Below are 55,327 nucleotides of genomic sequence, written 5' to 3' on the forward strand. Positions count from 1 at the left end.
ACCCCCTCGCCGACGTGCGCGGTGAACGTCTCGCGCGAACGCTCGAACATCCGCCACGTCACCTCGAACCGGGGCAGCCGGTAGAACGGGCAGAACAACGCCACCGACGAACCGACGCGCGGGTCGAGCCCGCACATCAGGTCCAGCGCGGCGTTGGCACCGAACGAATGCGCGACGAGGACGTCCGGAGTGGCGCCGACCATGTCCAGGCCGTCGCCGAGCCATTTGCCGAAGGAGCGGTTGCGCCAGCGGAAGTCGTTGCCCGCCTTCCACGGCAGCTCCAGCGAAACGACCCGGTAGCCCTGGTCGAGATGCGCGGCCAGCGGCGTCCAGCTCTTCCAGTGGCCTTCCATCCCGTGTGCGAACAGCACCAGCGGCGCACCGGGCCTGCCGGGCGAGATCGTGTGCGCCTTCACCGCCGAACCGTTCACCGGTACCCCATCTCATCGCTGTGGTGTGTGACGGCGACCGAAACCGACGGCCCGCCGTCCGGCCGGTGCGGGCCGATGCCCACGCGGCCTTCGCCTTCCGCCACGGCGAGGTGGGCGGCGAGCGCGAGCTCCACGACCCCGTGCGCGCCGTAGAAGTCGCCCCACCGTTCCTTGATGTCGAAACCGCCGGATCCGACCGTGCGCCGGGGCGGCGGCGCGACCGGGTCGACGTCGACGACCAGGGGCCCGGCGTTCTCGCGCCAGGGTTCGAGGATCACGCAAGCGCTCCCGGAGCGCAGCGGTCCGTCGTGCAGGATCGAGGCGATTTCGTCCTCCGGTTCGGCGCCGACGAGCACCACCCGCGTGGCCCGGCCGGAGCGCAGCAGCAGACTCGCCATCCGCAGGCCGGCGTGCCCGGCCGTACTGCCGGAACACAGCATCAGGTTGGGGCCGCCGAAGCCGAACCACAGCGCGACCGTGCTGGCCACGACGTTCGGCGACACGTTGGGCGCGTCGAGCACGCTCACCCCGCGGCCGCCTTCCGCCTCGACCGCGCGCGTGACCTTCGCGACCGTCTCGACATTGCCGAGGTTGCTGCACGCGACCACGGCGGTGCCGGTCTCGATCGGCCCGGTGACCCGGTGCCCTGGTTCGAAACCGAGCGCACGATGCACCGCGCACAACGCCAGCCGGGTCGAGGGTTCCTTGTACAGCAGGCCTTTCCGCCCGAGTACGGTGGCGGCCTTCTCCGGCGGCGCGCCGTCGAACTCCGCGATTCCCGGCAGGTGCAGGCTCCAGCCGGTGAGCAGCAACCGGGCTTTCATACGCGCTCCAGCAGGGTGACGGCGTTGACCCCGCCGAAGCCGAACGAGTTGACCTGCACCAGATCCGGCCGCGCGGTGACCGTGTCCCCGATGACCAGCCGTAATCCGATGCCCTCGTCGAGCGGGTCGGTCAGGCCGGCGACCGCGGGCACCTCGCCGGAGGCGAAGATCCGCAGCGCGACGTCCACATTGACCAGTGCGGCGCTGCCCGAGGTGTGGCCGGTCGACCCCTTCACCGCGGTGACCAGCGGGTTCCCGCCGCCGCCGAGCACGACCTTGCGCATCGCCTCGCATTCGACCGGGTCATTGAGCGCGGTGCCGGTCGCGTGTGCGACCACGAGGTCCACATCGGACGGTGCGCGGTCCGCACGCGTGTAGGCGTCGGACATCGCGCGGGCGATGCCCTCGATGTCCGGCGCCGTGGCGTGGTGGGCGTCGCAGGAAAGCCCGGTCGCGGCGACCCGGCCGAGCGCCGGGCCGTCCCAGCTCTCGGGCACGACGACGAGCGCCGCCGCGCCCTCGCCGAGGAGTACGCCGGTACGCTCGCGGTCGAACGGGCGGACACGCTCGGTCGGTGTCTCGGCGACGCGCCCGACCATGGCGAGCATCGACCGCGTCATCGCGTCGGCGGCGGCGACCACGACGGCGTCGCATTCGCCCAGTTCCAGCATGTCCTGTGCGAGCGCGAGCACATGGCCGCCGGCGCTGCACGCGTTGACGACCGTGGTCACGTACGTGGCGCCGGGCAGCGTTTCCGCCACGACGTCGGCGAAGTCCAGCCGTCCGGCGGACACCGGCTCACCGGTGAGCGCCAGCCGTTCCACCGCGGACAACTCGCGCAGTCCCGTGCCGACGAGGACGGCGACCCGTTGCGTCGCAGTGTCCAATCCGGACTGCGCGACCGCTTCCTTCAGACATTCGGCCAGTAGCCGTCCCGCGCGGAACGGCTCACCGGCCAGCTCGGCGTGGTAGCCATAGGCCACGTTCAGCTGTCCGGAATCGCCGTACCGCAGCGGTGAGACGCCGCAAACGCCGCGGAGGAGACCGTCGAACGTCTCCGCTCCCGAACCGAGGCAGGTGCGCACCGCGCTACCCGCGATCAAGACCGCCATCGGCGTACCTCCTCACGATGGCGGCGCCGACGGCACCGTCCGCGCCCCGCGCGGTGAGCAGGCTCAGCCCGCCGGGGCGGACATCGCGGTCTTCGGCCAGCAGGACACCCAGCGCCACCGCGCCGGAGGCCGCGTCGCATTCGCCGAACAGCCGCTTGACCATGACCCGCTCCGGGCGGTGGCCCAGCGCTCGGACGATCGGGCCGTACTCGCGCTCGTCGCCGTCTTCGACCTCACCGGTGTACACAGTGGACACTTCGGACGCGTCGACGCCCGCCTTCGCGAGGACGCGATGCACACATCCGGCGAGCGCGGTCTCGGCCGCTTCACCACCGCCCGGCCCGTATGCCGTCGCGACCGCGAGGACGCCGGCGCGCTGCCGCGTGCCCGCCCACTCCGGGGTGTTCTCCTTGGCCAGCACGAACATCCCGGCCGCCTCACCGGCGGCGACGACGTCGGTCGCCCCGGTCAGATGGGTCGCCCACGCGCGGTGCGGGGTGAACTCCTCCACCGCGCCCGCGACGACGACGTCGACGTGACCGCGCTCGATGGCGTTGCCGGCGTACCGCAGCACGTTGAGGAAACCGAGGGTGCCGCCCGCGATGGTGGTGTTCGCCCCTCGCAGACCGAACCGGATGGCGACCTGCCCGGCGGCGCAGTTCATCACCGTGTTCGGGAACAGCATCGGGTTGACCAGGTACGGTTTGTCCTGCACCAGGGTCTCGCGGGTGTAGTCGCTGGTGGACTTGAAGCTGCCCAGCGAGGTCCCGAGCACCACGCCGATCCGCGGCCGGACCTCGTCGTCGAGGGACACCCCGGCCTCGCGCAACGCCTCCTGACAGCACACCACGGCCAGCCCGGTGGCCCGGTCGTAGGTGCTGGTCCCCTTGCGCCCCAGGTGTTCGCGTGGGCTGAAGCTGTTGAGGAAGTGCCCGCTCGTCGCGGGCAGCGGCTCTTCGTAGAGGTCGCCGATCTCGTGGCCCTTTTCGACTTGGCCCGCCTCGGCCAGAGCGAGCCGCTTCGCCAGCGCGTCCACGCCGACGCCCGCGGAGGTCAGCGCGCTCCAGCCGGTCACCACCACACCGCTCATTCTGGCGCTCCCAACATCACGATGGCGTTGTTGCCACCGAAGGCGAAACCGTCGTTCTGGACCACCCGCACGGTCGCCGGGCGGGCCGCGTTCGGCACCGGGTCGACGCCCAGTTCCGGATCCGCGGTGGTCCAGTTGACCGTGGGCGGCAGGAAACCGCGGTCGATCGCGATGGTCGAGGCGATCGCCCCGAACCCGCAGGCCGCGCCCATGGTGTGGCCGAGCATCGACTTGATCGAGCTGATCGGCGGCGGGCGCTCGCCGAAGACCTCGATCACGGCCTTGCTCTCGACCAGGTCGTTCACCTGCGTGCCGGTGCCGTGCGCGCAGATGTAGTCCACATCGGACGGTGAGATGCCGGAGTTGCGGTGTGCGATGCGCATGCATTCCGCGACCGTCGGCGCGTCCGGCGTGACCGGGTGGATGGCATCGCAGTTGACGCCGTACCCGAGCAGTTCCGCGTAGACCGTGGCGCCCCTTTTCCGGGCGTGTTCGTAGGTTTCCAGGGCGAGCACGGCGCCACCCTCGCCGGTGAGGATCCCCGCGCGGTCCTTGTCGAACGGGGTGCAGGCGTCCTTCGCCAGCGCGCCGAGCCGGTAGAACCCGGCGTGCGCCCAGCGGCACACCGAATCGGCGCCGCCGGCGAAGACGACGTCGGCCTCGCCTCCGGCCAGCAGGTCGTAGGCGTAGCCGATCGCGTAGTTGCTCGCCGAGCAGGCGGTCGCGATGGTCAGCGACTCGCCGGACAAGCCCAGCTCCTCGCTGACCGCGTTCGCCAGCCGGTTGGCAGGCAGCTGGGTCAGCAGGGCCGGGTCCTGCGCGGCGAAACCGCCCTCGATGATCTGCGCGGTGAGCGCCTCCGCGACCGCGGACTCACCGCTGGTGGTACCCATGATCGCGTGGGCACGCCCCGGCGCCACCGACGTCAGGTCGAGCCGGGCGTCGGCGAGCGCCAGCCGCGCGGCACTGGCCGCGAACTGGCTGGACCGGCCCCACTCCGCCGGGTCGACCCGGCGGAGCTGGGCACCCGGATCGAAGGTCTGGACCTCGCCCGCGTTCCGGTGCGGGAACCCGGCCGGGTCGAAGCTGGTGATGGGCGAGATCCCGGATCGGCCGGTGCGCAGCGCCTCGGCGAACGCGGCTATCCCGATCCCGATGCTCGACACCGGGCCGACCCCGGTCACGACAACGCGGGCCACGGTTCATCCCTTCTTGACGGAGTGCCGGATCAGGGCGTCGTTGACCGCCTTGAGCGTGCGCAGCTCCGGCAGTTCGGCCTGCGGGATCTCGATCTTGTACTGCTTGTCGATCCTGGCGAGGATCTCGATGGCACGCAGGGAATCGGCCTCGTAGTCGTCGATGAAGTCCCCGTTGTCCTCAAGTTCCTCGGGCTCGAGCTCGAGCACCTCGGCGACCAGCTCGCGGAGCTCCTCGAGCTGGGTGTCGGTCTGCGTCATGACGATCCTCCGGTTTCGTTGTCCGCGTGCGGTTCTCACGCCGCGGGCCGCACAGGGCGCCGCGTCGCGGTCAAGGTGGTGACGGTGGCGATCAGGCGATCACCGACCCAGGTCCGGCCGGTGGCGAAGGCCGTGTCGGCCAGTACCGATTCCAGGCGGACCTCGTGGCGCAGCACGTCACCAGGGCGGGCGGCGGCCGTGAAGTGGTAGTCACGGGCACCGATGAACATCAACGTCGAGTCGTCGTCCTCGACCGGCGCGCGGCCGTCGAGCCAGAGGAGCGCGGCGCTCTGCCCGAACGACTCGATCATCAGCGACTTCGGGTAGTCGTACCGGCTCGCCGATGCTCCGTCGGGAATCCCCGCGTAGCACGGCTCGGTGCCGGTGACCGCCTTGATCGTGACGATCGACTCGCCGGGGACCAGGTCCAGCACCCGGTCCACCAGCAGCAGCGGATACCGCTGCGGCAGCAGGATCCGGATGTCGTGATGCTCGGTCATTCCGCGTCCTCCTCGAAGGTGGCGCGGACCTTGGCCGTCGTCGTCTCGCCGAGCACGGCCCTACCGATGACTTCCCAGCCGTCCGGGGTGCGCTTCGCGGTGGCCGTGAGCACCATGAGGTCGCCGTCGAGCAGCGGCGCCAGGAACCGGACCGAGCGGACGGTGCGCAACCGCGCGTTGGTGGCCTCCCGCATCGCCTGCTCCAGCGTCTCGATGACGAAGACGCCGGGGTACACGGCCTGACCGGGGAAATGCCCGCGCAGATTGGGTTCCTTGCCGTCCACGGTGATCCGGGCGACGAGCTCCAGATCGTCCCCGTGCCGCCGGACGTCCAGCGTGTCGACCGCCCGCAACGGTGCGGCGTAGGCGGGGATCGGAGTCACAGCGTGATCCCCCCGTCGATCTGCAGCACCTGTCCGGTGATGTAGGAGGCGCGGTCGGACACCAGGAACGCGACCAGTTCGGCGACGTCCTCGCCGGTGCCGAACCGCTTGGCCGGGATCTGCGTGAGCGCCTTGGCGCGCTGCTTTTCGCCGAGGGAACCGGTCATGTCGGTCTCGATGAAACCGGGGGCGACGACGTTGACCCGGACACCGTGCCCGGCGACCTCCTTGGCCAGCGACTTGCTGAAGCCGATGATCCCGGCCTTGCTCGCGGAGTAGGCGGTCTGGCCCGCGTGGCCGTGGACGCCGGCGACCGAGGACATGTTGACCACGACGCCACCGCGGTTCTTCATGAACCGGAAGGCCATGGTGCGGCAGAAGTTCCAGGTGCCGGTGAGGTTCGTGGCCAGTACCGCGTGCCAGTCCTCGGCGCTGGCGAGTACCAGCGGGCTGTCCTTGGTGATCCCGGCGTTGTTGATCAGCAGATCGATCGGGCCGAGCTTCTCCTCGGCGTCCTTGACGAACCGCTCGACCGCTTCGGAATCGGCGACGTCGCATTCCGCGAAATACGAGGGCACACCGACGGCGGCGATGTCCTCTTCGGTTTCTTCCGACGCGGCGCTCGCTTTCGAAAAACAACCCGCGACGGCGTAGCCCTCCTGGGCCAGCCGCAGCGCCACGGCCCGGCCGATCCCTCGTGAAGCCCCGGTGACCAGGGCCCGGTGGTGCTCCGCCACGACGCCTCCTCGTTTTCCAGCACAATTTGTTTCCATTTTAAGAAGCGCGGCGCAAACTATTCTTCTCATCGTTTGCCGCGAGCTCCGCGAGTACTTCGGCGGTGTCCGCGCCCGGCCGCGGCGCACCGTGGCGGACCTTCGTCGGAGTACGGGAGAATTTCACCGCCGGCCCGACGATCGGCGCGGTGGTGCCATTGCTCAGCACCGTTTCCTGAAGCATCGCCCGCGCTTGGACGTGCTCGTCGGCGACGGCTTCGGTGAGCGTGCGCACCGGCGCGGCGACGAGCCCGCGGCCGTTCAGCACGTCGAGCGCTTCGGCGAGCGGACGTCCCGCGCACCAGCCGGAGATCATCGTGTTGATCGCGTCGCGGTTGGTCATCCGTTCGGCGGCCGTGCGGAAACCGTCCGCGAGACCGAGTTCCGGCCTGCCGATGATCTCGGCGAGCGCGCGCCAATGCCGGTTGATCGCGACGGCGAGATACAAATGGCCGTCCGCGCATTCGTAGACATTGGCGGGCACGACGAAATCGGTCTCGTTGCCGACCCTCGGCGGCGGGGCACCGGTCGCGGCGAGGGTCGGCAGGCCGCTGCTGCTGGCGAGCAGGCAGTCCACCATGGACACGTCGACGTGCTGACCTTCGCCGGTCCGGTTCCGGTGCGCCAGCGCGGCGAGCGCGCCGATCGCCGCGTGCAGGCCGGCCAGCTCGTCGGCGAGGAACGTCGGAGCACGCACCGGCGGCCCCTCGGGCAGGCCGTTGAGCGACATCCACCCGGCCGCGGCCTGGATCGCGGGGTCGTAGGCGGGCAGATGCGATTTCGGGCCGTACTGCCCGAATCCGGACACAGACACGAACACGACGTCCTCGCGTGCCGACCGGCAGGCCTCGTACCCGGCGCCCCAGCCGTCCAGCGTGCCGGGTTTGTAGTTCTCGACCACGATGTCCGCGTGCGCCACCAGTTCCAGGAAGCGCATGCGGTCGGTGTCGACGCGCAGGTCCAGCCCGGCACTGCGTTTGTTGCGGTGCACGGTTTCCCGGAACCACGACAGCCCGGTGCCGGGGATGTTCGGCGGCACCTCGCCGTCGTGGCCGTCGGCGAGTTCGATCCGGACCACGTCGGCCCCCATGTCCGCCATCACGCAGGTGGCGAGCGGACCGGACCAGACCTTGGTCACGTCCAGGACGCGCACACCCTCCAGCGGGCCGGCCGAACCTGCCCGTGCCCGGCGGAAGAACTCCTCTTCGCGCATGGTCAAAGCCTTTCCAGCAGTGAGGCCGTGCCGAGCGAACCGCCACAGCACATGGTGATCAGCGCGGTCGAGGTGCCGGTGCGTTCGAGTTCGTGCAGTGCCGTCACGAGCAGGCGGGTCCCGGTCGCGCCCAGCGGGTGACCGAGCGCGATGGCGCCGCCGTTGACGTTGACGCGGTCGATGTCCGCGCCGTGCGCCTTGGCCCAGTTCAGCACCACGCCGGCGAAGGCCTCGTTCACCTCACAGATGTCCACATCGGACAGTCGCCGTCCGGTCCGGCGCAGCACTCGTTCGGTGGCGACCACGGGACCGTCGAGCAGGTAGTAGGGATCGGCGCCGGTGACGACCTGGCCGACCAGCCTCGCGCGCGGCGTCAGGCCGAGCGCGCGGGCTTTCCCATACGACATCCAGAGAATGGCGGCGGCCCCGTCGGAGATCTGTGACGTCGAACCGGCGGTGTGCACCGCGCCCTCGATGTTCGGCCGCAACGCGGCGAGCCCCTCGCGGGTGGTTTCGCGGATGCCCTCGTCGCGGATGACCGTGCCGACAGGGGAGACTTCACGGTCGAATCGGCCCTCCTGCCACGCACGGGCCGCGCGCTGCTGGGAGAGGAGACCGTAGTCGTCGGCGTCCGCGCGCCCGATGCCCTCGCGCGCGGCGATCCGCTCGGCGCCACCGAACTGGGCCTTCGGCGGGTCGTCCCACGGATAGTCCCGCGTCTTGTAGTGCCCGGGGCCCTGGTAGAGGTTCGTGCCGATCGGCACCCTGCTCATCGACTCGACGCCGCAGGCGATCCCGGTGTCGATCGCGTCCGCGGCGATCAACGCGGAGATCAGATGGTTCGCCTGCTGTGCCGATCCACAAGAGACGTCCACTGTGGAGCATCCGACGGCAGGGTCGAAACCGGAGTTGAGCCAGGCGTTGCGGGTGACATTGAGGCTCTGCTCGCCGGACTGGGTCACGCAGCCGCCGATGATCTGGTCGACGTCGCCGGGCTCGATACCGGCGCGGGCGATGACCTCCAGCTGGACGTGCCGCATCAGCTCGACGGCCTTCAGCTCGGCGAGCACCCCACCGCGTTTGCCGAGCGGGGTGCGGACGGCGGAGACGATGACCGGGGTCCGGTCGTTCAGCGCGGCCACGGGCGGGTACCTGCCTCTCCACCGGACGGGGTGCCCGGCTTCCCCATCGTGGTGCGGCCCTCGGCGGGCGAACGTCTCACGGATTGCGGAGCCGACCAGCGGTTCTCCATAGTTGCGGGAATCGCTCGCGCGGCCCCTCACGATCATCGACGCTGGTTATGGTGCGTACATGCGGCTGGACGACAGCGAAGATCAGGCGGCATTCCGGGCGGGCCTCAAAGCCTGGCTCGCCGGACAGTTACCCGAAAGCACGCCGAGCGCGCCTCGTGCTTGGGCCGCCGACGAATTGCGTGCCTGGAGCAAGGCGCTGCACGCGGCCGGATACGCGGGGCTGACCTGGCCGGCCGAACACGGCGGACGAGGGCTTTCCCCTGCTTATCAAGCGATCTACGCCGAAGAGAGCGCGTTGGCCGAGGCGCCGGACCACGCCGGGGTGATCGGGCTCGGCATGGTCGGCCCCGCGATCGTCCACTATGGAACGGACGCGCAGAAGGCCACCCATCTCCCCCGCATCCTTTCCGGGGAAACGATCTTCTGCCAGGGCTTCTCCGAACCGGACGCCGGCTCGGACCTCGCATCGGTGCGCACCCGCGCCCGCCGCGTCGACGGCGGCTACGTCGTCGACGGTGAAAAGGTGTGGTCCTCCTACGCCCATTTGGCCGACCATTGTCTGCTGCTCGCCCGCACGGAACCGGACGCGGCCAAACACCGCGGGCTGACCTGTTTCCTGCTCGACATGCGCGCACCCGGTGTCGAGGTGCGGCCGCTGCGTCAATTGTCCGGCGACACCGATTTCAACCAGATCCTGGTGAGCGGTGTCGAAATCCCCGACGACTGTGTGCTCGGCGAACCGGGACAGGGCTGGCGCGTCGCGCTGACCACCCTCGCGCATGAACGCGGCACGTTCGGCATCACGCTCACCGCGCGGCTGGCCGTCCAGCTCGACAGGCTGGTCAAGACCGCCAAGGCGTGCGGAGGCGACACCGACCCGCGGGTCCGCGCCGAGATCGCCGAGCTCTACGTCGATCTGCAGGGTCTGCGCTTCACCGGATACCGCGCGCTGGCCGCGATGGAACGGACCGGCGAACCGGGACCGGAGAGCTCGATCCTGAAACTGCGCTGGTCGCAGGCGAACCAGCGGGTGAGCGCGCTCGCGCTGCGGCTGCTCGGCGCGGGCGCGGCGGCGGACGGGACCGACGCCTTCTGGGGCGGCTACTGGCAGCACCAGCGGTTGCGCAGCCGGGCCAACAGCATCGAGGGCGGAACGTCGGAAATCCTGCGCGGCATCGTCGCGGAGCGGGTCCTCGGCCTGCCGAAATCACGTTAGGGAGCACCGGTTGGCGGAGCTGAAGATGGACGAGAGAAGTGACCGAACGCGTGAACCCGCCCGGCCGAAGGCCCCGCTATCGCGGTGGCAGGGCGCCCTGTTGACCGTCGTGAGGTGGAAGACCAAGCCGCGGCCTGCCGACGTCGATCGCGGACGCGGGTTCACCAAGGCAGTGAGGGAGCATCGATGGACTTCGCGCTGACCGAGGACCAGACCGGGCTCAAGGCCGCCGCCCGCACCTATCTCGAGGACACGTACGGCCTCGATCGGATCGCGGCGCTGGCCGACGACGGCGAGCAGGATCTCGCCGCGTGGCCCGAACTGGTCCGGCAGGGCTGGCTGGACGCGGACCTCGGCCTGGCGGAGTTCGTCCTACTGGCCGAAGAGGGCGGCCGCGCGCTGCACCCGGTGCCCTGGTTCGCCACGGCCGGGCTCGCGCTGCCGGTGTACCGGGCCGCGGGGGTCGAACCGCCTGGCCCCGCGACGTTGGCCGACGGCGGCGACACCTGTCGAGCGGCACGTCGCGACGACGGCTGGCGGCTGGACGGCGCGGTGCAGGCCGTCCTGCACGCCGACGTCGCCACGGAGATCCTGGTCGCCGCCCGCACCCCGGCCGGGGTGGCGCTGTTCGGCATCGACCCGGCTGCCGCCTCGCTGTCCGCGCGCGACGGCGTCGACCCGCTTCGGGCGACGTCGGACATCGCGCTGGCCGGAGCCGAGGGACGGCTGCTGATCGGGCCGACTGCCGCCGCGCCGCTGCTCACCGCGATCCGCAGCCGGGCGACGACCCTGCTCGCGGGCGAGGCCATCGGCGTCGCGGACCGGGCGTTGGCGATCGCCGTCGAGCACGCGAAGGCACGGACCCAGTTCGACCGGCCCATCGGTTCCTTCCAGGCGGTGAGCCAGCAGCTCGCCGATGGCTACGCCGAGGTCGAGCTCGCGCGTTCGCTGGCCTATCGCGCCGCGGCGGGCGAAGCCCTCTCCGCGGAGGCCGTCGCGTGCGCCGCGCACGCCGCGAGCCGCGCGGCGATCACCGTCTGCGAGACCGCGATCCAGGTCTGCGGCGGGATGGGCGTCACCTGGGAATTCCCGCTGCACCGCTGGTTCCGGCGCGCGTTGTGGCTGGAGGCGGAACTCGCCTCGGGACCGTTGGAAGCGATCGCGCACTCACTGTTCGGGGAGCACTCATGAGCCTGCAACTGCACTGGTTCCTGCCGTCACACGGCGACGGGCGGGAAGTGGCGAAGACCGCCGACGGTGTCACGGCACCCGGCGCCCGGCGCGAACCGGACATCGAGTACCTGACCCAGGTCGCGCTCGCCGCCGACCGCTTCGGGTTCACCGGGATGCTCACGCCGTTCGGGTTGTTCTGTGAGGACCCGTGGGTCGTGGCGTCGGCGCTGGTGGGCGTGACGCGGTCGGTGAAGTTCATGATCGCGATGCGGCCGGGCTTCGTCTCACCGCTGCTGGCCGCCCAGACCGCGGCGACGTTCCAGCGCGTCTCCGATTCGCGGCTGCTGCTGAACATCGTGACCGGCGGCGACCCCGACGAGCAGCGCCGCTACGGCGACTGGCTCGACCACGACCAGCGGTACGCGCGCACCGGCGAGTTCATGGACGTCTTCCGCCAGGCCTGGCCGGGTTCGCGGTTCGACTTCACCGGCACGCATTACACCTTGAAGGCCGGCATGGTCGCCCGCCCGCACGCGGTGCGGCCGACGTTGTTCCTCGGCGGTTCTTCGTCGGCCGCGCTGGAAGTCGCGGCCGCGCAGGCGGACGTACTGTTGATGTGGGGCGAAACGCCCGCGGCGATGGCCTCGCACCTCGAACGGTCGCGTGCGCGAGCTGAGACCTTGGGTCGCTCGTTGCGCTTCGGCACGCGATTCCACGTGATCAGCCGGGACACCTCGGCCGAAGCGTGGAAAGTGGCCGACCAGCTGCTCGCCGGGATGGACCCGGCCCGGATCCGGCAGGCGCAGGAACGGTTCGCCGCCACCGAATCCGAGGGCCAGCGGCGGATGGCGGCGCTACACTCCGGCAGCACCGACTCGCTGGAGATCCACCCCAACGTGTGGGCGGGCTACGGCCTGGTGCGTCCCGGCGTCGGCACGGCCTTGGTGGGCAGCCACGAAGAAGTGGCCGAACGGATCGAGGAATACCACGCCCTCGGACTCGACCACCTGATCCTTTCCGCTCAACCGCACCTCGAAGAGGCCTATACGTTCGGTGAAGGCGTCATGCCGCTGCTGCGGAAACGCGGGCTGCTCGCGGAGACGCTCTGAGCTCGCGTCTTCGGTGACCTTTGACGCGACTCGCGTGTCCAGACACGGAACTCACGTGATTGGAGCCGTAACTCGCGTGATCAAGGCCGTAACTCACGTGAGTTACGGCTCCAATCACGTGAGATACGGCCCCAATCACGTGAGTTACGGCGGGAAACACGCGAGATCCGGCTGGAGTCACCAACGCTGGACAGTAGGCGAAGCCACGTGGGTGTCTGACGGCGGTCGTGAGCGGCAAGGACAGTTCTCTTGAGAGGTAAGGAAAGGTGCCGTGCCGTCGAGCGAGGCGTTCTCGCCCCCAGCCCTTGTAGTCCGTGAAGGCCTCCTTGAGGGACTCTGGGTCCCTCAAGGAGGCCTTCACGGACCGACCACCTGACGCGACTCAAGACGTGCATTGAGGCCTTCGGGCGCTTATCCTCTTACTCGACGGTGGAGGAATTGGGACACGCGACGTCCCAATTCCTCCATCGCCGTTTTGGTCCGGCCGCGAGCGTCAGCTGAAGCTGATGACCACGCCGCCACCGTTGCCGGCGGCGTCACCGAGGCCGACGACGCAGGTGATGGCGTCGCAGTCCACCGCACCGTAGCTGCTGCCGTCGGGCAGCACGCCGGTGAAGTTCTTCTGCACGGTGACCGAGGCCGAGATCTTCCCGGTCGCGTCAGCGACCAGCGACTGCTGCGAAGGGCTGCAAGGGAACTGCCCCACCGCGTCCTGGGCGCACTCGCCGACGCGATAGGTACCGCCCGGCGTCAGGCCGGTTCCGACCACCTGGACCACGGCACCGTCCGAGAGCCCCGACGACGGCGTGACCGTGACGGCCGCCGCGGCGGAGGCGCCAGGGGCGACGACGGCCAGGAGGCCGAGAGCGGCGATGGCGGAACCGGCGAACTTGGCGACAAGCTTTGCGGACACAGTAATCACTCCGATTCATTGACAGGGATTTTCCGACTTCACCAGGCGCGGGTTCCGTTACCCCCCGGCGTCCTGGTAACAACGTTACGATCATCGAACCTAGATCGTCAACGATTTCTTCGAGCAGTTTTCGAGTAGGCCGCAAGAAAAAACGTGCAATAAACTCGCGCGCTTCATGCGTAATTCATATGCTGCGGGCAAGCCAGGAGAAGAAGGCTCGAGTGCGCGCGCGGGAACCTGATTCAGTGACCTCTTCCAGCTCCGATTTCCTGTTCGGTGGCGCGCCAGAAAGGCACGCCGCCTATACCGCGTCGCGCGAAACCGGCCCGGTCCGGAGGATCACGCTCTCCTCCGGCACCAGCGGCTGGCTGGTCAGCGGCTACGCCGAAGTCCGCCAAGCCCTCGCGCATCCGGGGCTGAGCGGGCGCACCGGCGTCGTCGGCGACCGGCGCGGGCTGTCCGAGGACGTCCGGCTCGGCATGAACACGCATATGCTGAACCTCGACCCGCCGGATCACACCCGCCTCCGAAAGCTGGTGTCCGCCGCGTTCACCGTGCGCCGGATCGCCCAGCTGCGCCCCAGAATCGAAGCCATCACAGCGGAACTCCTCGACGCCGTGGCCGACTTCGACGAGGTCGACCTGATCAAGGCGCTCGCGCTGCCGCTGCCGATCCGCGTCCTCACCGAAATGCTCGGTGTGCCAGAGGACGAGGCAGGCGCCTTCCACGGCTGGACCGAGATTCTCACCGCCAGCGCGCTCACCGTCGACGAACTCGACGCGGCGGCCGCCGAAATGCTGCGCTATGTCAGGAAACTCCTCGCCGAGAAGCGCGAGAACCCCGGCACGGACCTGCTTTCGGCGCTCGTCTCGGTGCACGACGGCGAAGATCGGCTGACGGAGCACGAGCTGACGTCGATGGTCTTCCTCCTGCTCATCGCCGGGCACGAGACCACCGTGCACCTCATCGGCAACGCCACTCTCGCCCTGCTCGAGAACCCGGCACAGCTCGCCGCGTTGCGAGAGAATCCGGACGGGATGCCCGCCGCGGTCGAGGAGTTCCTGCGCTACGAAAGCCCGGTGCACGCGGCGATGCGCTACTCCACTGAGGAAGTCGAACTCGGCGGCGTGACGATCCCGGCACGGTCGCTGGTCATCGTGTCGCTGCTGGCCGCGAACCGCGACCCCGCCCGGTTCCCCGGCGCGGACACACTGGAGCTCGACCGCGCGGACAATCCGCAGCTCGCCTTCGGCCACGGCATCCACCACTGTCTCGGCGCGCCGATGGCCAGGCTCGAAGGCGGAATCGCGCTCGCCGCCCTGCTCACGCGGTTCCCGAAGCTGCGCGAGGCCGTTCCCGCGGAAAGTCTCCGCTGGCGCGTCAGCATGGTGATGCACGGCCTCGAATCGCTTCCCGTCCGGCTTCGCTGACAATTGTCCTCAAAGGACACTTCGCCGGTGAACGCGGACGGCAAACGCGCAGGCTGGGATAAGACGCGGCCGAAACCGCGGTGCGACACTTTCGGAGACGATCACGAATTCGCGGTGCGTATCTCACGTCCGTGAGCCGCGTCATCTCCTATTCCTGGGAAGGGAGTAGAACGTGTCCCAAGACCTAGGCACCCCGGTCACGAGCACCCCGCCGAGGGGCGCTGCCCCGCCCGCGCGGACGCCGAAGAAGAAGACCAAGACGGGGTTGTCCGCACTGGCGGCCAAACGCATCGCCGTCCTGAGCGCGCTCGTCGCCGGCATCGCCTACGGGTGGGGTATCGGCGGGAACGCCGCACACTACGCCTACGCCGCCGCGGTACGGAGCATGTCCCAGAACTGGCACAACTTCCTTTACGGCGCTTACGATCCCGCCGGGTTCATGAGTGTCGACAAGGCACCCGGCGCGCTCTGGTTGCAGGCGCTCTCCGTCCGCGTCTTCGGCTACGAGACGTGGGCGCTGCTGTTGCCCGGCGTCATCGCGGGCGGTGTCTCGGTGTACGTCCTGTTCGTGCTCGTGCGCCGCTGGGCCGGGCACGCGCCGGCGGCGCTGGCCGCCGTCCTGCTCGCCGCGACGCCGATCACGGTCGCGGCCACCCGGGTCAACCTGCCCGACTCGACGCTGATCCTGACGCTGCTCGTCGCGACCTACGCCTTCTGGCGGGCGCTGGAGAAGGCGTCGCCGCGCTGGCTGCTGCTGACCGCCGTGCTCGTCGGAGTCGGCTTCCACATCAAGCTCGCCATGGCGCTGGCCATCCTGCCGGTGCTCGGCATCGTCTACCTCGTCGCCGCGCCGGCTTCGGCGGGACGCCGGGTGCTGCACCTGCTCGGCGCCGGTGCGGTCACCGCCGCGGTGTCGTCGATCTGGATGCTCATCGTCTCGTTCACTCCCGCGGGTTCCCGCCCGTACATGGACGGCAGCACCTCGAACTCGGTGTGGCAGATGGTCTGGTCCTACAACCTCTTCGACCGCACGGACGCCGCGAAGGCGGGGAACTCGGCCGAACTGCCCGTCCTGCCCGACGGCAAGGTCACGCCGGTCGACCAGGGCGGCGACACCGGCGTGTTCCGGCTGTTCAACGACCTGATCGGCGGCCAGATCTCGTGGCTGCTGCCGCTGGCGCTGCTGCTGCTCGTCGTCGGCCTGGTCGCCGCGGGCCGCGCTCCGCGCACCGACACGCGGCGCGCGGGCTGGCTGCTGTGGGGCGGCTGGCTCGTCCTCTTCGCCGGCGCGCTCAGCTTCTCGCAGAGCATCCACCCGTACTACACGAGCATCCTGGCGCCGGCGATCGCCGCGATCGGCGGCGTGGGCCTGCACTTCGCCTGGACGACGCGCCGTCACCCGTGGGTGTTGCCGGTCGGGCTGCTCGCCACCGGCGCCTGGGCGTTCGTGCTGATGAGCCGTTCCGGCGACTACGTGCCGTGGCTGCGGCCTGTCGTCGCGGTCGCGGCCGTCCTCGCCGCGGCGCTGGTCCTCCTGCGCCGCACGGGAAAGTTCGCCGTCGTGACCGGGGCCGTGGCCGGGGTCGCGCTGCTGGCCGGGCCGGTCGCCTGGGCGGCGCCCACCTTCCAGCCGCCGTCGGATCCGCGGACGGCGATGTTCCAGAACTTCAATCCGCTCGCGGGGCCGAATCCGAACGCGCTCTCCACCGGCATCGACCTGACGAAGTTCATGGCGGGCGGCCCGAAGCCCGGCGCGGCCGGTGGGCAGGCCATGCCGTTGCCCCCGCCGATCATGTTCCAGATGATGCCGTCGGACGCCGACCAGAAGCTCCTCGGTTTCCTCAAGGCCAACGACCGCGGCGAGCGTTTCGACCTGGCGACCTTCGGCGGCACCGGCGCCTCGCCCTACATCCGGGCGGGCCTGTCCGTGATGCCGATGGGCGGCTTCGTCGGCACCATGCCGATGCCGACCGCCGCCGGTCTCGCGGAAGCCGTCCAAAGTGGACAGGTGCGGTTCGTGCTGTTCGGCGGATTCGCCTACGACAGCCCGACCGCGCTCGCCCGCAAGGACTGGGTGGTGCGCAACTGCACCCGCGTCCCGCCGCCCGCCTACACCGCGAACCCGTGGATGGGCTTCACCTCCGCCCTGTTCGACTGCAAACCGGGAGCGTGATGCCCGATGACGGCTGAACTCACCGCGGCACCCCGCCTCGCCCCGGGAAGCCGCACGACGGCGACCGTCGAGATCGTCATCCCGGTGCTCGACGAGGAACGTGCCCTGCACGGCTGCATCACCACGCTGAGCGCGTTCCTCGACGACGGCTTCCCGTTTCACTGGTCGATCACCATCGCCGACAACGGCAGCACCGACCGGACCTGGGAGATCGCCACCGAACTGGCCGAACGGAACCCGCGCATCTCCGCGCGGCGGGTGCCGGTCCGCGGCCGGGGCGCGGCGATCAAGGCGACGTGGGGATCCAGCACCGCCGACATCGTCGCCTACATGGACGTCGACCTGTCGACCGGGCTGGAGAGCCTGCTCCCCCTGATCGCGCCACTGGTCAGCGGGCACTGCGAGATCACCATCGGGACCCGGCTCGGCCGCGGGTCGCGGATCCGCCGCAGCCTCAAACGCGAGATCGTCTCCCGCACCTACAACGCGATCACGCGGCATGTGTTCGGGCTGCGCAGCACCGACACGTCCGCCGGCTTCAAGGCGGCCAGGCGCGACGCCGTGGCCGGGCTGCTGGAAGCGGTCGAGGACGACCACTGGTTCTTCGACACCGAGATGCTGATGCTGGCCGAGCACAACGGTCTGCGGGTGCACGAGGTGCCGCTGGACTGGGTCGAGGACGTCGATTCGCGGGTCAAGGTCACGCAGACCGCGATGGGGAACCTGAAGGGCCTGGTCCGCGTGGGCCGGGCGATCGCCGCCGGGAAAGGACGGGTGAACGTGCCGGAGATCCCGCAGTTGCGCGCCACCCATCCCGACGCCGTGCTCGCCGAACCACGGGCCGCGACCTTGGCGAAGTTCCTGGGGTTCGCGGTCATCGGTGTCATCTCGACAGTGCTCTACACGCTCCTGTACCTCCCCTTGCGGGTACCGCTGACGCCGGCGGGGGCAAACCTGGTCGCGCTCGTGCTCGTCGGGGTGGCCAACACCGAGGCGAACCGGCGCTGGACGTTCAACCGCGGCGGCGGGCACCGGCTCGGGTTGCACACGCGTGCCGCGATCCTGTTCGCCACCACGTATCTGCTGACCACGATGGCCGTGACCGGGCTGCACCTGATCGCCCCGGGCTCCGGGCCGGTCGTCGAACTGCTCGTGCTCATCGTCGCCTACGGGCTGATGACGCTGCTGCGGTTCGTGGCCCTCGACCGCTGGGTCTTCGCCCAGCATCGGAAGGAGCGCCGGTGAAGACGGCGGACGTCACACGCATCACCGAGATGGAGGACCGCCACTGGTGGTTCCGGGAAAAGCGGCACCTGCTCGCCGACGAGCTGAACCGGCTCGGCCCGCCCGGCCGCGCGCTCGACATCGGCGCGGCGGGCGGCGGCAACACGCGGGTGCTGCGCTCGCGCGGCTGGGACGTCGTCGCCACGGACTACGACGAGAACGCCGTCGAAATCGCGCGCTCACGCGGTCTCGACGCGATCCACGCCGACGCCCGTGACCTGCCCCTGCCGTCTTCGTCGTTCGATCTGGTGGTGGCGTTCGAAATCCTCGAGCACATCCAGGAAGACGACCAGGCCGCGGCGGAACTGTTCCGGGTGCTGCGGCCCGGCGGCTCCGCGCTGATCAGCGTCCCGTCCGGAATGGACCTGTGGTCGGCGCACGACGTCGCGGTGCATCACGTGCGCCGCTACGACCGGGCTTCGCTGCGGAAGGTCGTCGAGGACGCCGGCTTCGTCGTCGACGAGCTGTGGAGCTGGAACGTCCTGCTCCGGCCGGTGGTGGCGCTGCGGCGGCGTTCGGCCCGCGGGAACGAGCTCAACGAGCACACGCCCTGGCTGGTCAACCGCGCCCTGACCGCGATCGTCACGGTCGAGCGGTACCTCCCGACGCGCTCGCGCCGGGGCGTCTCGCTGATCCTGAAGGCCCACAAGCCTTAGCGGTACATGAAGGCCCCCTTCCTTGCGCCTGGCGCAAGGAAGGGGGCCTTCATGTACTTGGTCGGGCCGCAGGCGATAGCAAAGGTCCCTTGCTTGCTCCGGTGACCCCGTCCTCTCGCCCGCTGATGCAATGAAAGGCTCCTTACTTGCAAAATTTGCAAGTAAGGAGCCTTTCATTGCACGCGCGCGGCCTTACGACACCGGCGGGCTGGCGGCCCGAGCACCCGAGCCGCAGGCACGGGAGGCGATAGCAAAGGTCCCTTGCTCTCGTTCGCGCCCGTCCCGAAGTCCGTGAAGGCCTCCTTGAGGGACTCAGGGTCCCTCAAGGAGGCCTTCACGGAACGGCCACCGGCCCACCGCGCAGCGCGTGGGACCTAGGCCGCGCGGAGGCCGGCCGGGGGGACGTCCCAGGCGGTGCCGCGGTGCTCGAGGTACCAGTCCACCGTCTTCGTCATGCCCTCCTCCAGCGTGACCAGCGATTCCGGCTCGATGCCGACGGAAAGCAGCGTCGAAACGTCGGCCGTGACCGGGGTGTTCGGTGTCTCGCCCGGGCGCATCGGCAGGTCGGTGATGCCGACGCGCGGATAGCCGCGCTGCTCGCACAGGCCGATGACCAGCTCCGCGACCTCGCGGATCGTCACCGAGTCGGCGGGCCCGATCTCGACCGTGTTCTCCAGCACCCGCCCCTCGGCGGCGACCTCCAAAGAGGACACCAGGGTGCGGGCGACGTCGCCGACCCACACCATGTCCGAGATCTGCCGTCCACCGCCGTAGAGCTCCACCGGGATGCCGGACAGCGCCCGGCAGACCAGCGCCGGGGTGATCTTGCGGACCTTGCCCGCGGCGAACGGCGGCGCGGCCTTCTGGCGCGGGCCGTAGGCGTTGACCGCGCGGACGCAGTTCACGCGGGTGCCGCGGTCGGCGTTGAACATACGGACGAACCGCTCGACCGTGGTCTTCGAAATCGAGTAACTGTTGTTCATCCAGTGGTTGCCGACGCAGATGTACACGCCGGGCAGGTCGTACTGGGCGACGGCCTCGAGGAAGTTCAGGCCGCCCATGACGTTGGTCTCCACCGCGGGGCGCGGATTGGTGATCGTCTCCTGGGTGCCCAGCACGGCGGCCAGGTGGATGATCCCGTCGCAATGCGCGGCGAGCTCGGTCAGTGCCGTCGCGTCACGGATGTCGCCCAGCATGACCTCCCACGGCCCGCCGTCCCCCTCGCCACGATGGTCGAACACGACCGGCGTGTGTCCTCTCGCGGCGAGTTCCTCGCAGACGTACTGCCCGATGAACCCGGTGCCACCGGTAACACCAACCTTCATTTTAGCCACCTTTGCCCGATAGGCTGGGAATTCCAGGACTTTTCCTTTTCGCAGAATCCCACCGGAGAGTCAGCCGGGACGCCTTCAATACTGCCTCCGAAGGATTCAGCCAAGGAACTTCTGCAGCGCGCCGATGACCTGAGCCGGCTGTTCCTCGGAAAGGTAATGCCCGGCCCCGGCGATCTTGACCACCTGCGGATCGGCCGCCTTGGCCGGCATCACCTGGGTGAAGTACTGATAATTGAACTCACCCGCGAGACCGAGCACCGGCATGGTCAGCTTCCCGTACGACGATCCGGCCGCGATGTCCTGGTTGAGCGTCCGGTACCAGCCGTTCCCGGCCCGGACGGCCTCACGCGTGTGGTAGGCCCGCGCGTACACGTTCCGGTCGAAATCGCTCACCGCCGACGGCGCCACCGAAAGCTGGTCGATCATCGCGTCCACCAGGTACCGCGAGCGACCGGAGACGAGCTGCTCCGGCAGGCCCTGCAACTGGTTGAACGTCCACCACCACGGCGAGAACTGGCCGGGCCCACTGGGCAGCAACGGCAGCTGATAGAGGCTCTTGTCGGGTGCGACCACGTCCATCAGCGCCAGTTTCCCGACCGCCTGCGGGTATTTGATCCCGTAGCTGTGCGCGACCATCGCACCGATGTCGTGGCCGACGATATCCGCCTTGGCGTACCCGAGCTTGGCGAGCAGCGCGTGGATGTCGGCGGCCATCGTCTCCTTGTCGTAGCCCGCCTGCGGCTTCGACGATCCGCCCATCCCACGGAGGTCGACGGCGATCACCCGGTGGTTCGCGGCCAGCGCCGGCATCACCTTGTGGAACGCCCACCACGTCTGCGGCCAGCCCGGCAGCAGGACCACCGGACTGCCGGAACCGCCGGCGACATAATGCAACCGGACGCCGTTGACGTCGGCGTGAGCGCTTTCGAATCCGCCCTGCAGCGAACGTGCGAGCGCCGCGTCGGAATGTCTCCAGCTCGTATTCGCGGAGGTTCCCGCCGCCGCGCCCCCCAGCAGTACCACCGCCGCGACCGCGGCCAGCGCGATCATGACCTTCTTGAACCTGCTCATGAATTCCTCTCCCACCGCCAGGGAAATGGTCATCGACACCTCAATGATCAGCCGGATGGGCCGAATGACGCATCTCGATTGTTGCGGAGGAGGAAAAACATTCACGGCCACCCGTACCGAACCGGCGTTTTCGCGTGACCGATCGGACGACACGCGTGATCCGATGGACGACACACGTGACTGGATGGACGACTCGCGTGATTGGGCGGCCGACTCGCGACCGTGCGCGAGTCGGCCGTCTGATCACGCGAGTCGTCCGTCCAGTCACGCGAGATCGCCGTTCGCGCGCTAGGGCAAGGTCACGCCGCGCGCGACTCGCTGCCCGGGCGGGGCAGTTCCGTCACCGTCGCCTCCGGCGCGGGACGCCGCCGGTTGGCCCGCAGCACCTTGCGCACGATGCCCGGCTTCATCAGCGCGGTCGGCGGGTCGACCAGCCCGGCCACCCGCATGAACGCCGCCGTGATGTCAGGGTCGATCGTCGCCGCGTACTGGACCTTCGCCATGTACGCGTTGCCCATCTTGACCTTGAGCGTCCGCTTTCCCTCCACGCCGGGGAAGTCCAGGTCGCCGCTGGTCGAAATATCCCACGGGTCGTTGACGACTTTGCCGATCTCGCGCAGGAATCGCCGCGAGTCCGGTTCGGACCGGCGGCGGAGGTGTTCGCGCAGCGCGATCGCCTCCATCGACGCGACCGTCATGCCCTGGCCGTACACCGGGTTGAAGCTGCAGAACGCGTCGCCGAGCACGAACAGCCGCTGCGGGAACCGCTTGAGCCGTTCGTACCGCCGCCGCAGGCTCGCCGGGAACTTGAACGTCACCGGCTCGATCAGCGGTTGCGCGTCCTTCACCGCTTCGTAGATCTCCTTGGCGGGCAACGACTTCACGTAGTCGAGATAGCCGCGTGCGTCGGCCGGCGGATGGTCGCCGAGGATGCCGGTCAGCGAAAGGATGCACTCGTCTTCGTTGACCTGCCCGAAGAACGCGCCCCGCGGATGCGCGGGCGAGGCGACCGGGTTGATCGACTGCCAGCCGCCGAACATCTCCGGCCGCTTGCGGAACATCCGGGTGGTGTAGGCCAGCCCGACCTTCACGCGCTCCTCGGCCGGCCGTTCGAAGCCCAGTTCCTCCAGCCAGACCGGCGTGCGCGTACCTCGTCCGGAGGCGTCGACGACCAGGTCCGCGCCGAGGCGTTCCTCCGGCGAGCCGTCCCTCGCCTGCACGCGGACCCCGATGATCCGCTTGCCCTCACGCGTGGCGAGCAGGCCGTGGACGTCGGTGCGTTCGCGATAGGTGACGTTCGGCAGAGCCGCCGTGCGCAGCCGCAGATGATGCTCCAGCACCGGGCGCAACGCGGTGATCGACGGCAGCCCGCTGTCGGCGGGCATGACCTGCTTCCCGTTGAAGTACCACTTCATCCGCGCGAGATCGCCGACCGGGACGCCGGAGTCCCGCAGGTCGTCGAGCAGGTTCGGGAAGAGCTCTTCGAGGATGAAGTAGCCGCGCGCGTGCAATCCGTGCGCGTGCCAGGTGTGCGGGGTCCCGCGCCGCGGTTTGTCCACACCGAGCACCTCGTCGCGGTCCACGACCACGACTTCGCGGTAGAACTCGGAAAGCACTCTCGCCGCCAGGGTGCCGGCGACGCTGCCGCCGATCACCACCGCGCGTTTGCCGACGGGTTCGTTCATGACCATGGCTCCTTGGTGCTCAGGCCGCGAGGTCGCCGGACGCGGGCGGAGCCTGGCCGATCGTGGCGGTGGGGGCGAGAGGTTCGGCCGTCTTGACGCGCCGCGCGGTGCGCAGCACGCCGACCACGAGACTCGGCCGCATCAGCGCGGTCGGCGGGTCGACCAGGCCCGCGGCCCGGAAGAACGCCTCGGTGAACCGGCCGTCGACGGTCGCCGCGGAGTGCAGCTTCGCCATGTACGCGTTGCCCATCTTGACCTTCAGCGGGCGTGGGCCCTCGACACCGGGGAACGCGAGGTCGCCACCCGCCGAGATGTCCCACGGCACGTCGATGATCGGGCTGATCTCCTTGAAGAACCGCAGCGGCCGCACGCCACCGGCGTCGAGATGCGTGGCCAGCTGGGCGGCCTCCATGGCCGCGACCGTCATGCCCTGGCCGTACACCGGGTTGAACGCGCAGACGCCGTCCCCGATCACCAGCATGCCTTCGGGGAAGCGGCGCAGCTTGTCGAACCGGCGGCGGACGCTGGCGGGCACCTTGAAGCTGGTGATCTCGCTGATCGGCTTCGCGGTGCGGACGGCCTGGTAGATCTCAGGCGCGTCCAGCGTCTTGGCGAACTGGAGGAAACCCTCGGCGTCACGCGGCGGGTGGTCGCCGAGCAGGCCGGTCTGCGACAGCAGGGCGACGTTCCCCGGCAGGTTCACGAAGAAGGCGCCGCGCGGGTTCGCGGGCGAGGCGACCGGGTTGATCGCCAGGTCGTCGCCGAACGGGTCGGTATCCAGCTCGAACAGCCGTGAGGTGTAGGCGAGATCGATCTTGATCTTCTCTTCGGCAGGCCGCTCGTATCCGAGTTCCTCCAGCCACACCGACGAACGGCTGCCGCGGCCGGTGGCGTCGACGAGCAGGTCGGCGAGGATCGTCTCGGGTTCGGCGTCGTCGCCGGTCACCCGCACACCGACGACCCGCGAGTGGTCGTCGGTGGCGACCAGCGACTGGATCACCGTGCGCTCGCGGACCTCCACGTTCGGCAACGCGACGACGCGTGCCCGGACGTGCTCTTCGAGCTCCGGGCGGGTCGCGGACACACTGAGCAGCCCGGAGTTCTTCTGCCGCAGGCGTTTGCCGTTGAAGTACCAGCGCAGGCTGCCGGAGAGGTCGCCGCTGGGGATACCGTTGTCGGTCAGCTCCGCTTGCAGGCCGGGAAAGAGGTCTTCGAGGATCTGCTGGCCGCGGGCGAGCAGCGCGTGCGCGTGATGCGCCTGCGGCACGCCGCGGCGGGTCCCGGCGACGCCGACGATCGTGTCACGCTCGACGATCACGACGGAGCGGTAGCGTTCCGAAAGTACGCGGGCGGTCAGCAGGCCGGCCATGCCGCCGCCGAGCACGACGGCGCGTTCGCCAAGGTATTCGCCCATCGCGGGATTCCTCCAATAGGGTAGTCGGCCGGGCCGTCGGAGTCCGACACGTGAAGAATCGTCGTCCGCCCGCGGCCGGGCGGCGTCTCTTCGACTGCTGCTTCCCAAAGCGTTGTGCGGCAACGTGTTCTCGAGCGGCTCTCCATTCCCGGTTGTTAGCGTCGATCAAGTAATTCCGGCTGTCGGCGTAGTTGGAGAGGTGTCATGCGCGCAAAGACCCGGATCCTCGTGATCGGCGGCGGACCGGCGGGTTCCACCGCTGCCGGGCTTCTGGCCAAAGAGGGATTCGAAGTCACCCTTCTCGAGCGGGAACATTTCCCGCGCTACCACATCGGCGAATCGCTGCTGCCCTCGTGCCGCCCGATCCTCGAACGCCTCGGCGTCTGGGACAAGATCGCCGCGGCCGGGTTCCAGCCCAAGGGCGGCGCCTACTACTTCTGGGGACCCGAAGAGTGGGAGGTGCGCTTCCGGCCGCACGGCCGTGACGGCAGCACCAGCGCGTGGCAGGTCATCCGCGCCGACTTCGACAAGATCCTGCTCGACCACGCGCGCGAGGTCGGCGTCGAGGTCCACGAGGGCATCGCGGTGAAGAAGCTCGACTTCGACGGCGATCGCCCGGTCGCGGCGCACTGGGCCGAGGCGAAGAACCCGGCCAACGCCGGCCGGATCGAGTTCGACTACCTCGTCGACGCCTCCGGCCGCGGCGGCGTGATGGCCACCAAGTACCTGAAGAACCGCAAGTTCCACAACGTGTTCCGCAACGTCGCCGCCTGGTCGTACTGGAAGGACGCGAAGGAACTCGACCGCGGGCCGCGTGGCGCGATCACCGTCGCCTCGGTCGGCGACGGCTGGTTCTGGGGAATCCCGCTGCCCGACGGCACGATGAGCGTCGGGCTGGTCGCCGGCCGGGACTCGTTCAACGCCGCGCGCAACGAACTCGGCGGCGTGGATCCGGTGTACCACAAGGCGATCGGCGACTGTCCGGCGATACAGCAGCTGCTGGTCGAGGCCGAGCAGGTCACCGAGGTCAAGGTGGAGCAGGACTATTCGTACGCGGCCGAGCAGTTCCAGGGCCCCGGCTACCTGCTCGCCGGCGACGCCGCCTGCTTCCTCGACCCCCTGCTGTCGACCGGCGTGCACCTTGGCACCTACAGCGCATTGATCGGCACCGCCGCGATCAGCAGCGTCATCCGCGGCGAGATCAGCGAACCCGAGGCCTGGGACTTCTACGAGGTCGTGTACCGCCGCGCCTACGAGCGGCTGCTGGTGCTGGTGTCCACCTTCTACGAGAGCTACCGCGGCAAGGAACACCATTTCTTCCGCGCGCAGCAACTGTCCGAAAAGGACTGGGTGGGAATGGACGTGCAGGCCGCGTTCGACCGGTTCGTCACCGGCATCGCCGATCTCGAGGACACCGAGGACGTCTACCGCCGGATCCAGGGTCACCTGCTCGGCGAGGAGAGCGGCAAGCACAACCCGCTGGACAACCTCAACCGCGTCCACGAGCACAAGCAGGCGCCGGAGAAGCCCGAAAAGGCGATCAACGGGCTGTACCTGAGTTATGAGCCGCAGATCGGCATCCGGCGCGCGTGAGCGCTGCCACTCCTCCACCGGCCTAGGGAAAGGGTCCTCATGTCAGCCACGCTTCACGGTATGCCCGAGCGGTTCGACGTCATCGTCATCGGTGGCGGCCCGGCGGGCGCGACCTGCGCCGGTCTCCTCGCGAAGGAGGGGCGCACGGTCCTCGTCCTCGAGCGCGAACGGTTTCCCCGCTACCACATCGGCGAATCGCTGATCCCGGTCGGGATGCGCCCGCTGCAGGAACTCGACCTGCTCGAACGTATGGAGGCCCGGGGCTTCGAACGCAAGTACGGCGGCAGCCTGGTGTGGGGGAACCGGGACGTGCCATGGAACTTCTCGTTCATGAAGGCCGCGGAGGGCACGTACGCCTACCACACCCGCCGCGCCGACCTGGACACGCTGATCCTCGACCGCGCCCGCGAACTCGGCGCGTACGTCGTGGAGGAGACGACGGTCAAGGACGTACTCCAGTCCGACACCGGCCGGGTCACCGGCGTCCGGTTCACCCTGCGCGGTTCGGCGGGCGACTACGAGGCCAGCGCCTCGCTGGTCGTCGACGCGTCCGGCCAGTCCCGCGTGATCGGCCGGAAGTTCAGCGACATCACCTGGCACAACGAGCTCCGCAACGTCGCGGTCTGGACCTACTACGACAACTGCGACCGGCTGCCCGGTGACGAGTGGACCAACATCCTCATCGAAGGCACCGCCGACGGATGGTTCTGGGGCATCCCGATCGACAAGGGCACGATGAGTGTCGGCTACGTGACCAAGTCGGACCTCGCCAACGCGGACGACCAGTCGCTGGAACAGCTCTTCCTGAGCGAGCGGGACAAGACCACCAGGCTCAAGGGACTGCTGGCCAACGCCCGTCAGCACGCGGGATACCGGACGGCGCGGGACTGGTCCTACACCAACGAAACCTTCTACGGCGACGGCTGGGTGCTCGTCGGTGACGCCGCCGCGTTCGTCGACCCGCTGTTCTCCACCGGTGTCGCGCTCGCGACGCTGGCGGGCAGCTCACTGTCCAAAGTGGTCCACCAGGTCCTGGAACACCCGGCCATCGAGGAGAAGGCGCTCGACCGGTACGCCGGGAACTACCGTGCGTTCTTCGACGAGATCCGTAACTTCGTCGAGCGCTTCTACGACCGGACCAAGTACAAGGAGTACTACTACGACCTCGCACAGGAGGTCGTGGACCCGGAGCAGCTCCACGCGCCGAGCGTCGACTTCGTCACGCTGGTCTCCGGGCTGTCGGGCAAACACCCGCTGTTGAACATCAGCCTCGACGACCTGATCGCGAACGTCACCGAACCCTGAGCGGGGACCTTGATGGTGGAGATCAAACCCCGCACCGGCTACCGGGCACTCGGGGTCTACATAGGACTGGTCGTGGTTCCCGTCGTGGTCGCGATCATCCTGCTGGGACAGGGCGACGACGGTGACGTCGTCGCCACGGCGAAGGCGTCCTCCGGGCCGTCGCTGGCGCAACTGCTGCTGGCGATCGCCGTGGTGGTCGGCTTCTGCAAGGTGGCGGGCTGGCTGACCCAGCGGATCGGGCAGCCCGCGGTGATCGGCGAGATCACCGCGGGCATCCTGCTCGGCCCGTCGGTGCTCGGCGCGCTGTGGCCTTCGGGTGCGGCCGTGCTGATCCCACCGGCGGTGGTGCCGCAGCTCAACGTCGTGGCACAGCTCGGCGTGATCTTCTTCGTCTTCCTCGCCGGGCTGGAACTGAACACCCGGCTCCTGCGCGGACGCGGACGGCTCGCGCTGGTCGTCAGCCACGTCAGCATCGCGCTGCCGTTCCTGCTCGGCGTCGGGCTCGCCATGCTCGCCTACACCCGGTTCGCCCCGCCCGGCGGCGGTTTCCTGCCGTTCGCGCTCTTCTTCGGCGTGTCGATGAGCATCACGGCGTTGCCGGTGCTGGTGCGGATCCTGCACGAGATCGGGCTCTTCCGCAGCGAGATCGGCGTGGTGACGCTGACCTGCGCGGTGGTCGACGACGTGACCGCGTGGAGCCTGCTGGCGCTGGTGATCGCGCTGACCACCGCGTCTTCGCTGTTCGGAGTGGTACTGACGGTCTTGCTGACGGCGGCGTTCGTCGCGCTGCTCGGCCTGGTCGTCCGGCCGCTGCTGCGAAAGCTCGTGACGCGGGTTCCGGTGGCGAGCCTGCAGAAGGCGGCGCCGCTTTCGGTGGTCGGCGTGCTGGTGTGCGCGATGGCGACCGAGTGGATCGGCGTGCACGCGATGTTCGGCGCGTTCGTGTTCGGCGTGGCCTTCCCGAGGGACAACCCGATCGCGACGTGGCTGCACGACAAGGTCGGCGGACTGACGACGGCGTTGATGCTGCCGTTGTTCTTCGCCTACAGCGGGTTGCGCACCGACATCGGCCTGCTTTCCGGCGGCGGCGCGTGGCTCTGGTGCGGCGCGATCCTGCTGGTGGCCGTCGCCGGCAAGTTCGGCGGCTCGGCGCTGGCCGCCCGTGCGGTCGGCGAGAACTGGAACCGCTCGCTGCAGGTGGGCGCGTTGATGAACTGCCGCGGCCTGACCGAACTGGTCGTCCTCAACATCGGGCTCGACCTCGGCGTGCTGTCCCCGACGCTGTTCACCATGCTGGTGATCATGGCGCTGGTCTCGACCGCGATGGCGGCGCCGATGGCGACCTGGTTCGCCCGGCGCGACGGCCAGAACGTGGTGGATTTCCTCGACCGCACCTCCGAACGTGCGGCAGCTTGACGCACCGGCAAGCAGGAAGACGCGACGTCTTCCGACCGCTGCGAAGCTGGAACAGTCGACGATCTAGGAGGTCAAGGTGTCGAGCACCGATGTTCCGACGCGGGAGGAACTGGTTCGCCGCGTGGCCGAACTCGCCCCCGCATTGAAGAAGCACTCGAACTGGCAGGAACAGAACCGGCGGGTGCACGAGGAGTCCATCGAGGCACTGGCCGACGCCGGCGTCTTCAAACTGCGCCGCCCCAAGCGTTACGGCGGCTACGAAGCCGACACCCGGACCCTGGTCGACGTCGCCACCGAGATCGGCCGCGCCGACGGCTCCACCTCCTGGGTGGCCTCGGTGTACTGGATCCCGACCTGGATGGCCTGCCAGTTCCCGGAGGCCGTGCAGGACGAGGTGTTCGCCACCCCGGACGTCCGCGTCTGCGGCACGCTGAGCCCGACCGCGATGGCCGCTCCGGTCGACGGCGGGGTCGTGGTGAACGGCAAATGGGGTTTCATCAGCGGGGCACTGCACGCGCAGTGGCAGGAGATCATCGCGATCCTCGTGCCGCCGGAGGGCGAGCCGTACCCGATCATGGCGCTGGTGCCGATCTCGGATCTGCTGATCGTGGACGACTGGGACACCTCGGGTCTGCGCGGCACCGGCAGCGTGTCGACGGTGGCACAGGACGTCTTCATCCCGGCTGAGCGGGTCCTCCCGCTGCCCGCGGTGCTGGAAGGTCAGGGCGCCGCTTCGGCCTCGATCTACCGGGCGCCGCTGCTTCCGGTCGCCTCGGCGTCCTCGGTGGGGACGCTCGTGGGGATGGCGAAGGGCGCGCAGGACACCTTCCTCAAGCGCCTGCCGGACCGCAAGATCACTTACACGGCCTACGATTCGCAGCGCGAAGCCCCGATCACGCACCACCAGGTGGCCGAGTCGGCGCTGAAGATCGACGAGGCCGGGTTCCACGCGCATCGTCTGTCCACTTTGGTCGACCGGAAGACCGCGGACGGCACGCCGTGGAAACTCGAGGAACGCGCGATCGCGCGGGCCGACCTCGGCGCCGTGGTCCGCCTCGCCAAGGAAGGCATCGACATCCTGGCCGGCGCTTCCGGCGGTTCGTCGGTCTACCAAGGCATTCCGATCCAGCGCATCGCCCGCGACGTCGCCGCGGTCAACCTCCACGCGCTGATGCACCCCAACACCAACACCGAGCTGTACGGCCGCGTGCTCTGCGGGCTCGAGCCCAACACCCTTTACATCTAGGAGGATCCGCCGATGACCACGACCGAAACCGGCACCGCCGCCGACCAGGCGGCGATCGCGGCACTGACCCAGAAGGTGATCGCCGCGTGGGCCTACCACGACGCCGACTCCTTCGCCGGCGTCTTCACCGAAGACGGCACGATGATCCTTCCCGGCGTCTACAAGAAGGGCCGCGACGAGATCCGGTCGTTCCTCGTGGAATCCTTCGAAGGCAACTACAAGGGCACCCAGGTCACCGGGCGCCCGCTGGAAATCCGGTTCTTCACCCCGGACTCCGGCGTCCTGATCACCCAGGGCGGCGTGCTCGGCCCCGGCGAGACCGAGGTCGCGGACTCCCAGTCGATCCGTGCCTCGTGGACGGTCGTCAAACGGGACGGCGGCTGGCAGCTGGCGTCCTATCAGAACACCCCGGCCAAGCAGCAGCTGCCCAAACCCGGCACGGCCGCCTGACCCTCCCCACCTCGGAACCCGGGCCTCCCCTCCTCTGGGCCCGGGTTCCGCCCTGTCCGGGTCCGGCCGGCCGGAGGTGGCGGGCGGTTGCGAAAGTGGCTTTCGCGACACGTCCCAGCGTAGCCACGCGCCCGGCCGACATCGGTACAGGTGGTCGTGAGTGGCGATTCGGGTTAGAACCCGAATCGCCACTCACGACCACCCCGGCCCACCACCTACCCGATGGCGAAGACCTCGACCGGATGCGGAATGCGAACGTGCCCCGCGGAGAGCGTCCCCAGCTCGCCGACGGCGTCGAGCAGCTCCGCGCGGCTCGTCCCGCCGTGCCACGGCTGGTGCCGCGCGAAGGTCAGGAACTCGAGAAGACGGTGCGCCGGCTCGGAAACCGGCACCGCGATCTCCGCGCCCACCGTGACGGACCGGAACTCGATGCCGAACCGCGCCAGTTCCTCCGCGAGCGTCTGCGCGAACAGCGGACGCGTGACGCCTTGCCGCGCGAGGGATTCCGCGAAGGGACCGTTCAGCCGGTTCAGCGGGGTCACCGCCACGATCAGGACCCGGTGCCGGTTGCGGGCCTCCTTCAGCACGGCCATACCGTCGTCGGCGTCGAGGTAGCACAGCGACTGGACGAACAGGCCGTACTCGGTCGGCGCGATCCGGAAGTCGGCGACGTCGGCCATGCTCGCCGTGAGCACGCTGTGGCCACGCACCTTCGGCAGTCCGGTCAGCTCCGTGCGCAGCCGTGCCACCGCTTCGCCGTTGGTGTCGACCCCCTGGAACCACACCGTTCTCCGCGGCACCCGCGCGATCAGCTCCAGTTCGAACATGCCGAACCCGCAGCCGTACGACGTGAGTTCGAGATCGTCGCCCGCACCGATCAGTCTCGATGTCTCCTCGACCATCAGCCGCTGCTGATCGGTCAAGCTCCGGAAGGTGGCATTGCAGGTGTTGTAGTCCAGTTCGTCCATCAGCACTCCCCGGTCCAGGCCACTGAAACACCGAAGCCGTGGCGCGCAGGCGTCACGGCTTCGGTGTTCGAGCGACGAATACTCAGATCCGCTTCTTCAAGGCACGTACCGAAAGCGCCCCGAACACGATCGCGATCACGGCCGCCCAGATGAGCGACCAGACCACCGCCGAGGTGACCCCGACGCCACCGTTCATCAGGCCGCGGCACGCCTTGAGCAGGATCGCCACCGGGCTGACCTCGGCGAACGCCTGGAGCCATGACGGCATCGACTCGACCGGCGCGAACACCCCGCTGACGAAGTTCAGCGGCAGGATCACCGCGAACGCGAACACCTGGACCTTCTCCGCCTGGTCGGCGGCGACGCCCACCAGCGTGGGCACCCAGGAGAACGCGATCGCGAACACCAGCAGCAGCAGCCCGGCCGCCAGCACGCCGAGGAAACCCTTCTCCGGCCGGAAACCGAGCAGCAGCCCGACACCGACCACCAGCAGCACGGACCAGACCTGCTTGAACTGGTCGCCGATGATCCGCCCGGCCAGCGGCGCCCAGCGCGCGATGGGCAGCGAACGGAACCGGTCGAACACGCCCTGGGACAGGTCGGTGTTGAGGCCGATGCCCACGTTGATGGTCGCGAACAGCATGCTCATCACCAGCATGCCGGGGATCATGAACTGCAGGTACGCGTGCCGGTCACCGGAGATCGCGCCACCGAAGACGAACGTGAACAGCAGGGTGAAGATGATCGGCTGGAAACTGATGTCGGCCAGCTGTTTCGGCTCGTGCTTGACCGAAACCGTGCTTCGCCAGGCGAGGGTGAACATCTGCGAGATGCCCTGGAAGAACCCGACCCGGGCCGACAACTGCGGCGGCAGCGTCGTGGTCGCGGCGGTCATCGGATCTCCTCCTCGGTCTCTTCGGTGGTCTCCTCGGCCGGACGTCCGGTCAGGCTCAGGAACACCTCGTCCAGGCTGGAGCTGCGCAGGGACAGCTCGCCGATGACGATGCCCGCCTCCTCCAGCCGCCGGACCGCGCCGGGCAACGCCGCCGGGTCGGTGACCGGGACGCTGACGACCTGGCCAGAGATGTCCGGCGTCACACCGGCGATCTCGCCGATCAGCCGCACGACCTTCTCGAGGTCGGCGGGCTGGGCGCCGCGCACCGTCAGGCGCTGGGCGCCGGTGCTGGCCTTGAGCTCGTCCGGGGTGCCCTTGGCGATCACCTTGCCGTGGTCGACGACCACGATCTCGTCGGCGAGCGCGTCGGCCTCTTCGAGGTACTGCGTGGTCAGCAGCACCGTGACGCCGTCGGCGACCAGGCCGCGCACGACGTCCCACAGCTCGAGCCTGCTGCGCGGGTCGAGGCCGGTGGTGGGCTCGTCAAGGAACAGCAGGCGCGCGTTGCCGACCAGGCTGGCGGCCAGGTCGAGCCGGCGGCGCATACCGCCCGAGTAGCCCTTGGCGGCCCGTCCGCCCGCCTCGGTGAGGGAGAACCGCTCCAGGAGCTCATGCGCGCGGGCCTTGGCCGCCCGCCGCGAAAAGCCGAGCAGCCGCCCGATCAGCAGCAGGTTCTCCACGCCGGTCAGGCTTTCGTCGACCGAGGCGTACTGCCCGGTCAGTCCGATCAGCTGCCGCACCTGGTGGGCGTCTTTTTCGATGTCGTATCCGGCCACGGTGGCGTGGCCCTCGTCCGGCGTCACCAGTGTGGACAGGATCCGGACCGTGGTGGTCTTCCCGGCGCCGTTCGGGCCGAGGACCCCGAGCACGGTACCCGTGCGGACGGTCAAGTCGACCCCGTCGAGCGCGGTCGTCTCGCCGAACCGTTTCACCAGCCCCTCGGCGTGGATCGCGAATTCCGTCTCGATCCCCCGCGGCCCCGGGCCGGCCCTCGACGCGGTCGCGGGTTCGACGTTCTGCAACATGACGCACTACCTTCCTGTTCCTCACTGCGGAGACACTCTCGTGCGGTTACATCATGCGACCGGACGCGGCGCGGGGGGAGTGAATGGTTAACCTCTCGGGTATGAATTCCTCATTTTCGCCGATAATTGTCCCATCATCAAAAAATCACACTGCCGCCGACCATACCCGCGCGGCACGCGGCCGCACTTCTCCATAAATGCGGTAAATAATCGTGGTCGTCTCCCGAATTCCGCTGCTAATCTGCGAATGTCCGCCTTTCGGCTAAAACGCGATTACCCAGCCAGGAAAGGACCGCCTCGGCCATGGTCGCCGTCATCACCGCAGCTCCGCGGACCGGCACGGTCTTCGCCGGATTCGCCGCGTACGGCGCATTGTGGGGCCCGTACCTTTCGATGTTGCCGGACGTCCGCCACGCCACCGGCGCCGGTGAGGCGCAACTCGGTGCCGCGTTGCTGATCGGCGCGCTCGCGGCGATGCCCGCCATGTTCGCGATCGGCAAGCTGCTCGACCGGTTCGGCCGCCCGGTGGCCGTCGCGACCTTCGCCGGATTCGCGCTCATCGCACCGACGCCCGCACTCGCCGGATCCGTTCCTGGCTTGTTCCTGACCTTGGGTTTGTTCGGATTCGGATCCGGCGCCTGCAATGTCGTCGTGGTCGCGCTGGCGGCGTCCGCCGAAGCAGGCGACGGGCCCCGCGTGATGAACCGCGCGCACGCGTTGTTCAGCGTCGGCCTGTTGACGTGCAGCCTCGGCACCGGGGCGGCGCGGAGCGCGGGTGTCCCCGCCGAGGTGATCGCGCTGACGCTTTCGACGCTGGTCGTGATCGGCGCGGTCGCGGCGAGGAACTCCGTGCCGGGACGGCTGGTGCGGCAGGGCCGCGAACCGGGAAAGCGGTTGCGGCTCGGCTCGACGGTCCTGCTGCTGTGCCTGCTGGCCGCGCTCGCCATGGTCGTGGAAAGCGGCGTGCAGCAGTGGAGCGCGGTGTTCCTTGCCGACGTCACCCGGGCACCGGTCGGGATCTCCGCCGCCGCGCCCGGCATCTTCGCCGCGGGCATGGCGCTGGGCAGGCTCGGCGGGCACCTGCTGTCCGGCCGCGCGTCGGACCGCTTGGTGCTGCTCGCCTCCGGCGCGCTCTCCGGGGTGGGCGTGCTGCTGCTTTCCCTTGCCGACGCGCCGGTCCACGGCTTGATCGGCACCGCCGTGGTCGGCGGCGCGATCTCGGTCTCGACGCCCACCGTCTACGGGCTGATCGGACGCGGCGCGACGGCGGAGGACCGCGGCGCGGTGATCGGCTCGGCCGCGTCGCTGGCCAGCGTCGGCCTGTTGCTCGGCCCGGCCGTGGTCGGCCAGATCGCCGGCCACACCGACCTGCGGGTCGCCATCGCGGCCTTGTCCGTGGCCTCGGTCGCGGTCTGCCTGCTCGCCCTGCGCGTGCCCGCCCGGAACGACTGATCGACAGGAGGGACCAGATGGCCGACGTAACAGGAGGTCGTGGAGGCTCGGATTTCGCCGAGGGACGGCATCGGCGGCTACTCGTCGGGGACGACGTCCCTGCCGGATGCCCGATGAGCTCCCGCCCGCGCGACGGGCGGCGTGAATGGCTGGTGAGCGGCTATTCCGAAACGCGTGAATTCCTGCGTGACAAGCGGTTCAGCCGGGCCGTGCTGGCCGAGACGACCCATCCGCGCGGCCCGGCCACCCGGATGTCGGTGACCGATCTCGACCCGCCCCGGCACACCCGGATCCGGAAGCTGATCGGCGGCGCGTTCTCCGCGCGCCGGGCGGAGCAGCTGCGCGGCTACGTGGAAACCGCCGCCACCGACCTGCTCGACCGGCTGATCGCGGCGGGCCCCACCGCGGACCTGCTCACCGATTTCTGCGCCCCGCTGACCTTCAGCGCGCAGGCCGAGTTGCTGGGGGTGCCGCGGTCTCGGCGCGACGCCGTCCGCAAACGCGCGAACGCGCGCCTCGGGAAGCCAGGCTCCCCGCGATCCGCCGTCTACCAGGGCGAACTGCTGCTGCACGACGAGGTCGCGATGATGCTCGCCGACACCGAGGACCCGCCGTCCGGGCTGATGGCGGAACTCGTCGAGGCGCACCGCTCGGGGGCGCTCGACGAAAGCGAGCTGACCGGCCTGGCGGCGTCGCTGTTCTTCGACGGGCACGCGCTGGCGGCCGCGCAGATCACCAACACGGTGCTGTGCGTGATCTCCCGGCCGGGACTGCTGGCCGAGCTGGACTCGAAGCCGGCGGTGCTGGACGCCACCGTCGAGGAAGCGCTGCGCTACAGCCCCGCGGTGAACTTCAGCATGACGCGGATCGCGACGGAGGACGTCGCCCTCGCCGGCAGGCGGATCGAACCCGGCGACCTGGTGACCGCGCTGCTGCCGGTGGTCAACCGCGACGAGGGCGTCTTCGCCGAACCGGACCGGTTCGCGATGGACCGCAACGGCAGGCACCTGTCCTTCGGGCACGGCACACACCACTGCATCGGCGCCCACCTCGCGCGGGTCGAGATCCAGTCGGCGCTGCGCGCGCTTTCCCGCCGCGCACCGGAACTCTCGCTCGCCGTACCCGAATCGTCCCTGGACTGGACGGTCTCGCCGACGATGCGCGCATTGTCCGCGCTGCCGGTCCGCTGGAGCTCTTCCGTCGTGCTGGATCCTTTGGAGCGTCGCGAGCGGCAGTGGGAGGATCGGCCCGCGGCCTGAAATCGGGCTTCCGGCCAACGAAGGAGTTCTCATGCGTGAAATCGCCGCGGGATTGTTCATGTCGCTGGACGGGGTGGCGGAACGGCCCGACCGCTGGATGGGCCGGTACTGGTCGGACGAAATGAGCGAAGGCATCGCCGAGAGCCTCGCCGCCTCGGACGCCATTCTGATGGGCAAGGACACCTACCTGGCTTTCGAGCAGATGTGGAAGCCGCAGGGGGACAGCAACCCGATGGCGGCGTTCCTCAACGGCACGCACAAATACGTCGTTTCTTCGACGCTCGACGAAGCGTCGCTGACCTGGCCGGACACGAGCTTGATCACCGGTGACATCGCCGGCGCGATCACCCGGCTGAAGGAAGCGCCCGGTAAGACGATCCGCGTGCCCGGAAGCCCGAAACTGGTGAGCTGGCTGCTCGCCGAAGACCTCCTGGACGAGCTGGCGCTCAACATCATGCCGCTGGTGGCGGGCGAGGGAGCACGGCTGTTCGACGGCGTCGGCAAGGAGATCCCGCTGACACTGACGAAGTCGAATTCGCTGAAGACCGGCGTCATCGGAGCCGTCTACAACCGGGCGGGCTGAATTCACGGAAATCGCGGCCGGGCACCGACGTGAAAAATTCATTGTCACGTCGTGACGAAAACATACCCCGATCGCACGTGAATGGACTACCGGGGAAGCATCGGCACTGCGATACTGGCGAGCAGGCGCGATCATTCACGCGCGACGGCGAGGAAAGGACCTTCTGTGACTGCCGCAGCCCGCAAGACCAAGCAACCGGCGGGTGAGGGAATCCGCGTCACCGGCGCTCACGAGAACAATCTGAAGGATGTCTCCCTCGAGCTCCCGAAGAACCAGATCACGGTTTTCGTCGGGGTGTCGGGTTCCGGGAAGTCCTCCGTCGTCTTCGACACGATCGCCGTCGAGGCGCAGCGTCAGCTGAACGCCACCTTCCCCTGGTTCATCCGCAACCAGCTGCCCAAACACGAACGACCGCATGTGGACAGCATCGAGAACCTGACCACCCCGGTCGTTGTCGACCAGCGCCCGCTCGGCGGGAACGCCCGTTCGACGGTCGGCACGGTCGCCGACATCCATCCGCTGCTGCGGGTGTTGTTCTCGCGTCAGGGAAAGCCCAGCGCGGGCAACCCTTCGCTGTACTCCTTCAACGACCCCAACGGGATGTGTCCCGACTGCGAGGGCATCGGGCGCGCGCTGCGTCCGGACCCCGAACTGATGCTCGACATGACGAAGTCGCTCGACGAGGGCGCGATCCTGGTGCCGGGCTACCCGGTCGGCAGCCCCGGCTGGCAGTTCTACGCCAACCACGACGCCATCAACCCGGCCAAGAAGCTCAACAAGTACACCGCGAAGGAGATGGACACCCTTCTGCACGGCAAGGAGGGCAAGGTCCAGCTCACCTTCAAGAACGGCAAGACGCAGACACTGACATTCGAGGGACTGGTCGCGAACTTCACCCGCCGCCACCTCAAACGCGACACCGGGTCGATGAGCGAGAAGACCCGCGCCCAGGCGGAGAAGTTCATCACCGAGGGACCTTGCCCGGCCTGCCGCGGCGGACGGCTGAGCGAGGCCGCGCTGGCGACCGAACTGGCGGGCAAGAACATCGCGCAGTGGTGCGAACTGCAGATCACCGATCTGATCGAGCTGATCCGGTCCATCAAGGACAAGCAGACCAGCGCGATGGCGCAAGGGGTGCTGGCCGCGCTCGAGCGTATCGAGGCGATCGGCCTCGGCTACCTTTCGCTGGACCGCGCGACGACGTCGCTGTCCGGCGGTGAAGGGCAGCGGCTCAAGCTGGTCAAGCACCTTGGCAGCGACCTGACCGGGCTGACGTACATCTTCGACGAGCCCAGCGTCGGCCTGCACCCCCGTGACGTCGGCAGGCTCAATGACCTGCTGCGGGCGTTGCGGGACAAGGGAAACACGATCCTGGTGGTCGAACACGACCCGGACGTCATCGAGATCGCCGACCACGTGGTCGAAATCGGGCCGCGCGCAGGCGTGCACGGTGGCGAGGTCGTCTTCCAGGGGACGTACCGGCAGCTGCGCGCCGGCAAGACGCTGACCGGGGCCGGGCTGGCACGCGCCGGTGTCGTCAAGACGGATCCACGGCCTGCCAAGGGAAAGCTGCCGATCAAACGGGCTTCACTGCACAACCTGAAGAACGTCTCGGTCGACATCCCGACCGGTGTGCTCACCGCGGTCACCGGTGTCGCGGGTTCGGGCAAGAGCTCGTTGATCTCCGGTGTCTTCCGCGAGGCGCATCCGGACGCGATCTTCGTGGACCAGACGGCGATCGCGGCGTCCTCCCGATCGACGCCGGCGACGTACCTCGGCCTGATGGACCCGGTGCGCAAGCTCTTCGCGAAGGCGAGCGGCGCGAACGCGGCGTTGTTCAGCTTCAATTCCCAGGGCGCCTGCGAGGAATGCCAGGGGCGCGGCGTGCTGATCACCGAAGTGTCCTATATGGATCCGATCACGACGCACTGCGAAAGCTGCGACGGGCGGCGGTTCAAGGATGAGGTGCTCGCGCACAAGCTGCGCGGCAAGTCGATCGCCGACGTGCTGGAGCTGTCGGCCGAGCAGGCGGCGGAGTACTTCACCGAGACGCCGGTGCTGGCGAAGGTGAACGCGCTGATCGAGACCGGGCTCGGGTACCTCGGGCTGGGGCAGGCGCTGAGCACGCTGTCCGGTGGTGAACGCCAGCGGATCAAGCTGGCGGACCGGCTGTCCGGCGGCGGCAACGTCTACATCCTCGACGAGCCGACCACCGGCCTGCACATGACCGACATCGACATGCTGCTGGGCCTGCTCAACGGCATGGTCGACGCGGGGAACACGGTGGTGGTGATCGAGCACAACCTGGCGGTGATCGAACAGGCCGACTGGATCATCGACCTCGGCCCCGGCGGCGGCAAGAACGGCGGCGAGATCGTCTTCACCGGCCCACCCGAGAAGCTCCTGACCGCGGAGAGCTCGCTGACCGGCGAGTACCTCAAGCGCTACCAACAGGCCTAGGCTCCTCGGTTGGAGGGGACGTCCCGCGTGGGGCGTCCCCTTCGGCATGTTCGGCTCGTCCGGCGCAGGATGCGAGACGCCCTCCGCCGCCGGAATCCGCCATGCTGGGAGCCGGTTCGGTGAGGAGGCTCGGATGGCGGTGCGGCTGGAGCTGACCGGCGGGCTGGAATTGCTGGATTCGATTCCGGAAAGCGAACGCACGACGATTTTCACCGCGTTGTTCGCCATCTGCGACGGATCCGCGTTCCTGACCTACGGCGTTTTCAAGGTCGGCGGCGGCCCCGATCGGTTCCTGCTGACCATGGCCCCCGAACTCGCGATCCGGATCCGGATCGATTGGGCGCGTTCGGAGTTCGAGCTGCTCGGGTTCACCAGGAAAGCCCTCTACTGGCCTCAGGAGCTGGACGCGCTGTGAAAGCCGATTCCGTCGCGGCATCCGGCTGCGGACAATGACGTGACCGGCCTCCCCTGATCGCCGCACCGGAATGCGTATTCCGAGGAATCGCCGCGGCGTTCGATATTGCCGTGAAAATGCTGCTTGCCGAAGATATGCACATGGTCCGTGGTGCGCTCGTCGCGCTGCTGAACCTGGAACCCGACATCGAGGTCGTGGCCCAAGTCGCTTCGGGTGATCAGATCCTCCCGACCGCGAAGTCCGTCCAGCCCGACGTCGCGGTCATGGACATCGACCTGCCGGGCAAGGACGGGCTGACCGCTGCCATGGAGATCCGCGAAAGCCTCCCCGGCTGCCACACGCTGATCCTCACCAGCCTCGGCCGCCCGGGCACGGTCCGGCGCGCGCTCGACGCGAAGGTCAACGGTTTCCTGCTCAAGGACAAACTGGCCAACGCCGTGCGATCCGTCGCGCTCGGACGGCGCGTGATCGACGGCGAACTGGCGCTGGCCGCCCGGGAAACCGACGACTGCCCGCTGACCACCCGCGAGATCGAGATCCTGCGGGTGACCGCGCTCGGGCGCGACGTCACCGGTCCGGTGTTCCCGACCTCGCGCTCCTGGAGCGACCGTCGCCCCAAGGCCACAACGGCGGTGTCGCGCCCGGCTAGGTGTGCCTTCGCGACGATGGAGGATTTGGGACGCTGAACGTCCCAAATCCTCCATCGTCAGCGCTACGGGTGGTCGTGAGGCCTTCGCTCGACCGCCTCCGAATCAGGCCGATGGCTCGACGACGGCAATTTCGTTCTTAACCCAACGAACGGCGCGAAAGAATCCTCCCGCCATTTAACGACCGATCCCCGGGATATTCACGGACGAATCAGCCGATCCGTCGTTCGGCCGGTTCCTGCGGTTCCTTCCGCCCGCCGGGGTCCAGACCAGGTTGCGCGGACGACGTGCTCCCGTCAAGCGACTTACGGCGCCCTGCCGAGTTTGCCTTACCTCTCAAGGGTTCTACCCGACGTCGACGGCAACGCACAGTAACGAGCAACTCAACGACACCGCACGAAACTCACCAAGCCGCCGAGTCCGTGGTCGAACACCCAGGCGACCAGCAGTGAGCCGGCGCGGCTCGACTCGCAGCACTTGACAACCACTCCCGACCGCTTGAATAGTGGAAAAGGTTTGACATTCACCAAGTGCTCTGGGGGCTAGAAGATGTTAAACTGGCATAAGGAGAAAACTGCGGACGGCACGCAGATCCCCACAGCCAGGAGGGAAGGTGAGTGGGCCTCCGCGGGCTCGGATCCACCGCTGGGCGAGGTCGTCGAGGTATCGCTCGACGAGTTGACCATGGAAGACTCTCCGAGGGCGGCGGGGGTTGATCCGGCGTACGCGCGTGTGCTCGCCGAAACGGACGCCCCGCTTCCGCCGATTCTCGTGCACCGTTCCACGATGCGAGTGATCGACGGCACACATCGGTTGCAGGCGGCGCGACTGAAGAAGGCCACCGTGATCAACGCGCGGTTCTTCGACGGCGACGAGCAGGCCGCGTTCATCCTCGCGGTGAAGTCGAACATCGCGCACGGTCTGCCGCTTTCCCTTGCCGACCGCAAGACCGCTGCCTGCCGGATCCTCGAAGTCCGCCCGCACTGGTCCGACCGCGCGATCGCGGCGGTCACGGGCCTGTCGCACAAGACGGTCGGCAAATTGCGCCGTCGTTCGAGTGGGGAAGTTCCCCACTCGAACGCCCACGTCGGCCGGGACGGACGCGTCCGGGCGCTGGATCCGACACAAGGACGGCGGCGCGCTCACGAGCTGATTTCGAGCAATCCCACCGCCTCGATCCGGGAAATCGCCCGTGGCGCGGGGATTTCCCTCGCGACGGCGCACGACGTGCGCCATCGGCACCGCCACGGCGAGGACTCGTCACCCACGGCGACACAGGGCAAGTCCCCGGCGAGGCCACGCCTTCGGCAGACCGAAGCCGGCGACCCCGGCACGACACCGGGCGCCGACAATCAAGCGGCGATGGAGCGGCTCCGCTCGGATCCCACCATTCGCTACACCGAGTCCGGGCGCACCTTGGTGCGGTTGCTCGACGGTCATCTGAACGACCGCGACGAGTGGGATCAAGTGGCGAGGAACATCCCCGAACACCGGCTGGAACTGATCTCCGAACTCGCCAACGCACGGGCGGAGGACTGGCGGCAGTTCGCGGAACTCCTCCAGAAACGCAAGCGCTGATCCGGTCCGAAGTGCAATGCCGCGTGACCAGGGTGGCGCGGCCGAGGAGTCGTGAGTGGTAAGTCCGTGAAGGCCTCCTTGAGGGACCCTGGGTCCCTCAAGGAGGCCTTCACGGACTCGGGCCTGGCATCAACCGCAGCCGGAACCACGTAGGTATCTGAAACACCCTTGGCTCTAACGACCCAAAACACTCACGACGTATCCGCGAAGAACAAAGAACACCGGCGACGGGGACGGTTGCGGATCGCGGGCGCTTCGAGACACAATGGAGTCACTGGGCGGAACGGCAGAGCGCACACTGTGGTGCTTTTCTCTGCCGCACCAACGTAAACAGGCCTGAAACCACCGGCCTGGTCCGCCGCGCCCGATCACGGCGGGAACACCTTTCGAACTCATCCATTCGCGCCCGTATGCGCGGATTCAGCAAAGGGGACACATGAACGCGGAAGACGCGCGGACGGAATTGCGTCAGCAGATTTTCTCTCTCCTGTCCGAAGTCGCAGGCGGCGTTCTGGAAAACCAGACCATCGAGGCGGACACGGAGTTCCCCGAGACGGGTATGAGCTCCATCGAGTACCTGGCGCTCATCGAGAAGATCGAGACGAAGCTCGACGTGTTCATCGACCTCGAAGAGAACGAGGATCTGACCACTGTGGACAAGTTCTGCGACTACCTGTTGGAGCAGGTCCCGTCGGCCTGAGCCCCTCTCCCCGGACCCAAGATCAGGAGTTCCAGTGATCACGCACACCAAGGCCTTCGGCTGCTTCCTGCCTCCCTTCCACGACCCTTCGGTCAGCCCGCACGCGTCGCTGAAGCGCGACATCGAGCTGTGCGGCCTGGTCGACGACCTGGGTTTCGACGAGATCTGGCTCGGCGAGCACCATTCCAGCGGCTGGAGCACGCTCAGCTCCCCTGAGATGCTGATGGCGGCGCTGGCCCGCGAGACGCGCCGCATCCACTTCGCCACCGGCGTGATTCCGCTTCCGTATCACCATCCCCTGCATGTCGCGGAACGGATCGTGCTGCTCGACCACCTCACCGCCGGACGGGCGATCCTGGGTGTCGGCACCGGGACCTACGTCCACGACATGGAAATGATCGGGGTGGATCCGGCCTCGGTCCGCGATCACTTCCGGGCCGCGCTGGCGACGGTGCAAGCGCTGCTCAACGGCGAGACGGTCAACACCACGACACCGTGGTTCACCGCGAAGAAGGCCGTCCTGCAACTCCAGCCGCTCAGGGGCGCGGGAGCCATCGAGACCGTCGTCGCGTCTTCGCTCAGCCCGGCCGGAATCGAGCTCCTGACCGACACCGCGACGACCCCGACCGTCCACGTGGCGCCGCCCTGGGGCTCCATCCGGCCCGGTATGGACCCGGATCCGGTCGGCGCGCTGACCGAGCGGGTGGAGTCGTACCGGAACAAGTCCGCCGGCGGGACGCGGGTCCGGTGCAACGTCTTCGTCCACATCGCCGACTCCCCCGCCGCGGGCGTGGAAGAACTGCTCGAGGGCTTTTCCGCGCTGCGCCGCGGCCTGTACCGCAACACCTTGGGCATGCCCATCCCGGACTCCCCCGTCGCGCACCGCAAGACATTGCAGAACCTCGTCGACACGGGCGGGTTCATCGTCGGCGACGCCGCGACCTGTGCCGCCCGGATCCGCGATCTCCTCGACCGCGTCGGTGACCCGGTGTCGCTGAACTTCTTCGTCCCCAGGTGGGTTTCGCATCAGGCGACCCTCGAACAGCTGACGGGGCTCGCGCACGAGGTCCTGCCCGCCCTCACCGGCGGATACGACGGCACCACCGAGTCCATCCGGCTGACCTCGGAAGAAGCCGCCCGTCAGCTGAAGTCCCGGACCGAGCTGGTCGGAAACGGAGGCGACAAATGAGCCCCACCACGGTGAAGCTGGACTTCAGCTCCGACGAGTTCCTCGCCGACCCTTGGCCCATCTACAAAGAGCTCCGGCGCTCTGAGCCGGTGTACTGGTCGGAGGCGTTCAACGCCTTCCTGGTCACCAGGTTCGAAGACGTGCAGAACCTGCTGTCGGATCGCGAGGTCGGCAGCGGCTTCCCGATGCGCAGCAGCAGGCGGCTGTTCGGCCGGACCCTGCTGGACACCGACGGCCCCCGCCATCGCGATCTGCGGAAGCTGTTCATGCCGCTGTTCGCAGGCGGATCGGTGAAGCGGCTTCGCACGGAGATCCTCGTTCCCGCGGTCGACCAGGTCCTCGACTCGATCGAGGCCGAAATGGGGGCCGAGAACAAGGTCGACGTCGAGTTCATGGAGCGGGTCGCGGTCGGCGTGCCGTACGCGATGGTCACCCGGCTGTTCGGGTTGCCGCCGGAGGACGCGGCCTGGCTGCGCCCCCGGGTCCTTCCGCTGGCGGGCGCGATCGAGTTCCCGGCGACCTCGCTGGACTCGGCGCTCGCGGCCAAGGCGGAGCTGATCGACTATCTCAAGGACAAGCTCGCCCGTCGCCGTGAGGGCGACAGCATGCCGTTCCTCGACCTCGTCTTCCCGCCGGGCGAACCGCTCGACGAGTCCATGCTGGGCACGGCCACACTGTTCCTGCTGGCGGGCACCGAGACGAGCGTCGCCACCATCGGCAAGATCATGTACGCGATCCTGGCGCACGATGTCGACCTGTCGACGTTGGCGGACCGGGAGTACCGCACCCAGGTGGTCCGCGAGACGCTGCGGTGGGAACCGCCGAGCCACACCATCCTCAGGTACGCGACCAAGGACCTGAACCTGCATGGGGTGGACATCCCGCGCCGGTCCGCGCTGCTGCTCTCGCTGGGCAGCGCGAGCCGCGACGAGAACGCCTTCGAGGACCCGGATTCGTGGCGCCCGGAGCGGACCGACCAGCGGCTGCTGGCGTTTTCGGCGGGCCCGCACACCTGCCTGGGCATCCAGCTGGCCTTGGCGGAGTTCGACACGCTGTTCGAGCGGCTGTCGCAGCGGTTCGGCGGCGTCCGGCTCAGCGGTTCGCTCGACGGCGTCCGGCCGGGTTTCTGGCGGCTGCGGGAGCGGGGCCACATCTTCCGGCGGCCCGATCACCTCCATGTCCGGCTGGAGCGCAAGCGCGCGGGGAGCAGCGAGGCCGATGCCTGATGTGCTCGCCGCTCACTACGAGCTGAAGGCCGAGCTCGCGGTCGAGCCCTCCGAGTACCGCCGCGCGGCACTGGTACTGGCCGCGTTCGCGGTCACCCTGTGCCGGTGGACGGCGGCGGGCGAGGCCGCGATCTCGATCGCGGGGCGGGTGATCCGGATCCGGGTCGACGACGAGGCCCGGATCGAAGACTTCCTGGGGTCGGTCCACCCGGTCGGCGTCGTCGAAGACGGTCCGGTGGATCTCGTGCTCAGTTCGCTGCACGGGGATCTGCGCTCCGGCGAGGTCCGGTTCGTCACCGAAGTGCCAGGCTCCGAGCACGGGTTCGTCGACGACGTCGCCGCCGCGATGAACGAGCTGACTTCCCTCGAAGGTTCGCTGGAGGACGTGCGCTGCATCGCGCCGGAACACCGTCGCATCCTCGACGGGCTGGTCGGCGCGGACACGCCTCCGGCGGGCATCGAAAGCCTGTTCCTGGATCAGGTCGAGCTCCGGCCGCAGGCGGTCGCGGTCCGCGACGCGAGCGCCGAGCTGACGTACGGGCAGCTCGCGCGGGCCGCCGGCGCGTACGCCGGTGTGCTGCGGCGGGCCGGGGTCCGGCCCGGGGACACGGTGCTCGTCGCGACCCGGCGATCCGTCGGCGAGATCGTGGCGTTGCTCGCGATCGTCCGCGCCGGCGCCGCATACGCGGGATTCGACGAAGACGCGCCCGAAGCACGGCTGGCGCGGATCGTCGGCAAGCTGGCGCCCGCGGCAGTGGTGGTCGACGCCGCCTCGGCGGGCCATCCCGTCCTGCGCGAGCTCGTCCGGGTCGATTCCTGGCTCCCTGGCGGGGAGATCGACTCTGATCCCGAGCCATCGCCAAGCAGCGAAGATCCACAAAGGACGGCGTACATCGCGTTCACCTCGGGCTCCACCGGCGAACCGAAGGGTGTCGTCGTCCCGCATCGCGCGGTCACGAGGCTGGCGCGGACGCCGGAGCTCCAGATGCGCCCGGGTGATCGGGTGCTGCGGATGGCGCCGCTGGCGTTCGACGCGTCGACGTACGAGATCTGGGTGACCTTGCTCAACGGCGCGACGCTGGAGGCCTTCCCCGGAAGGCTTCCGACTGTCCGGAAGCTCGAAAAGTTCTTCACCGAACGGGAAGTCACGGTCGCCTGGCTGACCGCCAGCCTGTTCCGGCTGGTCGTCAAGTCACGGCCGCAGGCGCTCGCCGGACTCCGCTGGCTCCTGAGCGGCGGCGAGGTCGTCCCCCACGACGCGGCGGCGCGAGTCCTCGAGTCGTACCCCGGCCTGGTGCTCACGAACGGATACGGGCCCACCGAGAACACCACCTTCACGACCACGCACACCGTGCGCGGCAGCGCGGAGATCGACGGTCCGCTGCCCATCGGCAGGCCGATCGCCGGTACCAAGGTCTTCGTTCTCGACCGGAACGCGCGTCTCGTGCCGCCCGGCGGGATCGGCGAACTGTACGCGGCCGGAGCGGGTTTGGCCGACGGCTATCTCGACGACGAGACCGAAACGGGCAAGCGGTTCGGCCACTTCTCCCCGGACGTGGACGAACGCCTGTATCGCACGGGTGATCTGGTCCGGCTCGACCCGAACGGCGACGTGCTCTTCCTCGGCCGCGCGGACAAACAGATCAAACTCGACGGCCACCGCATCGAGACCGAGGAGATCGGCACCATCCTCGCCGGTCACCCCGGTCTCCGCGACGCCGTGATCGTCGTCGCCCGGCAGCCGGGCCAAAGCCCTCAGCTCGTGGCGGCCGTCGTCGCGCGCCCCGGGCAGGACACGGATTTCCGGTCCCTGCGCGCGTTCTTGTCACGGCAGCTGCCGAGTTACGCGATACCCGCCCGCTGGGTGGTGGTCGACGAGATCCCGCTCACCCGCAACGGGAAAGTCGACGAAAAGGCCCTGATCGAAGCCGCGACGGACCGCGAGGTCGTCGCCGCCCTACGAGCGAACGCCGGATGAAGGAGAAGTCGATGAGGTTGTCGCTCGGACAGGAGCGGCTGTGGCTGGTGCAGCAACTCGACCGGACCAGCGCCGCGTACAACATCCCGATCGTCCTCCGGTTCCACGACGGCGTCGATTTCGAAGCGCTCGACAAGGCGCTCGGCGCGCTCGTCGACCGCCATCCGGTGCTCCGCTGGCGGTTCGTCGTGGACGGATCGGGGACACCCGCGGCCGTACCGACACCGGGCTTCCGCATCCCGGTGGCGCGGCGGACCGCGGGGCCGGGCGAGAACGAGTGGCAGAAGCACACGGCCGACCTGGTCAGTGAACCGTTCGACCTCGCGGCGGCGCCGCCGGTACGCGCGATGGTCGTCGAATGCGCCGACGGATCGGCCGTGCTGTGCCTGGTGAACCACCACATCATCACCGACGGGCGGTCCATCCAGATCGTGACCGAGGACGTCGTCAGGCTCTACGGGGCGGAGACCCTCGCACCGCTCGACGTGACTTACGAGGAGTTCGTCGCGGTGCAGCGCGCCGGCACCGGTTCCGTGGCGGAGCATCTCGACTACTGGCGGCGTGAACTCGACGGCTTCGAGCCGCTGCGGCTGCCGACCGACCGGCCGCGCACGGGTAATCCCGGCTTCGCGGGCGACCACGTCGATTTCGAGTTCCCCGCCGAGCTCACCAAGGCTTTCAGCGCCTTCGCCCTGCGGAATCGCTGCGCCCTCTCCAGTGCCATGGCCGCGGTGTTCCAGGCCCTGTTGTCCCTCCATTCGGGACAGGTGGACGTCACGATCGGCACGGTGCTGGCCGGTCGCGACGACCGCCGGTTCGCCGACGTCCTCGGCTTCTTCGTGAACACCGTGGTGCTGCGCACGCACATCACCCCGTCGATGTCGTTCCGCGAGCTGCTGAAGGTGGCGCGGACCAAGATGGTCGACGCCTACGCGCATCAGCAGGCGCCGTTCGACCAGGTGGTCGCCGAGGTCCGGCCCGAACGGGACGCGGGCCGCAACGCGATCTTCGACGTCGTGGTCGTGCACAACGGGGAGCTCCCCACCCCCGGCGAAGGCGAGATCTCCAGCGTGCCGTGGGCGGGGGTCGCGACCCGGTTCGATCTGGAGCTGGTCACCCACCTGCAGGACGGCAAACTGCACGGTTCACTGGTGTTCCGCACCAGTCTTTTCGACCGCTCCACCGCCACACGGCTCGTCGGCAGGCTCGTCCGGCTCGTCGAACACACGCTGGAACACCCCGACGAGCCGATCTTCGAGGCACTGCGCGGACAACTGGACTACTGGCGGAAACAGCTCGACGACGTACCCGCGGCCTTGGAACTGCCGACGGATCGCGCACGCCCGCCGATGGCGGCCTACCGCGGCGACTCACTCCCCTTCACCGTGGATCCCGGCGTCGCCGAGAGCCTCCGCGAAGTGAGCAGTCGTCACGGCGTCACGCCGTTCATGACGCTGCTGGCGACCTTCGACGTCGTCCTGTCCCGCTACGCGCGCACCACGGACGTGACGGTCGGAGTGCCGACGACCGAGCCGCAGACCGGGTTCGACGCCAAGATGCTGGTGCTGCGCACCGATCTTTCCGGCGATCCCACCTTCGCGGAGCTGCTGGGCCGTGTACGGGAAACCACGCTCGGCGCGTACGCGAACCCGGACATCCCCTTCGAGCGCCTCGTCGAGGAACTGGCGCCCAGGCGGGACTTCAGCCGCACTCCGCTCACCCAGGTCGTGTTCCGGCTGGTGGACGGGCCGTCGCCGGACGTCTCGCCGGTCGGCACGAAAGCGGAACCGTTCGATCTCGAATGCCGGGTCGCGGACTCCGGCGGCGTGCTGGAAGCGCGGATCGACTACAACGCCGAGCTGTTCGACCGGGTCACGATCGAACGCTTCACCGGGCACTTCCGGCAGCTGCTCGCGTCCGTCGTCGCCGAACCGGAGCGGCCGCTTTCGGCGTGGTCGATGATGGGCGATTCCGAGCTCCGCCTGCTGACGGATGACTGGAACGACACGACAAAGGCGTTGCCGTCCCGGGCGACCGTGCCCGCGGTGTTCGCCGAGCAGGTCCGCGCCCGTCCACAAGCGACAGCCCTGGTCTGCGGTGACGATTCCCTGACCTACGCCGAACTCGACATCCGGTCCACCCGCCTCGCACACCGGTTGCGCACGCTGGGCGCCGGACCGGAAACGGTCATCGGCGTCTGCCTGCCCCGCTCGATCGGGCTGATCACCGCTCTGCTCGCGATCCTCAAGACCGGCGCCGCGTACCTGCCGATCGACCCCGAGTATCCCGAGGAACGCCAACGGCTTCTGCTCACCGACGGCGGAGCGCGGCTGGTGATCGCGACCGAGCTGATCGGCGACCCGACCCTCGAAGAGGAGCCGGCGACCGCGCTGGAGACCGGAGTGGGGCCGCGCGATCTCGCGTACGTCATCTACACCTCCGGCTCGACCGGACGCCCGAAAGGCGTCGAAATCGAGCACCGGTCGATCATCCGGCTCGTCACCGGGCTGCCGGAGGGCGTCCTCGGCCCGGACGAAGTGGTCCTGCACGCCTCGGCGATCTCCTTCGACGCCGCCACATTCGAGATCTGGGGTGCCCTCCTCACCGGCGCCACCTGCGTCATCTCGACCGAACGGGTGCTCACCGCCCGGCCGCTCGCGAACGCGATCACCCGGCACCGGATCAGCACGGCGTGGCTGACCTCGTCGTTGTTCAACCACATCGTCGACGAGGACACCTCGGCGCTGAGCGGGCTCCGCCGTCTGCTCGTGGGCGGCGAGGCGCTGTCGGTCACCCATATCCGCCGCGCCGTCGCCGCACTTCCCGGTACGCGGCTCTTCAACGGCTACGGCCCCACCGAATGCACCACGTTCGCCACGTGTCACCCGATCCCCTCGCCTGTTCCCGAGGACGTCACCGGAATCCCCATCGGCCGTCCGCTCGGCAACACGCGTGTGTACGTCCTCGACGAGCGCGGCGAGCTCGCGCCGATCGGAGTGCCGGGAGAACTCCACGTGGCCGGACCCGGTGTCGCACGGGGCTATCGAGGACAGCCGGAGCTCACCGAGGAGCAGTTCGTCCCCAATCGCCACGACACCACCAGCGACCGGCTGTACCGGACCGGGGACATCGTCCGCCACAACGCCGACGGCGACGTCGAGTACCTCGGCCGCGTCGACGACCAGGTCAAGATCCGCGGCTTCCGCATCGAACCCCGCGAGATCGAAGCCGCCCTTCTGTCCACTGAGGACATTTCGCAGGCCGCTGTCATCGCCCGTGAAGACGGCGCCGGGCAGAAGAGGCTCGTCGCGTATGTCAAGGTGCCGGACGTTCTCGACGACACCGCTCTGCGTACTCGCCTGCGAAGCGTGCTGCCGGAGTACATGGTGCCCGCGACGTTCGTGTCGCTTCCCGAACTCCCGTTGACCATCAACGGAAAGCTGGATGTCCGGGCGCTACCGGAACCCGAGGGCGAAACCCGGGCGGACGACACCGCTCCCCCGCGCAACCCGACCGAGGAGAAGCTGGCGGCGATCTGGGCGCAGGTCCTCGGCCGCGAAACCGTCGGCAGGGACGAAAGCTTCTTCGACGTCGGCGGGCACTCGCTGAAGGCCGCGCAACTCGCCGTCCGGATCGGGGAAACCCTCCGGATCGACCTGCCGTTGCGGACGCTGTTCGAGCGGCCCACGATCGCGAAGCTGGCCGAAGAGATCAACGGTGAGCGGCGGACCGATGCCCGCTCGTTCGATCCCGCGGCCGTCCTGCGCGGCGTCCTCCCGGACCAGCTGCCACCACGCGAGTCCGGCACTTCGGAGATCCTGCTCACCGGGGCCACCGGCTTCGTCGGGGCGTACCTGGTCCGCGAGTTGCTGGCGCGGAAGAACGTGCGCGTGCACTGTCTCGTCCGCGCGGCCGACGAAGCGTCGGGATGGCATCGGCTGCGCGAGAACCTGGACCGCTACGGCCTGTGGGACGAGGTCGACCACGAGCGGATCACCGTCGTCCCCGGTGATCTCGCCGCGCCGGGACTCGGGCTCACCGCCGAGACCTTCGCGCGGCTGGCCGGTGAGATCGACCTGATCTGCCACAACGGCGCACGGGTCGACGCGCTCTCCAGTTACGAACAGCTCGCAGGCGCCAACGTGGACGGCACCCGCGAACTGATCCGGCTCGCGGCGACCACCCGGCTCAAGCGGCTTCAGTTCGTGTCGACCATCTCCGCCGGCGAGGAAAACGGTTCCCGCAGCGGTTACGCGGAGACCAAGTCGCATGCGGAGCAGCTGATCACCACCGCGCACGAGCGTGGGATGCCGGCGGCGATCTACCGGCTGCCCCGGATCGTCGGCGACTCGCGCACCGGACAGGGCAACACACGCGACATCATGCTGCGGGTGCTGCGGATCATCCTCGAACTCGGCTGCGCACCCGACACCGAGATCGAGGAACCGTGGATCGCCGTGGACGAAACGGCGGGCACACTCGCGCGGCTCGGCATGGAGCAGCAGCAGGACGGCAGCCGGTTCGTGCTGGCGAGCCGACGACCGATGCGGCTCACCCATCTGGTCGAACTCCTGCGGAGCACCGGCACGGAGATCGGCGTCCGGCCGGTGCCGGACTGGCTTTCGTCGCTCGAAGCCCATTCCCCCGAGGAGCACGCCATCCTGAGGTTGCTTTTCGGATCCGCTTCTCCCACCGGACGGCCGAGCAGTGAGTTCGAACCGATCGTCGTGCCGAGTCCCGACGACGACGCGCTGCTTCGTTACGTCGACCGAATGCTCGTCTCGACTTCCGCAGAAGGGCTGTCGCGAAAATGACCAGTGAAAACCGGATGGCCCTGTACCGGTCCATGAAACAGATCCGGGAGTTCGAAGAGCGCTGCCTGGCGATGGCCATCGCCGGTGAGATCGACGGCGGCATCCACCCGTACATCGGGCAGGAAGCGGTCGCCGTGGGCATCTGCGCGAACCTGACCGACCGGGACTTCATCACCAGCACGCACCGGGGACACGGGCACGTGCTGGCGAAGGGCGCCGATCCGCGCCGTCTGCTCGCCGAACTCCTCGGCACCCTCGAAGGCTTCAACAAGGGCCGCGGCGGGTCGATGCACGCCGCGGACATGAAGCTGGGCATCCTGGGCGCCAACGGGATCGTCGGTGCCGGCGGGGCGATCGCCTCCGGCGCCGCCTGGGCCGCCAAGTCCCGCGGGAACGCGGAGGTCGTCGTCAGCTTCTTCGGCGACGGGGCGATGAGCCAAGGTGTCCTGCTGGAAGCCTTCAACCTGGCCGCGATCTGGTCGCTGCCGGTGCTGTTCGTCTGCGAGAACAACATGTACGCGACGAGCCTCAAACTCGAATCGGGGCTCGCGGGCGGCGCGGCACGGCGCGCGGAAGGCTTCGGGATGGTCGCGCGCACGGTCGACGGCATGGACGTCGAGGCGGTGGAGGAGGCCGCGGCGGAACTGGTCGAAGGGTGTCGCGCGGGCCGTGGCCCGGCGTTCCTGGAATGCCAGACGTACCGGTTCTTCGGGCATCACTCCGTGCTCGAACTCTTGGGCGTCGAGTTCCGCGATCCCGAGGAAGTGGCCCGGTGGCGCGAGCGGGATCCGATTCCTCTGCTGGGAAGCCTGCTGGGCGATGACGTCGTCGCCGAGATCGACGCCGCTGTGAAGAACAAAATCGACGAGGCGGTCGAGTTCGCGAGGAACGCCCCGTCGCCCGATCCGAAGGACGCATTGATGTACCTGTACGCGGGAACGACCGCCGTCCGGCCCGGGGTGATCCTGTGAGCGAGCTGCCTTCCCCGTCGAACTTCGGCTACATGCACGCGATGAACCTCGCCCTGCACGCCGAGATGGCGGCCGACGAAGACGTGTTCCTGCTCGGCGAGGACGTCGGCGTCGGCGCGAGCGGGGTCACGTCGGGGCTGCTGCCCCGGTTCGGCCCGGAGCGAGTGCTGGACACGCCCTTGTCCGAACAGGCTTTCACCAGTTTCGGGACCGGCGCGGCGATGGCGGGCAAGAAGCCCGTGATCGAATTCCAGATCTCCTCGCTGATCTACCTGGTGTTCGAGCAGATCGTGAACCAGGCCCACAAGTTCTCCCTGATGACCGGCGGGCAGGTGCAGATCCCCGTCACCTACCTGGTGTCCGGTTCGGGTTCGCGGTTCGGCTGGGCGGGCCAGCATTCGGACAACCCGTACAGCCTGCTCGCCCACGCGGGGATCAAAACGGTCGTCCCCGGCCTGCCCGCGGACGCGTACGGGCTGCTGCGGTCGGCGATCCAGGATCCCGACCCGGTCGCCGTGTTCGCCCCGTCGTCGTTGCTGGGGGCGACGGATGTGGTCTACGCGGGCGAAGAGGACATCGTCCCGCTGGGCGAGGCGAACGTCGTCCGGGAGGGTGGCGACCTGACGGTGGTGGCGGTCGGCCAGCACGTCGGTACGGCGATCGAGGTCGCCGAGAGCCTCGGCGGCCGGGCCGAAATCGAGATCATCGACCCACGGACGGTGTACCCCTTCGATTGGGAATGCCTCCGCAAATCGGTCGACAAGACCGGGCGCCTGGTCGTGATCGACGACTCGAACCGCATGTGCGGGCTCGGGGCGGAGATCGTCGCGACGGCGGCCGAGGAGTTCGACCTGGTGGCACCGCCGAGGCGGGTGTGCCGCCCGGACGGCACCGTCATCCCGTACGCCCTCGCGCTCGACAAGGCCTTGGTGCCGGGACCCGAACAGCTGATGGCCGCCATCGACGCGACGCTGAAATGAGGTGCCCATGAACGAGATCGCGGACCGCTACCGGCGGACACAAGACGCCTTCGACGCCGTGCTCGCGGCCGTGCCGGAAGACCGGTGGCACACGGCGTCGGCGTGCGAACACTGGACGGTGCGAGACGTGACAGGTCACGTCATCTGGGGTCTGGAGGTGCTGCGGCAGCACGCGGGCGGCCAGGAATTCGCGGTGGAGAACGGGCCCGCGGGCTCCGAGAAGCCCGGCGAACTGGCCGGTGACGACCCGCTCGCCGCATGGCGCGCGACACGCTCCGCGACCGACGCCGTCGTCACCGGCGAGATACTCGACCGGCCGGCCCCGGCGTGGTACGTGGCCAACCGTCCCGATGCGACGGTCACCGACTACCTGGCCTTGCTGACCTTCGACACCCTGGTCCACACCTGGGACATCGGCTCCGCCCTCGGCGTGGACGTGCGCATGGAACCCGACCTCATCGCGCCGTCGTTCTCGCTCGCCCGGCTGATCATCAGCCGCACGCCGGGCACCTTCGGCCCCCGGCTGAAACCACCCGCGGACGCCGACGCCCAGGCCCGGTTCCTCGCCTTCCTTGGCCGCTCGACCTGAGTTCCGCCTCCAATCACGCGAGTTCCGTCCCCAATCACGCGAGTTCCGTCCCCAATCACGTGAGTTCGCCTCCTTGAGGGATCCAGATCCCTCAAGGAGGCCTTCACGGACTTCTGTCTCGCTTATGCTGCCTGGCGTGTACTCACCGATCCCCGTCCTGAACGAGCTGAAGGACCTCTACGACTCGGCCGGCGACTTCATCGCCGATGGCTTCGAGCTGTACGACTACGACGACAAGGACCGTTTCCCCAAGGAGCTGGACGACCCGGAGTTCCTGTCGCGCGTGATTCCCTTCGCCCAGGCGAACGGGAGCGGCTCGACATACGCGATCTGGCGAACCGGCGACGAGACGGATCTCGCCCTCTCGCCCGTCGTGGTCTTCGGCGACGAGGGCGGCGAGCAGGTCGTCGCCCGCGACTTCCGGGATTTCCTGCGGCTGCTGGGCTACGACGGTGAGGTCATGGTCGACCACGACTCGGCCGACTACTTCCGCGAGGAAGACGACGACCACAGCGGCTCGCACGAAGAGTTCGTCAAGTGGCTCCAGGATCGGGGCCTGACACCGGCCGAAGACCCGGACGCCATCGTGGCCGCCGCCCAGGAGGTCCACGGGGAGCGGTTCCGAGCGTGGATCACGCCGTTCTACGAGCGGATCGGCTGGGTCTGACCGGGTCCCGTACGCCTGTCCGTGAAGGCCTCCTTGCCCACCCTGAAGGTCGCGAGCTACTCGAGGCACGCGTCAAGCCCCGAGCGTCCACAAGGGACACTTTCGAGCGGTGAAATGTCTGATTGATGGCTAGATGCGCGGTTCTCAATGGGGGGTCGCGAGTGGCAAGTGTCGTTAGAGCCAAGGGTGTCTTAGGTACCTACGTGGTTCCGGCTGCGGTTGATGCCAGGCCGGTCCGTGAAGGACTCCGGTCAGAGGCGCTCACGTGAGCTTTCGCGGTCGTGGGGATGTCGTGAAGGGCGGCGGTTTCAACTGGTTGTTGCAAGTAGTGCTTTGTCGAGTGCTTGTGCTGGTGTGAGGAGGTCGAGGGTAGGGCGTGGTCGGGTGTTGAGGCGTAGGGCGATGGCGTCGCAGTGGGTTTGGGTGA

The 55,327-nt window shown here is 68.7% G+C and carries 47 protein-coding genes (1 of these 47 running past the window's edge); 28 read left to right on the forward strand and 19 right to left on the reverse strand.

The window, feature by feature from the left end; all coding sequences use genetic code 11:
* The 11 genes in view from DL991_RS16390 to DL991_RS16440 are tightly spaced (at most 37 nt apart) and all read right to left on the reverse strand, a layout consistent with a single transcriptional unit that may run on beyond the window.
* Positions 1 to 431, reverse strand: the 5' portion of a protein-coding gene (locus DL991_RS16390; protein ID WP_125785174.1) for an alpha/beta fold hydrolase. The gene continues 367 nt to the left of window position 1, outside the view; 431 of the gene's 798 nt are visible here — the first part of the coding sequence; its start codon is at positions 429 to 431; its stop codon lies beyond the left edge, outside the window.
* Positions 428 to 1,255, reverse strand: coding sequence for a beta-ketoacyl synthase N-terminal-like domain-containing protein (locus tag DL991_RS16395; RefSeq protein ID WP_125785175.1), 828 nt, complete (start codon positions 1,253 to 1,255; stop codon positions 428 to 430). The genes DL991_RS16390 and DL991_RS16395 overlap by 4 nt, the downstream gene beginning before the upstream one ends.
* On the reverse strand, positions 1,252 to 2,367 hold the full coding sequence (locus DL991_RS16400) for a beta-ketoacyl synthase N-terminal-like domain-containing protein (protein ID WP_125785176.1): 1,116 nt from the start codon (positions 2,365 to 2,367) through the stop codon (positions 1,252 to 1,254). The genes DL991_RS16395 and DL991_RS16400 overlap by 4 nt, the downstream gene beginning before the upstream one ends.
* Positions 2,345 to 3,457, reverse strand: coding sequence for a beta-ketoacyl synthase N-terminal-like domain-containing protein (locus DL991_RS16405; RefSeq protein WP_125785177.1), 1,113 nt, complete (start codon positions 3,455 to 3,457; stop codon positions 2,345 to 2,347). Before DL991_RS16405 ends, DL991_RS16400 begins: the two co-directional genes overlap by 23 nt.
* Positions 3,454 to 4,656, reverse strand: a complete 1,203-nt coding sequence (locus tag DL991_RS16410) for a beta-ketoacyl synthase (protein ID WP_125785178.1) — start codon at positions 4,654 to 4,656, stop codon at positions 3,454 to 3,456. Before DL991_RS16410 ends, DL991_RS16405 begins: the two co-directional genes overlap by 4 nt.
* Positions 4,657 to 4,659: 3 nt before the next feature.
* Entirely contained in the window at positions 4,660 to 4,914 is a 255-nt protein-coding gene (locus DL991_RS16415) for an acyl carrier protein (RefSeq protein WP_005155526.1), read from the reverse strand.
* A gap of 35 nt (positions 4,915 to 4,949) precedes the next feature.
* A complete protein-coding gene (locus DL991_RS16420) occupies positions 4,950 to 5,414 on the reverse strand; it encodes a 3-hydroxyacyl-ACP dehydratase FabZ family protein (protein ID WP_125785179.1) in 465 nt (154 codons plus the stop codon).
* The gene (locus DL991_RS16425; RefSeq protein WP_125785180.1) at positions 5,411 to 5,797 is read right to left on the reverse strand and encodes a 3-hydroxyacyl-ACP dehydratase; all 387 of its coding nucleotides are present in this window, start codon (positions 5,795 to 5,797) and stop codon (positions 5,411 to 5,413) included. The genes DL991_RS16420 and DL991_RS16425 overlap by 4 nt, the downstream gene beginning before the upstream one ends.
* Positions 5,794 to 6,534, reverse strand: coding sequence for a 3-oxoacyl-[acyl-carrier-protein] reductase (gene fabG / locus DL991_RS16430; RefSeq protein WP_125785181.1), 741 nt, complete (start codon positions 6,532 to 6,534; stop codon positions 5,794 to 5,796). Before fabG ends, DL991_RS16425 begins: the two co-directional genes overlap by 4 nt.
* A 37-nt stretch (positions 6,535 to 6,571) precedes the next feature.
* Complete coding sequence (locus tag DL991_RS16435; protein ID WP_125785182.1) at positions 6,572 to 7,783, reverse strand: CaiB/BaiF CoA-transferase family protein; 1,212 nt, start codon at positions 7,781 to 7,783, stop codon at positions 6,572 to 6,574.
* Between the two features lie 2 nt (positions 7,784 to 7,785).
* Positions 7,786 to 8,925, reverse strand: coding sequence for a steroid 3-ketoacyl-CoA thiolase (locus DL991_RS16440; RefSeq protein ID WP_125785183.1), 1,140 nt, complete (start codon positions 8,923 to 8,925; stop codon positions 7,786 to 7,788).
* 169 nt (positions 8,926 to 9,094) lie between these two features.
* Here DL991_RS16440 and DL991_RS16445 point away from each other — a divergent pair, with 169 nt between their 5' ends.
* The 3 genes from DL991_RS16445 (at position 9,095) to DL991_RS16455 (ending at position 12,534) form a co-directional block, all read left to right on the forward strand.
* Entirely contained in the window at positions 9,095 to 10,252 is a 1,158-nt protein-coding gene (locus DL991_RS16445; protein WP_125785184.1) for an acyl-CoA dehydrogenase family protein, read from the forward strand.
* A 186-nt stretch (positions 10,253 to 10,438) separates the two neighbouring features.
* Positions 10,439 to 11,443 (forward strand): acyl-CoA dehydrogenase family protein, encoded by a 1,005-nt coding sequence (locus DL991_RS16450; RefSeq protein WP_125785185.1) that lies wholly within the window; start codon positions 10,439 to 10,441, stop codon positions 11,441 to 11,443.
* Complete coding sequence (locus DL991_RS16455; RefSeq protein WP_125785186.1) at positions 11,440 to 12,534, forward strand: LLM class flavin-dependent oxidoreductase; 1,095 nt, start codon at positions 11,440 to 11,442, stop codon at positions 12,532 to 12,534. The genes DL991_RS16450 and DL991_RS16455 overlap by 4 nt, the downstream gene beginning before the upstream one ends.
* Positions 12,535 to 13,027: 493 nt before the next feature.
* Here DL991_RS16455 and DL991_RS16465 read toward each other — a convergent pair whose 3' ends face one another.
* On the reverse strand, positions 13,028 to 13,447 hold the full coding sequence (locus DL991_RS16465; protein ID WP_125785188.1) for an enediyne antibiotic chromoprotein: 420 nt from the start codon (positions 13,445 to 13,447) through the stop codon (positions 13,028 to 13,030).
* Between the two features lie 245 nt (positions 13,448 to 13,692).
* Between DL991_RS16465 and DL991_RS16470 the strand changes: the two genes are divergently transcribed.
* From DL991_RS16470 to DL991_RS16485, 4 genes are all read left to right on the forward strand, one after another.
* Positions 13,693 to 14,877: a cytochrome P450 gene (locus DL991_RS16470; RefSeq protein WP_125785189.1), complete on the forward strand. Its 1,185-nt coding sequence runs from the start codon at positions 13,693 to 13,695 to the stop codon at positions 14,875 to 14,877.
* A 172-nt stretch (positions 14,878 to 15,049) separates the two neighbouring features.
* Entirely contained in the window at positions 15,050 to 17,050 is a 2,001-nt protein-coding gene (locus DL991_RS16475) for a glycosyltransferase family 39 protein (protein ID WP_125785190.1), read from the forward strand.
* Positions 17,051 to 17,056: 6 nt separating this feature from the next.
* On the forward strand, positions 17,057 to 18,295 hold the full coding sequence (locus DL991_RS16480; protein WP_125785191.1) for a glycosyltransferase: 1,239 nt from the start codon (positions 17,057 to 17,059) through the stop codon (positions 18,293 to 18,295).
* Positions 18,292 to 18,990 (forward strand): bifunctional 2-polyprenyl-6-hydroxyphenol methylase/3-demethylubiquinol 3-O-methyltransferase UbiG, encoded by a 699-nt coding sequence (locus tag DL991_RS16485; protein WP_125785192.1) that lies wholly within the window; start codon positions 18,292 to 18,294, stop codon positions 18,988 to 18,990. The genes DL991_RS16480 and DL991_RS16485 overlap by 4 nt, the downstream gene beginning before the upstream one ends.
* A 374-nt stretch (positions 18,991 to 19,364) precedes the next feature.
* Here DL991_RS16485 and DL991_RS16490 read toward each other — a convergent pair whose 3' ends face one another.
* The 4 genes from DL991_RS16490 to DL991_RS16505 form a co-directional block, all read right to left on the reverse strand.
* Positions 19,365 to 20,315 (reverse strand): NAD(P)-dependent oxidoreductase, encoded by a 951-nt coding sequence (locus DL991_RS16490; RefSeq protein WP_125785193.1) that lies wholly within the window; start codon positions 20,313 to 20,315, stop codon positions 19,365 to 19,367.
* A gap of 105 nt (positions 20,316 to 20,420) precedes the next feature.
* The gene (locus tag DL991_RS16495) at positions 20,421 to 21,395 is read right to left on the reverse strand and encodes an alpha/beta fold hydrolase (protein WP_233598869.1); all 975 of its coding nucleotides are present in this window, start codon (positions 21,393 to 21,395) and stop codon (positions 20,421 to 20,423) included.
* Positions 21,396 to 21,694: 299 nt separating this feature from the next.
* Complete coding sequence (locus DL991_RS16500; RefSeq protein ID WP_199753969.1) at positions 21,695 to 23,080, reverse strand: NAD(P)/FAD-dependent oxidoreductase; 1,386 nt, start codon at positions 23,078 to 23,080, stop codon at positions 21,695 to 21,697.
* A 19-nt stretch (positions 23,081 to 23,099) separates the two neighbouring features.
* Entirely contained in the window at positions 23,100 to 24,494 is a 1,395-nt protein-coding gene (locus DL991_RS16505; protein ID WP_125785196.1) for an NAD(P)/FAD-dependent oxidoreductase, read from the reverse strand.
* A gap of 204 nt (positions 24,495 to 24,698) precedes the next feature.
* Between DL991_RS16505 and DL991_RS16510 the strand changes: the two genes are divergently transcribed.
* The 5 genes from DL991_RS16510 to DL991_RS16530 all read left to right on the forward strand — a co-directional run bounded on the left by DL991_RS16510 (position 24,699) and on the right by DL991_RS16530 (position 30,504).
* The gene (locus DL991_RS16510) at positions 24,699 to 26,087 is read left to right on the forward strand and encodes an NAD(P)/FAD-dependent oxidoreductase (RefSeq protein ID WP_125785197.1); all 1,389 of its coding nucleotides are present in this window, start codon (positions 24,699 to 24,701) and stop codon (positions 26,085 to 26,087) included.
* A gap of 60 nt (positions 26,088 to 26,147) precedes the next feature.
* The gene (locus tag DL991_RS16515) at positions 26,148 to 27,392 is read left to right on the forward strand and encodes an NAD(P)/FAD-dependent oxidoreductase (protein WP_233598870.1); all 1,245 of its coding nucleotides are present in this window, start codon (positions 26,148 to 26,150) and stop codon (positions 27,390 to 27,392) included.
* Positions 27,393 to 27,404: 12 nt separating this feature from the next.
* Complete coding sequence (locus DL991_RS16520; protein ID WP_125785199.1) at positions 27,405 to 28,808, forward strand: cation:proton antiporter; 1,404 nt, start codon at positions 27,405 to 27,407, stop codon at positions 28,806 to 28,808.
* A gap of 76 nt (positions 28,809 to 28,884) precedes the next feature.
* Positions 28,885 to 30,054 (forward strand): acyl-CoA dehydrogenase family protein, encoded by a 1,170-nt coding sequence (locus DL991_RS16525; protein ID WP_125785200.1) that lies wholly within the window; start codon positions 28,885 to 28,887, stop codon positions 30,052 to 30,054.
* 12 nt (positions 30,055 to 30,066) lie between these two features.
* On the forward strand, positions 30,067 to 30,504 hold the full coding sequence (locus DL991_RS16530) for an SgcJ/EcaC family oxidoreductase (RefSeq protein ID WP_125785201.1): 438 nt from the start codon (positions 30,067 to 30,069) through the stop codon (positions 30,502 to 30,504).
* 215 nt (positions 30,505 to 30,719) lie between these two features.
* Here DL991_RS16530 and DL991_RS16535 read toward each other — a convergent pair whose 3' ends face one another.
* The 3 genes from DL991_RS16535 to DL991_RS16545 all read right to left on the reverse strand — a co-directional run bounded on the left by DL991_RS16535 (position 30,720) and on the right by DL991_RS16545 (position 33,392).
* Positions 30,720 to 31,472 carry a class I SAM-dependent methyltransferase gene (locus tag DL991_RS16535; RefSeq protein WP_125785202.1) on the reverse strand — a complete coding sequence of 251 codons (753 nt, stop codon included), beginning with the start codon at positions 31,470 to 31,472 and terminating at the stop codon, positions 30,720 to 30,722.
* An 82-nt stretch (positions 31,473 to 31,554) separates the two neighbouring features.
* The gene (locus DL991_RS16540) at positions 31,555 to 32,367 is read right to left on the reverse strand and encodes an ABC transporter permease (RefSeq protein ID WP_125785203.1); all 813 of its coding nucleotides are present in this window, start codon (positions 32,365 to 32,367) and stop codon (positions 31,555 to 31,557) included.
* On the reverse strand, positions 32,364 to 33,392 hold the full coding sequence (locus DL991_RS16545; RefSeq protein ID WP_125785204.1) for an ATP-binding cassette domain-containing protein: 1,029 nt from the start codon (positions 33,390 to 33,392) through the stop codon (positions 32,364 to 32,366). The genes DL991_RS16540 and DL991_RS16545 overlap by 4 nt, the downstream gene beginning before the upstream one ends.
* A 303-nt stretch (positions 33,393 to 33,695) precedes the next feature.
* Here DL991_RS16545 and DL991_RS16550 point away from each other — a divergent pair, with 303 nt between their 5' ends.
* From DL991_RS16550 to DL991_RS16625, 16 genes are all read left to right on the forward strand, one after another.
* Entirely contained in the window at positions 33,696 to 34,844 is a 1,149-nt protein-coding gene (locus DL991_RS16550; RefSeq protein ID WP_125785205.1) for an MFS transporter, read from the forward strand.
* A gap of 17 nt (positions 34,845 to 34,861) precedes the next feature.
* The gene (locus DL991_RS16555) at positions 34,862 to 36,103 is read left to right on the forward strand and encodes a cytochrome P450 (protein WP_125785206.1); all 1,242 of its coding nucleotides are present in this window, start codon (positions 34,862 to 34,864) and stop codon (positions 36,101 to 36,103) included.
* Positions 36,104 to 36,134: 31 nt separating this feature from the next.
* Positions 36,135 to 36,686 (forward strand): dihydrofolate reductase family protein, encoded by a 552-nt coding sequence (locus DL991_RS16560; protein ID WP_125785207.1) that lies wholly within the window; start codon positions 36,135 to 36,137, stop codon positions 36,684 to 36,686.
* Between the two features lie 165 nt (positions 36,687 to 36,851).
* A complete protein-coding gene (locus DL991_RS16565; protein ID WP_125785208.1) occupies positions 36,852 to 39,146 on the forward strand; it encodes an excinuclease ABC subunit UvrA in 2,295 nt (764 codons plus the stop codon).
* A 133-nt stretch (positions 39,147 to 39,279) separates the two neighbouring features.
* Complete coding sequence (locus tag DL991_RS16570; protein WP_125785209.1) at positions 39,280 to 39,561, forward strand: DUF6235 family protein; 282 nt, start codon at positions 39,280 to 39,282, stop codon at positions 39,559 to 39,561.
* A gap of 116 nt (positions 39,562 to 39,677) precedes the next feature.
* Positions 39,678 to 40,247 carry a response regulator gene (locus tag DL991_RS16575; RefSeq protein WP_233598874.1) on the forward strand — a complete coding sequence of 190 codons (570 nt, stop codon included), beginning with the start codon at positions 39,678 to 39,680 and terminating at the stop codon, positions 40,245 to 40,247.
* A gap of 645 nt (positions 40,248 to 40,892) precedes the next feature.
* Positions 40,893 to 41,786 carry a ParB/RepB/Spo0J family partition protein gene (locus DL991_RS16580; RefSeq protein WP_233598871.1) on the forward strand — a complete coding sequence of 298 codons (894 nt, stop codon included), beginning with the start codon at positions 40,893 to 40,895 and terminating at the stop codon, positions 41,784 to 41,786.
* A 436-nt stretch (positions 41,787 to 42,222) separates the two neighbouring features.
* A complete protein-coding gene (locus DL991_RS16585) occupies positions 42,223 to 42,486 on the forward strand; it encodes an acyl carrier protein (RefSeq protein ID WP_125785211.1) in 264 nt (87 codons plus the stop codon).
* A 34-nt stretch (positions 42,487 to 42,520) separates the two neighbouring features.
* On the forward strand, positions 42,521 to 43,675 hold the full coding sequence (locus DL991_RS16590; protein ID WP_158632639.1) for an LLM class flavin-dependent oxidoreductase: 1,155 nt from the start codon (positions 42,521 to 42,523) through the stop codon (positions 43,673 to 43,675).
* Positions 43,672 to 44,901 carry a cytochrome P450 gene (locus tag DL991_RS16595; RefSeq protein WP_125785213.1) on the forward strand — a complete coding sequence of 410 codons (1,230 nt, stop codon included), beginning with the start codon at positions 43,672 to 43,674 and terminating at the stop codon, positions 44,899 to 44,901. Before DL991_RS16590 ends, DL991_RS16595 begins: the two co-directional genes overlap by 4 nt.
* Positions 44,894 to 46,879, forward strand: a complete 1,986-nt coding sequence (locus DL991_RS16600; protein WP_125785214.1) for an amino acid adenylation domain-containing protein — start codon at positions 44,894 to 44,896, stop codon at positions 46,877 to 46,879. Before DL991_RS16595 ends, DL991_RS16600 begins: the two co-directional genes overlap by 8 nt.
* Positions 46,880 to 46,890: 11 nt before the next feature.
* Entirely contained in the window at positions 46,891 to 51,693 is a 4,803-nt protein-coding gene (locus DL991_RS16605; protein ID WP_158634429.1) for a non-ribosomal peptide synthetase, read from the forward strand.
* Positions 51,690 to 52,664 carry a thiamine pyrophosphate-dependent dehydrogenase E1 component subunit alpha gene (locus tag DL991_RS16610; RefSeq protein ID WP_125785216.1) on the forward strand — a complete coding sequence of 325 codons (975 nt, stop codon included), beginning with the start codon at positions 51,690 to 51,692 and terminating at the stop codon, positions 52,662 to 52,664. The genes DL991_RS16605 and DL991_RS16610 overlap by 4 nt, the downstream gene beginning before the upstream one ends.
* Complete coding sequence (locus tag DL991_RS16615; RefSeq protein WP_199746475.1) at positions 52,661 to 53,644, forward strand: alpha-ketoacid dehydrogenase subunit beta; 984 nt, start codon at positions 52,661 to 52,663, stop codon at positions 53,642 to 53,644. Before DL991_RS16610 ends, DL991_RS16615 begins: the two co-directional genes overlap by 4 nt.
* 7 nt (positions 53,645 to 53,651) lie before the next feature.
* The gene (locus DL991_RS16620) at positions 53,652 to 54,233 is read left to right on the forward strand and encodes a TIGR03086 family metal-binding protein (RefSeq protein WP_125785217.1); all 582 of its coding nucleotides are present in this window, start codon (positions 53,652 to 53,654) and stop codon (positions 54,231 to 54,233) included.
* Between the two features lie 136 nt (positions 54,234 to 54,369).
* Positions 54,370 to 54,900 carry a hypothetical protein gene (locus DL991_RS16625; RefSeq protein ID WP_125785218.1) on the forward strand — a complete coding sequence of 177 codons (531 nt, stop codon included), beginning with the start codon at positions 54,370 to 54,372 and terminating at the stop codon, positions 54,898 to 54,900.
* Positions 54,901 to 55,327: the final 427 nt, after the last annotated feature.

The organism is Amycolatopsis sp. WAC 01375 (assembly GCF_003947325.1).
Lineage (GTDB): Bacteria > Actinomycetota > Actinomycetes > Mycobacteriales > Pseudonocardiaceae > Amycolatopsis.

Coding starts and splice junctions, on each gene's coding strand:
- DL991_RS16560 (WP_125785207.1), top strand. CDS start 36,135: ATGCGTGAAATCGCCGCGGGATTGTTCATGTCGCTGGACGGGGTGGCG.
- DL991_RS16405 (WP_125785177.1), bottom strand. CDS start 3,457: ATGAGCGGTGTGGTGGTGACCGGCTGGAGCGCGCTGACCTCCGCGGGC.
- DL991_RS16520 (WP_125785199.1), top strand. CDS start 27,405: ATGGTGGAGATCAAACCCCGCACCGGCTACCGGGCACTCGGGGTCTAC.
- DL991_RS16450 (WP_125785185.1), top strand. CDS start 10,439: ATGGACTTCGCGCTGACCGAGGACCAGACCGGGCTCAAGGCCGCCGCC.
- DL991_RS16570 (WP_125785209.1), top strand. CDS start 39,280: ATGGCGGTGCGGCTGGAGCTGACCGGCGGGCTGGAATTGCTGGATTCG.
- DL991_RS16515 (WP_233598870.1), top strand. CDS start 26,148: ATGCCCGAGCGGTTCGACGTCATCGTCATCGGTGGCGGCCCGGCGGGC.
- DL991_RS16445 (WP_125785184.1), top strand. CDS start 9,095: ATGCGGCTGGACGACAGCGAAGATCAGGCGGCATTCCGGGCGGGCCTC.
- DL991_RS16585 (WP_125785211.1), top strand. CDS start 42,223: ATGAACGCGGAAGACGCGCGGACGGAATTGCGTCAGCAGATTTTCTCT.
- DL991_RS16555 (WP_125785206.1), top strand. CDS start 34,862: ATGGCCGACGTAACAGGAGGTCGTGGAGGCTCGGATTTCGCCGAGGGA.
- DL991_RS16435 (WP_125785182.1), bottom strand. CDS start 7,783: ATGCGCGAAGAGGAGTTCTTCCGCCGGGCACGGGCAGGTTCGGCCGGC.
- DL991_RS16455 (WP_125785186.1), top strand. CDS start 11,440: ATGAGCCTGCAACTGCACTGGTTCCTGCCGTCACACGGCGACGGGCGG.
- DL991_RS16505 (WP_125785196.1), bottom strand. CDS start 24,494: ATGGGCGAATACCTTGGCGAACGCGCCGTCGTGCTCGGCGGCGGCATG.
- DL991_RS16575 (WP_233598874.1), top strand. CDS start 39,678: ATGCTGCTTGCCGAAGATATGCACATGGTCCGTGGTGCGCTCGTCGCG.
- DL991_RS16490 (WP_125785193.1), bottom strand. CDS start 20,315: ATGAAGGTTGGTGTTACCGGTGGCACCGGGTTCATCGGGCAGTACGTC.
- DL991_RS16610 (WP_125785216.1), top strand. CDS start 51,690: ATGACCAGTGAAAACCGGATGGCCCTGTACCGGTCCATGAAACAGATC.
- DL991_RS16620 (WP_125785217.1), top strand. CDS start 53,652: ATGAACGAGATCGCGGACCGCTACCGGCGGACACAAGACGCCTTCGAC.
- DL991_RS16400 (WP_125785176.1), bottom strand. CDS start 2,367: ATGGCGGTCTTGATCGCGGGTAGCGCGGTGCGCACCTGCCTCGGTTCG.
- DL991_RS16545 (WP_125785204.1), bottom strand. CDS start 33,392: ATGTTGCAGAACGTCGAACCCGCGACCGCGTCGAGGGCCGGCCCGGGG.
- DL991_RS16595 (WP_125785213.1), top strand. CDS start 43,672: ATGAGCCCCACCACGGTGAAGCTGGACTTCAGCTCCGACGAGTTCCTC.
- DL991_RS16600 (WP_125785214.1), top strand. CDS start 44,894: ATGCCTGATGTGCTCGCCGCTCACTACGAGCTGAAGGCCGAGCTCGCG.
- DL991_RS16395 (WP_125785175.1), bottom strand. CDS start 1,255: ATGAAAGCCCGGTTGCTGCTCACCGGCTGGAGCCTGCACCTGCCGGGA.
- DL991_RS16480 (WP_125785191.1), top strand. CDS start 17,057: ATGACGGCTGAACTCACCGCGGCACCCCGCCTCGCCCCGGGAAGCCGC.
- DL991_RS16535 (WP_125785202.1), bottom strand. CDS start 31,472: ATGGACGAACTGGACTACAACACCTGCAATGCCACCTTCCGGAGCTTG.
- DL991_RS16415 (WP_005155526.1), bottom strand. CDS start 4,914: ATGACGCAGACCGACACCCAGCTCGAGGAGCTCCGCGAGCTGGTCGCC.
- DL991_RS16530 (WP_125785201.1), top strand. CDS start 30,067: ATGACCACGACCGAAACCGGCACCGCCGCCGACCAGGCGGCGATCGCG.
- DL991_RS16500 (WP_199753969.1), bottom strand. CDS start 23,080: ATGAACGAACCCGTCGGCAAACGCGCGGTGGTGATCGGCGGCAGCGTC.
- DL991_RS16420 (WP_125785179.1), bottom strand. CDS start 5,414: ATGACCGAGCATCACGACATCCGGATCCTGCTGCCGCAGCGGTATCCG.
- DL991_RS16580 (WP_233598871.1), top strand. CDS start 40,893: ATGGAAGACTCTCCGAGGGCGGCGGGGGTTGATCCGGCGTACGCGCGT.
- DL991_RS16540 (WP_125785203.1), bottom strand. CDS start 32,367: ATGACCGCCGCGACCACGACGCTGCCGCCGCAGTTGTCGGCCCGGGTC.
- DL991_RS16550 (WP_125785205.1), top strand. CDS start 33,696: ATGGTCGCCGTCATCACCGCAGCTCCGCGGACCGGCACGGTCTTCGCC.
- DL991_RS16510 (WP_125785197.1), top strand. CDS start 24,699: ATGCGCGCAAAGACCCGGATCCTCGTGATCGGCGGCGGACCGGCGGGT.
- DL991_RS16495 (WP_233598869.1), bottom strand. CDS start 21,395: ATGAGCAGGTTCAAGAAGGTCATGATCGCGCTGGCCGCGGTCGCGGCG.
- DL991_RS16605 (WP_158634429.1), top strand. CDS start 46,891: ATGAGGTTGTCGCTCGGACAGGAGCGGCTGTGGCTGGTGCAGCAACTC.